General features: G+C 68.2%; 55 protein-coding genes and 2 pseudogenes (1 of these 57 cut by a window edge). 29 read left to right on the plus strand and 28 right to left on the minus strand.

The window, feature by feature from the left end:
• Positions 1 to 165 (minus strand): annotated as a pseudogene (locus ABZS29_RS16130) (helix-turn-helix transcriptional regulator); the annotation flags it as partial.
• A gap of 484 nt (positions 166 to 649) precedes the next feature.
• Between ABZS29_RS16130 and ABZS29_RS16135 the strand changes: the two are divergent.
• Complete coding sequence (locus ABZS29_RS16135; protein WP_355462513.1) at positions 650 to 841, plus strand: hypothetical protein; 192 nt, start codon at positions 650 to 652, stop codon at positions 839 to 841.
• Positions 842 to 864: 23 nt separating this feature from the next.
• A complete protein-coding gene (locus tag ABZS29_RS16140; RefSeq protein ID WP_132176115.1) occupies positions 865 to 1053 on the plus strand; it encodes a hypothetical protein in 189 nt (62 codons plus the stop codon).
• A 157-nt stretch (positions 1054 to 1210) separates the two neighbouring features.
• Here the strand turns inward: ABZS29_RS16140 and ABZS29_RS16145 are convergent, their stop codons facing one another.
• Positions 1211 to 1444 carry a DUF397 domain-containing protein gene (locus tag ABZS29_RS16145; protein WP_355462514.1) on the minus strand — a complete coding sequence of 78 codons (234 nt, stop codon included), beginning with the start codon at positions 1442 to 1444 and terminating at the stop codon, positions 1211 to 1213.
• Positions 1445 to 1711: 267 nt separating this feature from the next.
• Between ABZS29_RS16145 and ABZS29_RS16150 the strand changes: the two genes are divergently transcribed.
• Positions 1712 to 2524 (plus strand): SigB/SigF/SigG family RNA polymerase sigma factor, encoded by an 813-nt coding sequence (locus tag ABZS29_RS16150; RefSeq protein ID WP_355462516.1) that lies wholly within the window; start codon positions 1712 to 1714, stop codon positions 2522 to 2524.
• 344 nt (positions 2525 to 2868) lie between these two features.
• A complete protein-coding gene (locus tag ABZS29_RS16155; RefSeq protein ID WP_355462518.1) occupies positions 2869 to 3612 on the plus strand; it encodes a hypothetical protein in 744 nt (247 codons plus the stop codon).
• Here the strand turns inward: ABZS29_RS16155 and ABZS29_RS16160 are convergent.
• Positions 3609 to 5069, minus strand: a complete 1461-nt coding sequence (locus tag ABZS29_RS16160; protein WP_355462519.1) for an alpha/beta hydrolase — start codon at positions 5067 to 5069, stop codon at positions 3609 to 3611. The two genes, ABZS29_RS16155 and ABZS29_RS16160, sit on opposite strands and share 4 nt — an antisense overlap.
• 88 nt (positions 5070 to 5157) lie before the next feature.
• Complete coding sequence (locus ABZS29_RS16165; protein WP_355462521.1) at positions 5158 to 6762, minus strand: hypothetical protein; 1605 nt, start codon at positions 6760 to 6762, stop codon at positions 5158 to 5160.
• 87 nt (positions 6763 to 6849) lie between these two features.
• Here ABZS29_RS16165 and ABZS29_RS16170 point away from each other — a divergent pair, with 87 nt between their 5' ends.
• On the plus strand, positions 6850 to 7938 hold the full coding sequence (locus tag ABZS29_RS16170) for an NAD(P)/FAD-dependent oxidoreductase (RefSeq protein ID WP_355462524.1): 1089 nt from the start codon (positions 6850 to 6852) through the stop codon (positions 7936 to 7938).
• Here ABZS29_RS16170 and ABZS29_RS16175 read toward each other — a convergent pair.
• Positions 7895 to 8467 (minus strand): helix-turn-helix domain-containing protein, encoded by a 573-nt coding sequence (locus ABZS29_RS16175; protein ID WP_355463199.1) that lies wholly within the window; start codon positions 8465 to 8467, stop codon positions 7895 to 7897. The genes ABZS29_RS16170 and ABZS29_RS16175 overlap by 44 nt on opposite strands.
• Positions 8468 to 8524: 57 nt before the next feature.
• A pseudogene (locus tag ABZS29_RS16180) lies at positions 8525 to 8731 on the minus strand (helix-turn-helix domain-containing protein); the annotation flags it as partial.
• A 106-nt stretch (positions 8732 to 8837) separates the two neighbouring features.
• On the opposite strand from ABZS29_RS16180, the gene ABZS29_RS16185 reads away from it, so the two are divergent.
• The 9 genes from ABZS29_RS16185 to ABZS29_RS16225 all read left to right on the plus strand — a co-directional run bounded on the left by ABZS29_RS16185 (position 8838) and on the right by ABZS29_RS16225 (position 17844).
• Positions 8838 to 9716 carry an ABC transporter ATP-binding protein gene (locus ABZS29_RS16185; protein WP_355462526.1) on the plus strand — a complete coding sequence of 293 codons (879 nt, stop codon included), beginning with the start codon at positions 8838 to 8840 and terminating at the stop codon, positions 9714 to 9716.
• Positions 9716 to 10564, plus strand: coding sequence for an ABC transporter permease (locus tag ABZS29_RS16190; RefSeq protein ID WP_355462528.1), 849 nt, complete (start codon positions 9716 to 9718; stop codon positions 10562 to 10564). The genes ABZS29_RS16185 and ABZS29_RS16190 overlap by 1 nt, the downstream gene beginning before the upstream one ends.
• Positions 10565 to 10711: 147 nt before the next feature.
• On the plus strand, positions 10712 to 11062 hold the full coding sequence (locus ABZS29_RS16195) for a hypothetical protein (RefSeq protein ID WP_355462531.1): 351 nt from the start codon (positions 10712 to 10714) through the stop codon (positions 11060 to 11062).
• A 39-nt stretch (positions 11063 to 11101) separates the two neighbouring features.
• Positions 11102 to 12115 (plus strand): LacI family DNA-binding transcriptional regulator, encoded by a 1014-nt coding sequence (locus ABZS29_RS16200; protein ID WP_355462533.1) that lies wholly within the window; start codon positions 11102 to 11104, stop codon positions 12113 to 12115.
• A gap of 111 nt (positions 12116 to 12226) precedes the next feature.
• A complete protein-coding gene (locus tag ABZS29_RS16205) occupies positions 12227 to 13840 on the plus strand; it encodes a discoidin domain-containing protein (protein ID WP_355462535.1) in 1614 nt (537 codons plus the stop codon).
• Positions 13841 to 13844: 4 nt separating this feature from the next.
• Positions 13845 to 15089, plus strand: coding sequence for an MFS transporter (locus tag ABZS29_RS16210; protein ID WP_355462538.1), 1245 nt, complete (start codon positions 13845 to 13847; stop codon positions 15087 to 15089).
• Positions 15086 to 16078 carry a hypothetical protein gene (locus ABZS29_RS16215; RefSeq protein WP_355462540.1) on the plus strand — a complete coding sequence of 331 codons (993 nt, stop codon included), beginning with the start codon at positions 15086 to 15088 and terminating at the stop codon, positions 16076 to 16078. Before ABZS29_RS16210 ends, ABZS29_RS16215 begins: the two co-directional genes overlap by 4 nt.
• Positions 16079 to 16165: 87 nt before the next feature.
• On the plus strand, positions 16166 to 16636 hold the full coding sequence (locus ABZS29_RS16220) for a helix-turn-helix domain-containing protein (RefSeq protein WP_355462542.1): 471 nt from the start codon (positions 16166 to 16168) through the stop codon (positions 16634 to 16636).
• The gene (locus tag ABZS29_RS16225; RefSeq protein WP_355462544.1) at positions 16633 to 17844 is read left to right on the plus strand and encodes an MFS transporter; all 1212 of its coding nucleotides are present in this window, start codon (positions 16633 to 16635) and stop codon (positions 17842 to 17844) included. Before ABZS29_RS16220 ends, ABZS29_RS16225 begins: the two co-directional genes overlap by 4 nt.
• Here the strand turns inward: ABZS29_RS16225 and ABZS29_RS16230 are convergent.
• Positions 17841 to 18269 (minus strand): GNAT family N-acetyltransferase, encoded by a 429-nt coding sequence (locus ABZS29_RS16230; RefSeq protein ID WP_355462546.1) that lies wholly within the window; start codon positions 18267 to 18269, stop codon positions 17841 to 17843. The two genes, ABZS29_RS16225 and ABZS29_RS16230, sit on opposite strands and share 4 nt — an antisense overlap.
• A gap of 34 nt (positions 18270 to 18303) precedes the next feature.
• Between ABZS29_RS16230 and ABZS29_RS16235 the strand changes: the two genes are divergently transcribed.
• A complete protein-coding gene (locus ABZS29_RS16235) occupies positions 18304 to 18942 on the plus strand; it encodes a hypothetical protein (RefSeq protein WP_355462548.1) in 639 nt (212 codons plus the stop codon).
• On the opposite strand, the gene ABZS29_RS16240 is transcribed toward ABZS29_RS16235, so the two are convergent.
• Positions 18925 to 19683: an AIM24 family protein gene (locus ABZS29_RS16240; RefSeq protein ID WP_355462549.1), complete on the minus strand. Its 759-nt coding sequence runs from the start codon at positions 19681 to 19683 to the stop codon at positions 18925 to 18927. The two genes, ABZS29_RS16235 and ABZS29_RS16240, sit on opposite strands and share 18 nt — an antisense overlap.
• 156 nt (positions 19684 to 19839) lie before the next feature.
• Between ABZS29_RS16240 and ABZS29_RS16245 the strand changes: the two genes are divergently transcribed.
• Positions 19840 to 20952, plus strand: coding sequence for a glycosyltransferase (locus tag ABZS29_RS16245; RefSeq protein ID WP_355462551.1), 1113 nt, complete (start codon positions 19840 to 19842; stop codon positions 20950 to 20952).
• Here ABZS29_RS16245 and ABZS29_RS16250 read toward each other — a convergent pair.
• From ABZS29_RS16250 to ABZS29_RS16260, 3 genes are read right to left on the minus strand one after another with little or no spacing between them, the layout of a single operon-like run.
• Positions 20945 to 21787 (minus strand): Gfo/Idh/MocA family oxidoreductase, encoded by an 843-nt coding sequence (locus ABZS29_RS16250; RefSeq protein WP_355462553.1) that lies wholly within the window; start codon positions 21785 to 21787, stop codon positions 20945 to 20947. The genes ABZS29_RS16245 and ABZS29_RS16250 overlap by 8 nt on opposite strands.
• Positions 21788 to 22762, minus strand: a complete 975-nt coding sequence (locus ABZS29_RS16255; protein ID WP_355462555.1) for a Gfo/Idh/MocA family oxidoreductase — start codon at positions 22760 to 22762, stop codon at positions 21788 to 21790. It abuts the gene before it with no gap.
• Between the two features lie 14 nt (positions 22763 to 22776).
• On the minus strand, positions 22777 to 23757 hold the full coding sequence (locus ABZS29_RS16260) for a Gfo/Idh/MocA family oxidoreductase (protein WP_355462557.1): 981 nt from the start codon (positions 23755 to 23757) through the stop codon (positions 22777 to 22779).
• A 140-nt stretch (positions 23758 to 23897) separates the two neighbouring features.
• Between ABZS29_RS16260 and ABZS29_RS16265 the strand changes: the two genes are divergently transcribed.
• The 3 genes from ABZS29_RS16265 to ABZS29_RS16275 all read left to right on the plus strand — a co-directional run bounded on the left by ABZS29_RS16265 (position 23898) and on the right by ABZS29_RS16275 (position 26996).
• Positions 23898 to 25220 carry a bifunctional o-acetylhomoserine/o-acetylserine sulfhydrylase gene (locus ABZS29_RS16265; RefSeq protein ID WP_355462558.1) on the plus strand — a complete coding sequence of 441 codons (1323 nt, stop codon included), beginning with the start codon at positions 23898 to 23900 and terminating at the stop codon, positions 25218 to 25220.
• 5 nt (positions 25221 to 25225) lie between these two features.
• Positions 25226 to 26308 (plus strand): homoserine O-acetyltransferase, encoded by a 1083-nt coding sequence (locus tag ABZS29_RS16270; RefSeq protein WP_355462560.1) that lies wholly within the window; start codon positions 25226 to 25228, stop codon positions 26306 to 26308.
• Between the two features lie 298 nt (positions 26309 to 26606).
• A complete protein-coding gene (locus tag ABZS29_RS16275) occupies positions 26607 to 26996 on the plus strand; it encodes a hypothetical protein (protein ID WP_355462563.1) in 390 nt (129 codons plus the stop codon).
• Here the strand turns inward: ABZS29_RS16275 and ABZS29_RS16280 are convergent.
• The 3 genes from ABZS29_RS16280 to ABZS29_RS16290 are packed head-to-tail and all read right to left on the minus strand — an operon-like array spanning position 26981 to position 29201.
• Positions 26981 to 27925, minus strand: a complete 945-nt coding sequence (locus ABZS29_RS16280) for an alpha/beta hydrolase (RefSeq protein ID WP_355462565.1) — start codon at positions 27923 to 27925, stop codon at positions 26981 to 26983. The genes ABZS29_RS16275 and ABZS29_RS16280 overlap by 16 nt on opposite strands.
• Positions 27922 to 28449 carry a hypothetical protein gene (locus ABZS29_RS16285; RefSeq protein ID WP_355462567.1) on the minus strand — a complete coding sequence of 176 codons (528 nt, stop codon included), beginning with the start codon at positions 28447 to 28449 and terminating at the stop codon, positions 27922 to 27924. The genes ABZS29_RS16280 and ABZS29_RS16285 overlap by 4 nt, the downstream gene beginning before the upstream one ends.
• A gap of 53 nt (positions 28450 to 28502) precedes the next feature.
• Positions 28503 to 29201 (minus strand): hypothetical protein, encoded by a 699-nt coding sequence (locus ABZS29_RS16290; protein ID WP_355462569.1) that lies wholly within the window; start codon positions 29199 to 29201, stop codon positions 28503 to 28505.
• A gap of 94 nt (positions 29202 to 29295) precedes the next feature.
• Here ABZS29_RS16290 and ABZS29_RS16295 point away from each other — a divergent pair, with 94 nt between their 5' ends.
• Positions 29296 to 30279, plus strand: a complete 984-nt coding sequence (locus ABZS29_RS16295; RefSeq protein WP_355462571.1) for an alpha/beta hydrolase-fold protein — start codon at positions 29296 to 29298, stop codon at positions 30277 to 30279.
• A 128-nt stretch (positions 30280 to 30407) separates the two neighbouring features.
• On the opposite strand, the gene ABZS29_RS16300 is transcribed toward ABZS29_RS16295, so the two are convergent.
• Positions 30408 to 31055 carry a DUF1345 domain-containing protein gene (locus ABZS29_RS16300; protein ID WP_355462573.1) on the minus strand — a complete coding sequence of 216 codons (648 nt, stop codon included), beginning with the start codon at positions 31053 to 31055 and terminating at the stop codon, positions 30408 to 30410.
• A 43-nt stretch (positions 31056 to 31098) separates the two neighbouring features.
• Positions 31099 to 31521 carry a MarR family transcriptional regulator gene (locus ABZS29_RS16305; RefSeq protein WP_355462574.1) on the minus strand — a complete coding sequence of 141 codons (423 nt, stop codon included), beginning with the start codon at positions 31519 to 31521 and terminating at the stop codon, positions 31099 to 31101.
• 138 nt (positions 31522 to 31659) lie between these two features.
• On the opposite strand from ABZS29_RS16305, the gene ABZS29_RS16310 reads away from it, so the two are divergent.
• Positions 31660 to 33504: an ABC transporter ATP-binding protein gene (locus ABZS29_RS16310; RefSeq protein ID WP_355462575.1), complete on the plus strand. Its 1845-nt coding sequence runs from the start codon at positions 31660 to 31662 to the stop codon at positions 33502 to 33504.
• A gap of 10 nt (positions 33505 to 33514) precedes the next feature.
• The gene (locus tag ABZS29_RS16315; RefSeq protein WP_355462577.1) at positions 33515 to 34339 is read left to right on the plus strand and encodes a M55 family metallopeptidase; all 825 of its coding nucleotides are present in this window, start codon (positions 33515 to 33517) and stop codon (positions 34337 to 34339) included.
• 113 nt (positions 34340 to 34452) lie between these two features.
• Here ABZS29_RS16315 and ABZS29_RS16320 read toward each other — a convergent pair whose 3' ends face one another.
• Entirely contained in the window at positions 34453 to 35274 is an 822-nt protein-coding gene (locus ABZS29_RS16320; protein WP_355462578.1) for a DeoR/GlpR family DNA-binding transcription regulator, read from the minus strand.
• Positions 35275 to 35496: 222 nt separating this feature from the next.
• Between ABZS29_RS16320 and ABZS29_RS16325 the strand changes: the two genes are divergently transcribed.
• From ABZS29_RS16325 to ABZS29_RS16350, 6 genes are read left to right on the plus strand one after another with little or no spacing between them, the layout of a single operon-like run.
• Positions 35497 to 36534, plus strand: coding sequence for an autoinducer 2 ABC transporter substrate-binding protein (locus tag ABZS29_RS16325; RefSeq protein WP_355462580.1), 1038 nt, complete (start codon positions 35497 to 35499; stop codon positions 36532 to 36534).
• A 10-nt stretch (positions 36535 to 36544) separates the two neighbouring features.
• The gene (locus ABZS29_RS16330; RefSeq protein ID WP_355462582.1) at positions 36545 to 38026 is read left to right on the plus strand and encodes a sugar ABC transporter ATP-binding protein; all 1482 of its coding nucleotides are present in this window, start codon (positions 36545 to 36547) and stop codon (positions 38024 to 38026) included.
• Positions 38023 to 39027, plus strand: a complete 1005-nt coding sequence (locus ABZS29_RS16335) for an ABC transporter permease (RefSeq protein WP_355462583.1) — start codon at positions 38023 to 38025, stop codon at positions 39025 to 39027. The genes ABZS29_RS16330 and ABZS29_RS16335 overlap by 4 nt, the downstream gene beginning before the upstream one ends.
• Positions 39020 to 40015 carry an ABC transporter permease gene (locus tag ABZS29_RS16340; RefSeq protein ID WP_355462585.1) on the plus strand — a complete coding sequence of 332 codons (996 nt, stop codon included), beginning with the start codon at positions 39020 to 39022 and terminating at the stop codon, positions 40013 to 40015. The genes ABZS29_RS16335 and ABZS29_RS16340 overlap by 8 nt, the downstream gene beginning before the upstream one ends.
• Positions 40012 to 41508 (plus strand): FGGY family carbohydrate kinase, encoded by a 1497-nt coding sequence (locus tag ABZS29_RS16345; protein WP_355462587.1) that lies wholly within the window; start codon positions 40012 to 40014, stop codon positions 41506 to 41508. The genes ABZS29_RS16340 and ABZS29_RS16345 overlap by 4 nt, the downstream gene beginning before the upstream one ends.
• A gap of 3 nt (positions 41509 to 41511) precedes the next feature.
• The gene (locus tag ABZS29_RS16350; RefSeq protein WP_355462589.1) at positions 41512 to 41922 is read left to right on the plus strand and encodes a hypothetical protein; all 411 of its coding nucleotides are present in this window, start codon (positions 41512 to 41514) and stop codon (positions 41920 to 41922) included.
• Here the strand turns inward: ABZS29_RS16350 and ABZS29_RS16355 are convergent.
• From ABZS29_RS16355 to ABZS29_RS16400, 10 genes are all read right to left on the minus strand, one after another.
• On the minus strand, positions 41915 to 42631 hold the full coding sequence (locus ABZS29_RS16355; protein WP_355462591.1) for an SDR family NAD(P)-dependent oxidoreductase: 717 nt from the start codon (positions 42629 to 42631) through the stop codon (positions 41915 to 41917). The two genes, ABZS29_RS16350 and ABZS29_RS16355, sit on opposite strands and share 8 nt — an antisense overlap.
• A 106-nt stretch (positions 42632 to 42737) precedes the next feature.
• On the minus strand, positions 42738 to 42929 hold the full coding sequence (locus ABZS29_RS16360; protein WP_355462592.1) for an antitoxin: 192 nt from the start codon (positions 42927 to 42929) through the stop codon (positions 42738 to 42740).
• Between the two features lie 105 nt (positions 42930 to 43034).
• Positions 43035 to 45554, minus strand: coding sequence for a LuxR C-terminal-related transcriptional regulator (locus ABZS29_RS16365; RefSeq protein ID WP_355462594.1), 2520 nt, complete (start codon positions 45552 to 45554; stop codon positions 43035 to 43037).
• Positions 45551 to 46813, minus strand: a complete 1263-nt coding sequence (locus ABZS29_RS16370; protein WP_355462596.1) for a hypothetical protein — start codon at positions 46811 to 46813, stop codon at positions 45551 to 45553. The genes ABZS29_RS16365 and ABZS29_RS16370 overlap by 4 nt, the downstream gene beginning before the upstream one ends.
• Positions 46806 to 47573 (minus strand): hypothetical protein, encoded by a 768-nt coding sequence (locus ABZS29_RS16375; protein ID WP_355462598.1) that lies wholly within the window; start codon positions 47571 to 47573, stop codon positions 46806 to 46808. The genes ABZS29_RS16370 and ABZS29_RS16375 overlap by 8 nt, the downstream gene beginning before the upstream one ends.
• Positions 47570 to 48508, minus strand: coding sequence for a 4-hydroxy-3-methylbut-2-enyl diphosphate reductase (gene ispH, locus ABZS29_RS16380; RefSeq protein ID WP_355462599.1), 939 nt, complete (start codon positions 48506 to 48508; stop codon positions 47570 to 47572). Before ispH ends, ABZS29_RS16375 begins: the two co-directional genes overlap by 4 nt.
• 12 nt (positions 48509 to 48520) lie before the next feature.
• A complete protein-coding gene (locus ABZS29_RS16385; RefSeq protein ID WP_355462601.1) occupies positions 48521 to 49597 on the minus strand; it encodes a family 2 encapsulin nanocompartment cargo protein polyprenyl transferase in 1077 nt (358 codons plus the stop codon).
• Between the two features lie 12 nt (positions 49598 to 49609).
• Complete coding sequence (locus ABZS29_RS16390) at positions 49610 to 50998, minus strand: family 2B encapsulin nanocompartment shell protein (RefSeq protein ID WP_355462603.1); 1389 nt, start codon at positions 50996 to 50998, stop codon at positions 49610 to 49612.
• The gene (locus ABZS29_RS16395) at positions 50995 to 53181 is read right to left on the minus strand and encodes a germacradienol/geosmin synthase (RefSeq protein ID WP_355462604.1); all 2187 of its coding nucleotides are present in this window, start codon (positions 53179 to 53181) and stop codon (positions 50995 to 50997) included. Before ABZS29_RS16395 ends, ABZS29_RS16390 begins: the two co-directional genes overlap by 4 nt.
• A 1-nt stretch (position 53182) precedes the next feature.
• Entirely contained in the window at positions 53183 to 54592 is a 1410-nt protein-coding gene (locus ABZS29_RS16400; RefSeq protein ID WP_355462606.1) for a family 2B encapsulin nanocompartment shell protein, read from the minus strand.
• Between the two features lie 352 nt (positions 54593 to 54944).
• On the opposite strand from ABZS29_RS16400, the gene ABZS29_RS16405 reads away from it, so the two are divergent.
• Positions 54945 to 55685 (plus strand): lipoate--protein ligase, encoded by a 741-nt coding sequence (locus ABZS29_RS16405; RefSeq protein WP_355462608.1) that lies wholly within the window; start codon positions 54945 to 54947, stop codon positions 55683 to 55685.
• Here the strand turns inward: ABZS29_RS16405 and ABZS29_RS16410 are convergent.
• A protein-coding gene (locus tag ABZS29_RS16410; RefSeq protein ID WP_355462609.1) for an MFS transporter crosses the window boundary here: on the minus strand, positions 55673 to 56019 show its end. 844 nt of this gene lie beyond the right edge of the window; the window shows 347 of its 1191 coding nt (coding positions 845-1191); the start codon falls outside the window, past its right edge — the gene reads right to left on this strand; the stop codon is at positions 55673 to 55675. The genes ABZS29_RS16405 and ABZS29_RS16410 overlap by 13 nt on opposite strands.

Here is a 56019-nt window from a genome sequence, read left to right on the forward strand (position 1 = left end):
AGCCGACGCGGCCCAGCTCCATCCGGCTGACCTTCGACTCCGAAGAGCGGATCTCCCAGCCGGCGTCCGACCGGCTGATCCCGGCGGCCTCACGCCCCGGCGGAGGTGCGCTCCGAGGATGATGCGAAGCGCTGTCGGTCCGCTTTGCGCGCCCGACTCGGTCACACTCACCTCCGGCCCCTCAGTGCCCTGTTACTCAGTGCTCTGTCCCCAGCTTCCCCAGCGCGATCCCGGGACGAACCGGTCTCGCAGGCAGACATCATCGCATGTCCGGACCCGAATCTGCCGAAGTTCTTACATAAGCCACGCGAATCGCCAGCGGTCGTGACTTTCGGTGATCTACCGTCGTCGCCGACCGCCGCACTTGTCAAGACAAAGTCGAGGCCGAAGAGCCCCTCGAACACTGTTCGCCGCCCGCGTCCTCCGGTCTGCCTAGGCGTGAACCGGCCGAATTGGGTCTCAAAACGGAAAACGTGCGGATGCACGTGCATCGGGCGCTTGCATTCGCAGCGTGCCGACGCCATGATTGCTTCATGCACAGAAGGTGAGCTAGATCTCGCACTTGGTGACATCGCGAGAGCTGGCAGGCCGGTCCTACAGATCGCTGGTGACGAGTGCACCGGCATGACTGGTTGGGGAACCCGAGTCGATGATTGACGACGACAGTGCGGTAGCCGAGCAGACCGCCTATGCCGGCGGACGCGCGCCCGACGAGCTGACCGAGCGGGAGATCCAGGAACTGGTGGCGCGCTGCCCCGAGCAGCAGCGCTGGGCCTTCGAAGGCTGGTTGCGCGGGGTTCGTCAGCTCGACGGCGACCCCATCGTGAGCCTGGCCCCATGAACACCGACCGAGGAGGACGGAAGATGGTACGGATCTGGCTAGGGGATCATCTGATCGCTGAGTACCTGGCCGAGCCTGACCGTGCCTCTCGGTACCAGCGGGTGATGACGCCCAAGTTCACCGGTCTCCGGATCACCGTGGACAACGCGGCCACCGGCAAGGCCTCCGAGCTGCCGAGCAGCGAACAGCTCTGGCCGCTCACCGTGCAGTAGTAGGACAGACAAGCTTCTCCGGTAACACCGAAGGCCGGCCCTCCCTCCGAGGGCCGGCCTTCGACGTTGTCCGAGGGGCCCTGGATCCGGGCATGGAAAAGGGCCCCTTCGTCACTCGCCTGGCGAAGGGGCCCTGGCTTTTCCGAGAGCTTCGAGGTCAGACGAGGTAGTCGAACTCCCCGTCCTGGGCACCGCCCAGAAAGGCCTCGATCTCCGCCTTGGTGAATACCAGCGCCGGTCCGTCGGTGTGACGCGAGTTCCGCATCGCCACGCCGCCGCCCGGCAGCTTCGCCACCTCAACGCAGTTGCCGTTGGGGCCACTCCGCTGGCTCTTGCGCCAGGTCAGGTCCTCGATGGAGTCGCCGGGCATGCCGTTGTAGATAGCAGTCATCAGCTGCACCTTCCGTACGTCCTTGGCATATGCACGTGCATTTGGGCTTGCATTTGCATCGTACATGTTTAGGGGCTCTGTGTCTGCTTCCTCACGTACTGTGATTCCGTTGCGCTCAAACGACCGTTCGAAACAAGGTTTCGGTCGCGATCCGTGAGCGAAACGCGGTCGGTGCATGCGATCCGGCGAGGTGGGTACGAGCAGCACGCAGGCGTGACCGTGGTTCAGCTCAGAGCCACGCCGTGACAACAGTCGCGAGGTCATCCAATGAAGAGCTCCACCACCACAGTTCGGTGTTCGACCGCGGCCGATCGGTCCGCGCGTGAAGCAACCACCCGGGAACTGATGGAACGCCGGGCCGCCAGTACCGATGAGACCGAGCGGCAGGAGCTGCTCGAAGAGGTCATCGAACTCAATCTGGACATGGCGCGCGGGATCGCCCGCCGGTTCCGCGGCCGGGGCGCCGAGGCCGACGACCTCGAGCAGGTCGCGTACCTCGGTCTCGTGAAGGCCGCTCATCACTACCGGCTCGAGGCCAACACTCCGTTCATCGGCTTCGCGATTCCGACCATCCGCGGCGAGGTCAAGCGGTACTTCCGCGACTGCGCCTGGACGGTCCGGATCCCGCGCCGGCTGCAGGAGATGCAGGGCTCGATCGCCGGCAAGCTGCCGGAGCTGGAGCAGGAGCTCAACCGCGAGCCCACCCCGGCCGAGCTGGCCGAGCGCCTCGAGGTCGAGGTGAGCGACGTTGAGCAGGCGATGGCCGCGAAGGGCTGCTTCAACGTGCTGTCGCTCGACCGTCCGGCCGAGACCGACGCCGATCTGACCCTGGCCGACGTGGTCGCGGACGCCGACGACAACAGCATCGACCAGCTGGAGACCGTTGAAATGCTCCAGCCGGTGCTGTCGGATCTCGACGACCGGGAACGGCGGATCCTGCACCTGCGCTTCATCGAGGGCTGGACGCAGTCGGAGATCGGCAAGGACATCGGCGTCAGCCAGATGCAGGTCTCCCGGGTCCTCCGCAAGACCCTCGACAACCTCCGCGCCAAGCTCAGCCCCCTCCCCGCCGCCGCCTGACCTCCCTTGCCCTCGGCAACCTCGCCGTACCCAAAGAAACGCCGGCCCACCTTCGTGCACGTACGGCGACTTTGGGCACCCATCAACCATTCGAGCGGCCGCCGGATGGTCGGTGGGTGCACAAGGTGCCGGCCAATGGCTGGTGGGTGCACAAGGACACGCCGGCCCACCTTTGGGCGGGTACGTCGACTTTGGGCACCTATCAACCATCGTGCGGGCGGCGCGGTGGTTGGTGGGTGCACAAGGTGAGTGACCCTGGGTGGGTGGTGTCGTTGGGTAGTGGGGGTGCCGGGAGCGGCACAATGGGGGGAAGAGTGGATGGGAGCGGTGGGTTGGCGCTCGGGATGATCAGGACGGTGCCCGCGGACGCGGCTGCCATCGTGCGGGCGTATCCGCCGATGGTGGTCTGCTTCGCGGCGGCCCTCACCGGGACGGCCCTGGTCTTCGACATCTTCTATCTGGTCGCGAGCCCCGGCCTGACGCTGGCGCTGGTCTACACGGTGCCCGTGCTGGCCGGGTTGATCGCCGGGCTGGTCGCTGCGGCGGACGACGTCGGGCTGGAGCGGCGGGTGCTGCTCCGCACGGTCGGCGTGGCGGTTGCCGTCGGCATCACCAACGCGGTCGTGGTGGCGATGCTCGCCGCGATGAGCCGAACCGGGCCTTCGAACTGGGGAGCCGGGCTGCAGTCGATTCTGTTCGCCGGCTGCACGGTCTTCGCGGTCGGGTGGATGATCGTCGCCTGGAGCCGCCTGATTGACGCCCTCGGCATCGAGTTGCGCACCAAACTCAAGCGCCGCCCAGCCCGTACGCCGGTCGCCGCCGCGGCAGTAGCGGTCGTGCCTCGCGCAAGTAAGGAGTCAGTCGCGCGAGCCGAAGCGCCCCGGCCGCCGACGCCGGCCCCGGTAGTAGAAGAGAAGACAGTGCCGCTCTTCGTCCCGCCGCCGCCCAAAGTGGTCGACCTGGACGAGGCCCGGCCGGTCACTCCGGCCGGTGCGGCCAGCGGGGGCCACGCCGATCGCCTGGCACCCCGCCCTCGCCGTACGACGGCTCGCCGTACCAACAAGCCTGGCAAGCGACCGGGCTACTAGCAGCTCAGGTCGGTCGCCGGCAGTGTGCCGCTGAACAGATAGGACACGACCTTCTGATCGGCACACGCGTTGCCGTACTCGCCGAAGACTCCGTGCTTGCGCGCGTTCCGCACTGTCAGCACCCGAGAGCCGCCAATTGCTTTCCGCAGGACCGCAGCGTTCGGGTAGATGGTCCGCGGGTCGAACTCGGCCGCGACGATCAAGGCCTTCTCGTTGTTCGCGATCCGAGTCGGCGCCTCCTGCGGCCGCACCGGCCAGAACGCACAGGGCGAGATGGTCCGCGTAATCGAGGCGTAGTGCGGCTCGGCCGACCGATGCGCCTGGATGTTCCGCCAGTAGACCTGTGGGTCGCGCGGGGCCGCCCGGTCGCCGCAGATGATGGCGGTCTGCGCGCTGATCATCGGCGACATCGCTGGGGACAGGATCAGATCGAGAAGCTCCGCCAGGTCGGCTCTAGGCTCGACCGGACCGTCCAGCGCCTTGACCAGTGTCTGCACCAGCACGGCGGCATCGGCCCGAGGCACATCGCGGTCGTCGTTCATCGAAACGAAGAACAGCATCGGAAGCAATCCCTCGCCGACCTTGTGCCCGCCGATCTCCAGCTCGCGAGTCCGCACGTGCCGGTAGACACGGTCAACGGAAGCCAGCACCTCCCGAGTCGTCGCCCCCAGCCCGTACGTCGAGTTCCGCGCGACTGTCCATGACGCCCACGCCCGCAGGTTGTCCTCGTTGACCGAACCAACCGGCTCGAGCAGCTGCGGCCCATACGTCAGCGGATTGACCGGACCATCCAGTACGACGCGATCGGCCCGCCCCGGGAACAGCTGCAGATACACCGACCCGAGGTAGCTCCCATAGGAATAGCCCAGGTACGAGATCTTCCGCTCGCCCAACGCGACCCGAACCCGATCCAGATCGCGAGCAGTGTTCCGCGTATTGACGTACTGCAATACCGACCCAGCTTCCCGCGTGCAACGCCGAGCGACGTCAGCCTGAACCGCAACATCCCGCCCGTACGACGCCCGCGTGCTCCCGCCCGCCCACGGCCATCCGGCGAACGGCAGCTTGCAGTCGATCGGCGTACTACGCCCGACGAACCGCGGGTCCAACCCGATCAGGTCGTACCGCTGACCGACCGTCGGCATCACGTCCGGCCGATCGAGCGCCGCACTCAGACTCGCCCCACCCGGACCGCCGTTGTTGATCACGAGCGCGCCGATCCGATTCCCCTTGGCCTTGATCCGCGACATCGCCAGCGTGATCGTCGGCCCACCAGGCCGCGAGTAGTCGACCGGAACCTCGATCTCAGCACACTGAGCCCCGGCTTTGTCGAGAGCGACACCCTCGGCGTCGTCCGCGGTCAGCGCGCACTGATGCCACTGCACCGCGGTCGTCTGCGCGACGGCCGTCGTACTGGTCGATGCGCCCAGGAGCGCCAGCGCCAGCAGTAGTCTCATCGTCCCCTCCTTGAAGTCACGACCGACGCTAGAGCTGAGCTCCGGCGTCGGCAGTGGCTCAAGGACCCTGGTCGAGGTAGCCCCGGCGCTACCCCAACGCCGCCACGTGCCAGGGACCGGTGCCCGGAGCGTGTTGATACAGCCAGCTGGCCTGCATCAGTACGACGAGCTTCCCGGCGGAGTCGGCATAGAGCACGGGGTCAACCGGAGCCAAAGCCGGCTGCCCCGTCGTGGCGTCCCGGATGATCGTCGCGTGCCACGGATCCGAGCCGGGAACGTCCTGCCAGCCGTGCAGCACCCGGCTGTCCGTGGTCCGCACGAAGTACGTCAGCTTGCCGCTGTTGTCCATGCTGATCGCCGGGTCACCAGCGAGCTGCACTGTCTCGACGCCATCGGTGTCAGTAGTCGGCGGTACGGCGGTCGCCTGCCAAGTGTCCGCACCAGGAGTCGACTGCCAGCCGTGCTGCAGCTTGCCGTCGGTCCCGCGAGCGAAGTAGACAAGCTTGCCCGACACATCGAGACCGATCGACGGGTTGCCCACGATGCCAGTCGCCGCCAACGTGCTGACCACCCACGGCCCGGTGCCCGGTGCAGCCTGCCGGCCGTAGCGCAGGGTTCCGTCGGAGGTGCGAGCGAGGAACGCGATCCGGCCGAGTACGTCCTGCGAAACCACCGGATCGCCCTCGAGCTGTACCGCCACCCCAGCGCTGTCGCGGATGATCGTCGCGTGCCACAGGTCCGAGCCGGGAACATCCTGCCAGCCGTGCAGGAGACGGCCGTCGCTGGTCCGCACGAAGTACGTCAACTTGCCCCGGGCATCGATCGCCGCAGCCGGCCGCCCGACCGGCTGCACCGTCTCCACTCCGTCCAGGTCGGTCGTGGGCGAGATAGTTGCCGACAGCCACGGTCCTGCCCCCGGACTGCTCTCCCAACCGGTCCGCAGCTTGTTGTCCGGCGTCCGCGCGAAGTAGTACGCGCGCCCGATCGAGTCGGCCGCGGTCGCGATCGGTACGCCGGGAAGCACGCCACCCGGCGGATCGATCGTGCCGGTCTGCCACGTCGTCGCGGCCGGACCGGTCTGCTCGGACAACTGCACCGCGCCGTCCGCCGTCGCCTCGAACCGCATCAGTCGCCCGGTCACGTCCTGACCGATCGACGATCCTGGGCTGGTCGTCGCCCCGACCACCTTGGTGTACCGGTACGGCGTGAAGGTCTTGAAGTAGCTGTTGGTCCAGATCCTTTCCTCGGCGAGATGGCCGTAGTCGTACTCTTCGCGGATCTTCGGCCGGGTCCGCGCGACGTCGTACCAGCCGACGAACAGGCCGACGTGGTTCACACCGCCCGATCGCCGCAACAGCGCGTCGCCCGGCTGCAGGTCGTCGTACGTGATCTGGCGCATCACCGACGGCAGCGTCGACGTGCTGAGCGAACTGCTCAGATGCCACGCCATCGACAGGAAGCCCGAGCAATCCCGGCGGTAGCTGCCGAACTCGTTCACGTGCGGGCTGGCGTTGTCCTGGCTGTAAGGCACCTTGTCGCGGATCCAGGATGCCGAACGCAGCAGCATCTCCTGTCGCGAGATCGGGCCGTTGGCGACGCTGGTCAACTGCAGATCGCGGGCCTGCGCGGTGCTCGGAGCGATCAGGGTGACCCCGAAGAGCATCAAAGCGGCCATGAGGAGGCGGATTCTCATGCTTCAGATCGTCGCCGCCGCGCCCAGCGGGCGGAACCTGTTCGAACAGCCTCGAACACCGGCTGGACCAATGCGAGACTGGGGGCTGTGTGGGATCTGGTCATCGTCGGCGCCGGACCGGCCGGAGCTTCCGCCGCGCTCGGCGCGCTCGCGGTCGATCCCGGCCTGTCTGTATTACTAGTGGATCGTCACGACTTCCCGCGCGACAAGACCTGCGGCGACGGCATCGCTCCGCACGTGTTCGACCTGCTCGCCGCGGTCGGCGTCACCGGCCTGGTCGACGACTGGACCCCGGTACGCCGTTTCGTCCTGACCGCCGGCGAGGTCGGAGTCGAGCGCGACATGGCCCGGCCGAACTGGGTCGTCCCGCGAGCCGTCTTCGACCACCGCCTCGTCGAAGCCGCGCAATCCGCCGGAGCCGAGCTCGTCCGGCGACGCGTCCGTAGCCTCGCTGAGCTGGACGGCCGGTTCGTGATCGGCGCCGACGGCGCGCAGTCCGTCGTACGGCGGGAGCTCGGCGTACCGTCCGGTCCGGTCGCGCTGGCGATCCGCGGCTACGCGCCAACACCGCCCGCCCGCGCTGCCAGCCAGGTGATCGCGTACGGCGCCGGCCGGCAACCGTCGTACGCGTGGTCCTTCGATCGGGGCGACGGCTGGTCCAACGTCGGGTACGGCGAACGCCTGGCCGCCGACCGTCCGCACCCGACTCGCGCCGAACTGCTCAGCCAGCTCGACGCACTGTTGCCCGGGGCAACCGAAGGTGGCGGCGACTGGCACGGCCACCATCTTCCGCTCACCGGCTGGTCCTGGCGACCACCCAAGAGCACAGTCCTGCTCGCCGGTGACGCTGCCGGCCTGATCAACCCGATGACCGGTGAAGGCATCTACTACGCCGTCGCCACTGGCCTCCTGGCCGGTCGGGCAGCCGCAGAATCCCTGCAGAGCAAGCAAGATCCCAGTCGCCGCTACAACCGCAGCGTCCGCAAACTCCTCGGCCGGCACATCCGCCACACCGCGCTGACGGCGTACCTGACGAACTCGTCGCAGGTGCTGACCCGCGGCATCCGCGCGGCCGCGGCCGATCAGGCGGTCTTCGACGATCTGGTCGAACTCGGCCTCGCCGAAGGCACGATCACTCCTCGGCTGCTGCGAGGGCTGCTCGCTGCTCGGCGCTGAGCCGTGCAGCCGCGGCGATCTCCAGCGCGGTCTTGACCCGATCCACCGGCCAGTCCAGTACGGCGGCCAGCCGATCAACCTCGACCACCCGGCCGGCCTCCCGGTACGCCGCGAGAATCGTCAGCGCGTCGTCGAGTACGGCGAAGCCAGGACCGCCGCTCATGTCGTCCGCGAGCTGCCGGAAGAAGTCGGCCATCAACGACAGGCGACGGCCCGCCGGACTCTCGGCGCCGAACAACTCGACGCCCTCGGCCGCGGTCTCGGCCCAGTTCGCATTGGTGCTCGAGCTGATCTGCCAAGCTTTCTGCCAAACGTCGTCGGCCATCACATAGTGCTGCAGCCGACGCCGCGGATCAGGCTCGCGATGCAGCATCCCGACCTGCTCCAGATAGCCGATGGCCTTCGAGACCGACGCCGGGCTGACGCGGAGCGCGCTGACCAGCTCGGCCGCAGTCAGGCTGCGGCTCTCGGCGGTGTACAGCCGGGCGAGCACGCGCGCCGCCATCCGGGGGAGTCCGCCGTCGACCATGATCGCGGCGAACCGCTCGGCGTACTGATCGGTGTCGCTCGGCGGCTGCGGTCGCTGCGGACGCCCACGCCGAGCCCGCGACGACGTGGCGTAGTGCGCGTGGTCGGCGCGGTAGCCACGCGGACCGCCGTTGCGGGCGACCTCCCGGCTGATCGTCGAGGTCGGTCGCTCGAGCTGTCGCGCGATCTCGGCGTACCCGAGTCCTTCGCTCAGGCCGGCCGCGATCGTGCGCCGCTCCTGGTGGGACAGCCGGCCACCTGGCATCTTTCCTCCCAGATCACTGCAACATCAGTGCGTTCACTCTCACATGGTTGCACAGATCGGCCTCAGCGAGCTTTCCATCCGAATGAACGCTACGTAGCTTTCAGGCATGAGTGAAAGCATAGTGACCGTCGGCGACCTCCGGATGCGGTACGGCGAGGTCGATGTCCTGCACGGGGTGTCGTTCGAGGCGCGGGCCGGAGAGGTGCTCGCACTGCTCGGTCCGAACGGCGCCGGAAAGAGCACCACGATCGAGATCCTGGAGGGCTTCCGGCTTCGCTCCGCAGGCCGCGTCGAGGTGCTCGGGACCGACCCGGCTCAGGCCGACGAGAGCTGGCGGGCCCGGGTCGGCATCGTGCTGCAATCCTGGCGCGACCACGGCAACTGGCGGGTCGGCGAGCTGCTCCAGCATCTGGGTTCGTACTACGCGCCGTACGCGACGGGCGGGACGCAACGGCCGTGGCCGACCGGCGAACTGCTCGCGGCTGTCGGGCTGACCGCGAGTGCCGAGCGGAAGATCCGGACGCTTTCGGGTGGGCAGCGGCGGCGGCTCGACGTGGCGATCGGCATCGTCGGGCGGCCTGAGCTGCTGTTCCTTGACGAGCCCACGACCGGCTTCGATCCTGAGGCGCGGCGGGAGTTCCACGAACTGGTCAAGAACCTGGCGACGCAGTACGGAACGACGATCCTGCTCACCACCCACGATCTCGACGAGGCCAGCCGGCTCGCGGATCGCATCCTGATCTTGGCCGCGGGCCGGATCGTCGCCGCCGGTACGCCGGGCGAACTCGCCGCCGCGATCGCCGGCGAGGACGAAGTGCGGTGGAGCGTCGACGGACACGGATTCCGCAAGAAGACTGCCCATTCCACCGAGTTCGTCCGCGGCCTGTTCGCCCAGTACGGCGAGGCGCTCCGGGAGCTCGAAGTCCGCCGGGTCTCGCTGGAAGACACCTATCTCGCGCTGGTGCGCGGTCAGGAGGTGGCGTGATGACGCCCCGAAGCGCAGCGGTCCGGGCCGGGTGGCGGCGCGGGCTGATCGAGCTGCGGCAATCCTTCACCAACGGCCCTGAGCTGGTCAGCCACTTCCTCTGGCCGGCGCTCACCCTGGCCGCACTGTTCTTCCTGCGGCATCGCGACTTCGGCTCGAGCGGCCTGCTGCTGGGAGCCCTGGCCTTACCCAGCATCCTCGGCATGAACGCGGCGATGGGGATGGTCAGCATGAGCCAGCAGCTCACGGCGGATCGGGAGGACGGCACGCTGCTGCGCGCCAAGGCGACGCCGCACGGCATGCTCGGCTACCTGATCGGCAAGGTTGTCTCGGTGGCCGGCTCGTTGCTGGCCGACCTCGTGATCGTGCTGGTTCCGGGCCTGGTCATCGTCGGGGGACTCACGATCGACGCGTCCGGATGGCTGACCTTGGTCTGGGTACTGCTGCTCGGCCTGGTCGCGACGCTGCCGATCGGCGCTGTCCTCGGCTCGGTCTTCACGACCGCCCGGGCCCAGGGGCTGATCCAGCTGCCGATGCTCGGCTTCATCGCGATCTCGGGCATCTTCTACCCGCTCACCGCGCTGCCCGGCTGGCTGGAGTGGATCGGTCAGCTGACGCCGATCTACTGGATGGGGCTCGGGATGCGGTCGGCGCTGCTGCCCGGCGAGGCGGTCGTGGTCGAGGTCGGTCAGTCGTGGCGGCACCTCGAGACGGCCGGCGTCCTCGGGGTCTGGGCGGTGGCCGGGTTACTGCTCGCGCCGGTGGTCCTGCGCCGGATGGCCCGCCGGGAATCCGGCTCCGCGGTCGCCGACCGGCGGAACAGGGCGCTCCGGAGTGCCGTGAGGTGAACCGGTTAGCCACCGGACCGGTGGGTAACCCCCGACCTTCGTTAGGAATGAGTGAAGATTCCCCCTCCGGCCCTGCCCGGGCTTCAGCCCGCGGTGCTAGGCGCGTTAGATTTGATCAAATCTGACAAGCGTCCAGGGAGTGTGAGCGTGCATGCAGGGGCTGACCACCGCGATCTGGTCGGGCTTGTCTGCCCTCCTGCCGAGTCCGATCCCGTCGCTGTCGAGAGTTGGCACGTGCTGAGCAAGCTGCTCGGCACGGTGGGGGTGCTCCTACTGCTGACCGGGTTGTTCCTCGCCACCAGGCCGCTGCACGTCGACGGCGTCAGCTGCGGCTCGGTGTACGCACCGGACAAGGGCATCACGCCCATGCAGTGCGATGCCGAGCTGGACGGCCGGATGACGCTGGTCGGCGGCCTGGCCGGTGGCGGCGTCGTGATCGCGATCGCCGGGTTCGGCATGGCGGCGGTTCGCGAACGCCGTACCCGCGTCGGCTCTTGAGGCCCGCGAGCAGCCAGGCCGCCTACTAGGCTGGCGGGTATGAAGAAATCCTCCGTGGTGACGATGGCTGATGTCGCCCGGAGCGCGGGGGTGTCGACGATGACGGTCTCCAATGTCGTGAACGGCCGGCCGCGCGTCGGTCCGGCGACCCGGGAGCGGGTGCTGGCCGCGATCAACGAGCTCGGTTACCAGGTGAACCTCGCCGCGCGGCACCTGCGGGCCGGCCGGACCGGCGTGGTCGGGCTCGCGGTGCCCGAGATCGAGCGGCCGTACTTCGCCCAGCTGGCCGGCCGGCTCGCGGATCGGTTCGAGAAGCACGGGCTGCGGATCGTGATGGAGCGGACCGGGGCCAATCGCGAAGGCGAGCTCGACGCGGTCGCGTTCTCCCGGGTCCGCAGGTACGACGGCCTGATCCTCAGCGTGGTCGACATCGACCCGGGTGAGCTGTCCCGGCTCAACACCGACGCACCGGTGGTGATGATCGGCGAGCGGGCACTGCCGTCGCGCTTCGACCACGTGCTGATGGACAACGTCGGCGGCGCCCGGCTCGCGGTCGGGCACCTGCTCTCCACCGGCGCCCGGCGGATCGCGATGCTCGGTGGCGACCCGACCGGATCCGCGACCATGCCGGGGCTGCGGGCGACCGGTTACGCGCTCGCGCACCAGGAGGCCGGCGTACCGGTGGACCCCGCGCTGAACGTGCGGAACAACTTCGGGATGCAGGACGGGTACGACGCGATCCGATCGTTGCTCGATCGCGCTATCTCCTTCGACGCGGTGTTCGCGCTGACCGACGTGGTGGCGCTCGGAGCCCTGCGTGCGTTGGCGGATGCGGACCTGCGGGTCCCCGGTGACGTGCAGGTGATCGGCTTCGACGACCTCGACGAAGCGCCGTTCCTGGTGCCGTCGTTGTCATCGATCAATCCCGGCCACGAAGAGATGGCCGATGCGATCACGGCCCGGATGCTGGCGCATCTCGGCGGCCCCGAACTGGCTGGTCCGCCCGAGCTGACCATCCCCGCGCGGCTGGTCCTGCGCGGCACCACGCGCTGACCGAAATCTTCGGCCGAGCTCTGGACGGGAGGTTCGTCCGGGGTTTACGTTGCTCGGACTGTTAGGTAACCTTCCTAACAATTTTCTCCGGCACGCCCCTCGGAGGTTGTCATGAGCAAACGATTGCGCCGGCTGTCGACGCTGTTACCGGTCGTCCTGGTCGCCGCACTGGGTGGAACGGCGGCGATTGCCGGCACCACCGCAGACACCCTGTTGTCGCAGGGAAAACCCGCCCTCGCATCCAGCATCGAGGACAGCACCTTCACGGCGGACAAGGCCGTCGACAGCAGTACCACCACGCGCTGGGCCAGTATCGAAGGCCACGATCCGGAGTGGATCCGGGTCGACCTCGGTCAGCCGGCCGAGATCCATCGGGTCAAGCTGCTGTGGGAGGCCGCCTATGCGAAGAGCTACCGGATCGAGGTCTCCGACGACGGCACCACCTTCACCACCCTCAAGTCGCTGACCAGCCAGAACGGCGGCACCGACGACAACACCGGGCTCACCGGCCACGGCCGGTACGTACGGATCGTCGGTACGGCGCGCGGCACGTCGTACGGGTACTCGTTGTTCGACTTCCAGGTCTACGGCGTCGGTGACTCCACCGGCGACACCCAGGCGCCGACGGTACCGACCGGCCTGGTGAGCACGGGGACCTCGTCGTCCTCGGTCTCGCTGAGCTGGACGGCGTCGACCGACAATGTCGGAGTCAGCGGGTACGACGTCCTCCGCAACGGCACCGCGGTCGCGACCTCGACCTCGACGACGTACACCGACACCGGTCTCGCGGCCGACACGTCGTACACGTACAGCGTCCAGGCCCGTGATCTGGCCGGCAACGTGTCCGGTGCGAGCACGGCGATCACCGCGAAGACCAGCGCCGGCGGAACCGGTGGCTTCGTCCTGGCGGCGGCCGGCGACATCGCCCGGCAGTGCACGGCTTCGTCGTCCAGCTGCATCCACCCGAAGACGGCGGCGCTGGTCACGGCGATCAACCCCGCCAACGTCATCACGATGGGCGACAGCCAGTACGACGACGCCCATCTGTCCGACTACAACAACTACTACGCGAAGACCTGGGGGAAGTTCAAAGCCATCACCAAGCCGGTCCCGGGCAACCACGACACCTACGACGAGCCCCAGTACAACGGCTACGACACGTACTTCGGTTCGGCGATCGCCAAGCCCCAGGGCAAGCGCTACTACAGCTGGGAGAAGGGGAACTGGCACTTCATCGCCCTGGACTCCTCCGACTACATGACGCACGACTCCCTGGTGGCCTCCTCGCGCGACGACCAGCTGGCCTGGCTGCGGGCGGACCTGGCCAAGAACACCAAGGGCTGTGTGGCGGCGTACTTCCACCACCCGCGCTGGAGCTCCGGTGACCACGGGGACAACGACGACAGCGAGCAGTTCTGGCGGATTCTCACCGGCGCCAAGACCGACCTGATCCTGGCCGGTCACGACCACCACTACGAGCGGTTCCTGCCGATGAACGGTGACGGCAACTCCGACCCGAATGGGACCGTGTCGCTGATCGGCGGCATGGCCGGTGCGCAGCCGTACCCGATCGGGACGCTGCACTCGACGACGGCCAAGGCGCTCAGCACCTACGGCGTCATCAAGCTGACGATGACCGACAACTCGTTCACCACGCAGCTGATCGGCCTGGACAGCAAGGTCCTCGACAGCAGCCCGACCTACACCTGCAAGGCGAAGGGCTGAGGTCATGTACCTCGCCGGAACCCGGGCCGCGGACCACGCCGCGGCCCGGGCGACACCGAACCGCACGGTGCTCGGCCGGGTGCCGGGCACGGTGATCGCACTGGGCGTCGTCAGCCTGGTCACCGACATCTCGTCGGAGATGGTGACCGCGATCCTGCCGCTCTACCTGGTCTTCGGTCTCGGGCTGAACCCGTTGCAGTTCGGTCTGCTCGACGGCCTGTACGCCGGTGCGACCGCCGTACTGCGGTTGGTCGGCGGGCACGTTGCCGACCGCTGGCAACGACTGAAGGCCGTCGCCGGCATCGGGTACGGCGTCTCCGCGGTCGCGAAACTGGGTTTCCTCGCGGCCGGTTCGTCGGTGCCGGCGATCGGCGTCGTACTGGCTGTGGACCGGGCAGGGAAAGGCGTCCGCACCGCCCCGCGCGACGCGTTGATCTCCCTGAGCAGCCCGCCGGAAACCCTCGGCCGTTCCTTCGGTGTCCATCGCGCGATGGACACGGTAGGAGCGTTCCTCGGGCCATTGGCCGCGACCGCCGTTCTCTGGGCGGCGCTCGGCAACTACAACGCGGTGTTCGTCACCAGCTTCTCGCTGGCGACCTGCGCCGTCCTGCTGCTGGTGGTTCTGGTTCCGAACCGGACGCGGCTCACCGCCGAGCCGGCGAAAACCAAGCCGTCCTTCCGCACCATGCTGGGGTTGTTGCGGGAGGCAAGCTTCCGGCGCTGCTGTGTGTGGGCAGCGGCGCTCGGACTGTTCACGGTCACCGATTCCTTTGTCTACTTGGCGTTGCAACGCCGCTGGGACATCGACGGCCGATTGTTCCCGCTGCTGCCGCTCGGCACGGCCGGGGTGTTCCTTCTGCTGGCGATTCCGCTCGGACGGCTCGGTGACAAGATCGGCCGCTGGAAGATCTTCATCGCCGGTCACCTGGCGCTCGTCGCCGCGGTGCTGCTGGTCTGCGGTCCGATCGGCAACTGGTGGCTGGCTCTCGCGTTGCACGGAGCGTTCTACGCCGCCACCGACGGCGTACTCCCGGCGGCCGCGGGGCCGATGCTTCCCGCGGAACTGCGGGCGAGCGGACTCGCCGTACTGCAGACCGGGCAGGCGCTGGCCCGGATGGTCTCGGCCGTCACGGTCGGTCTGCTCTGGACGCTGTGGGACGTTCGGCCGGCCCTGCTCTTGTTTGCTGCGGCCTTGTTACTGGTCACCGTCGCCGCGGCTGTGATCCGACCGTTGGAGGCTGGACGATGAAGAAGGTGATCGGCCTGATCGCCGGGTTCGCCGTACTGCTCGGAGGCGCCGTCGCGTACGTCGTCTCGGCGCGGCACAGCGGTCCGGCGGTGAACGCCGTACCGGTGACCGCGGGGCAGACGCTCGCGCTGGATCCGTCGACGCTGTTCTTCCGCAATCTCGCCGACGGTCCTGATCACGGCAAACTGGCGGCCGTGCCGGCCAAAGATCCGGGCACGGCCCGACGCGTCGGTGACTTGTCCTGCGATCGGTTCGCCGCAGCACGGGGTACGGCGATCTGTCTGCGACTCAAGCCCGAATCGCTTCCACCGCTCACCGAGATGCTCGTCCTCGACGCGAACCTGAAGGAGATCCACCGCGAGACGCTGCCCGGCACTCCGAGCCGCGCCCGGGTCTCGCCGAACGGCCGGATCGTGAACTGGACGCTGTTCGTCAGCGGCGATTCCTATGCGGCCAGCGGTTTCTCCACCCGGACCGGCTTCTACAACCTGGACAAGCAGCGCCTGACCAAGTCCGTCGAGACGCTGCCGATCCTTGTCGGCGGCAAGCGCTACTTCGCCTCGGACGTGAATTTCTGGGGCATCACCTTCGCCGCCGACGGCAACACCTTCTACTTGACCATGAGCAGCAAGGGAAAGACCTACCTGATCAAGGCCGACTACGCGAAGTACTGGGGTGAAGCGATCGCTAGCAACGTCGAGTGCCCATCGCTGTCGCCCGACGGCCGTCGGATCGCGTACAAACAAAAGGTTGTCACCGGCAAATGGCGGCTCGCGGTCCTGGACCTCGCCACCCGCAAGATCACCAACCCGCCGGACGACCGGCTCCTCGACGACCAGCCGGTCTGGCGCGACAACGACACCCTGCTCTACCCCTTGCGCGCCGCCGACGGCAGCACCGACATCTGGTCGGTCGGCCTCACCAAGGCGCCGACTCTGCTGATCCGCCACGCCACCAGCCCGTCCCTCGGCGGCGGCCGGCTGTCGTGAGCTACCGTCCTGCCCGCCGGGCCTGGGGCTGCTCGGCGGGCAGGGCGGTTGTAACAGGACTTATATAAGTGCTGTTACGATACGGCGGTGGACGATCCGACAGAACAGAGTCAGTGGCGTGCCCTGCACCAGTTGCTGGGGCACCTCGACGGGGAGATCGCCCGGGTCTATACCGACCGGGACATTCAGGGGCTGAAGCCGACGTACGTGATGGAGCTGTTGCGGCTGCATCTCCGGGGACCGATGACGATCACCGAGCTGGCGGAGTCGGTGGGGCGGACGCATTCGGCGTTGTCGCAGAAGGTCGCGGCGATGCGGGCGGCCGGGCTGGTGCAGACCGAAGCCGGCCCGGATGCGCGGGCCAAGGTGGTGGCGCTGACGCCGAAGGCCGCTGAGCTGGCTGGTCTGCTGGCGGCGGAGTGGCGGGCGACGGAAGCAGCCATCGCGGAGCTTGAGGCCGAGCTGCCCTATGCGATGAGCCAGGTCGTGCGCGACATCGAGGAGGCGCTGGCCCGGAAGAGTTTCTACCAGCGCGTCACCGAGAAGCTCGCCGAATGAAGGGGATGCTGATCGACCTGGCTCCGCTGCGGGCATCGCAGCCGTTCCGGAGGCTGTGGTTCGGGCAGGTGGTGTCGACCTTCGGCGGGCAGCTGGGGTTCGTCGCGGTGATGTTCCAGGTCTGGGACCAGACGAAGAGCACCGCCTGGACCGGCGCGATCGGTCTTGCGCAGGCGCTGCCGCTGATCGTGCTCGGGCTGTTCGCCGGGGCGGCCGTCGACCGGTTCGAACGGCGGCGGTTCTATCTGGTGGTCACGGTTTGTCAGCTGATCACCGCGATGCTGATGGCGAGTCAGCTCGTCTTCGGGTCGGTGCCGGTCGGCGGACTGCTCGGACTGATTGCGACACAGTCCGCCTTCGGCGCAGCCTCCGGTCCGGCGGCTCGCAGCATCCTCCCGCAGTTGCTGCCGCGCGAACTGCTGGCCGGCGGGATCGCGCTCAACCGCATCGCCTTCCAGGGCGCGATGCTCATCGGCCCGGCGGTCGGTGGGCTGATCGTCGGCGCCTGGGGACCCAGTACGGCGTACCTGGTCGACGCGTTGACCTTCACCGCCGCCCTGTACGGCGTACTGGGTCTGCCCGTGCTCCGGGTGAAGGGTGAGGTTCGGCCGGGGTTGCGTGGCGTGACCGACGGACTGGCGTTCGTGGTGTCGACGCCGGTGATCCGCGGGGCGTTGATCACCGACCTCGCGGTCACCGTGCTGTCGATGCCGATCAGCCTGTTTCCGGCGCTGAACGCCGAGCGGTTCGGCGGTGATCCGCGCACACTCGGGCTGTTCCTGACCGCCATCGCGGTCGGGGGAGTGGTCGCCTCGGTGCTCTCCGGTTCGTTCACCCGACTGCCAAGGCCCGGTGTCGTGATGCTGGTCGGCGCCGGCAGCTGGGGGATCGCGCTCGGTTTGTTCGCCTTCGCGCCGAGCCCGTGGATCGCGCTGGCGTTCCTGGCCGTCGCCGGTGCCGCCGACACGGTCTCGGTCGTTGCCCGCAGCACCATTGTTCAGCTGCACACCCCGAACGAGCTGCTCGGCCGGGTCGCCGCCGCCGAACAGATCGTCGGCAGCGCCGGCCCCAACCTCGGCAACGTCCGCGGCGGAGTCATTGCCCAGTTCACGTCGCCGTTCACAGCCTTGCTCTCCGGCGCCGCGTTGTGCGTCGCGGCCGTTGTCGCAGTCGCCGCGACCACCCCCGGCCTCCGGCGACCCGTCTAACCGCGCCGCAGCAACACGAACGGCACGGTGTCACCCGGCAGCAGGTAGGTCTCCACCTCGGCGAACCCCTGCGCGACGGCGAACTTGAGCCCGTCCTCGTTGCTGGCCAGGATGTGCGTCTCAACGGCCGCCCCCTCGGCCTGCGCGACGCAATGCCGATACAACGCCGTACCGAATCCACGACACAGGTACGGCGGGAGTACGCGCGCGATCACCGTCACCGCATCAGTCTCCTCCGACGGCGGTCGCACCGTCGAACACCCGACCAGCACCTCCCCGTCGTACGCGACCTCCAGCACGTTCCGCGTACTCCGCTCCCGCACCTCGTCCACCGACAACACCGCCGTCGGAATGATCTCGTTGTGCACCCGCTGCCAATCCAGCAACGTCCCGTCATCCCCAACCCGCACAATCCGCAACGTCATGACGCAGATGCTGGCACGTAGTAGCGTCACTGTCGTGCGGATTCTCTTTGTCGGGAACAGTTTTACGGCGCGGAACAACTTGCCGGGGCTGCTGAAGGGGTTGGCGGCGGCGCGGGGGATCGAGGTGGAGTCGACGCTGATCTCGGCGGGTGGGGCTTCGTTGCGGCAGCATTTGAACGCGGGGAAGGCGTTGGCGGCAATCGCGGCCGGCCGGTACGACGTCGTCGTACTGCAGGAGCAGAGCACGTTGCCGGTGAAGAGTCCGGAGCGGTTCCGGGAGAGTGCTCGGGACTTCGATGCGGCGATCACGGCGGCCGGGGCACAGACTGCGCTCTACCTGACCTGGGCACGACGGAATGCACCGGAGGCGCAGGCTGCGCTGACCGCGGCGTACGGCGGGGCTGCGGTTGAGCTCGGCGCGACGCTGATCCCGGTCGGGATGGTGTGGGAGCGGTTCCTCGCCACGTACGACGAGCCGGTGCTGCATGATCAGGACAACAGCCACCCGGCGTTGGCCGGGAGCTATCTGGCGGCGTGCGTGTTCCTGATCGCCTTACTGGCCGCGGATCCGGTCGGGATCGACGTACCGGTGAAGGGCCTCGATCCGGAGACCGCGGCCCTTCTGCGGCAAGCCGCCTGGGACATCTGCGAAGAGTTAACGACCGCAGAGTAGACCGCCCAGGACACCGGCGACGCCGCCGTCCTGGCCGCTCTGGTTGCCGCTGCCGGTACCGCCGATGACGCCGCCGGGCGGCTCCTCGGACGGCTGTACGACGACGAAGCCCTGACCGGCGAAGCTCATCGTGAACGCCTCACCCGTGGTGCGGCCGAGGAGAGTCCCGAGGCCGATCTGGTCGGCGCGCTGGTAGCCGGTCTGCAGGTTGGTCGACCAGGCGATCGCGGCCTGCGGGTCGGCGAACGTCGGCTGGTCGACGGTCAGCACCACCGGCGTACCCTTGCACGTGATCGCCAGCCGTCCTTGACCGGAGAACGTGCAGTTGAACAGGCCGGCGTTCGACATCATGCCCATGCCCTGCACCCGCTGGATGTCCCAGCTCAGCGACGGCTCGAACGCGAGCACGTTGGCGCCGTTGATGCTCAGCCCGTCCTGTGGACCTTCGAGATCGATCAGGTACACGTCGGCGGCCCGGTCGGCCAGGAAGACGTCACCGTGGCCCTTCATCTTCATCAGCGGAATGCCCTCGCCGGTCAGCTTCTGCTTGATGAACTTGCCGATCCCCCCGGACCCCTGCGCCTCGAACTGGACGTTGCCCTGATAGGCGACCATCGCGCCCTGGCGGGCGAACACCTCGCCCCGCAGTTCGACCTTCAGCAGCTTCGAGTTCTGCAGCCGCAGTCCCGGCTGGGCCGACTCCTGCTCCTGGTTCTCCGCCGCGAACAGTTGACTCCGCACTGACCTACCCCCTTGGTGAATCATGCCCCCACAAACAAAAGGGCAAGAGGAACAAACCTCTTGCCACTACCAACATATAGCGCACGGTGGGGCTTGCCGCAAGGCCCGGGTGATGCTTCAGGATGGGCGGTCCATCACGAGTCGAGGGACGTGACAATGCGGGTTGTAGTGCTGACATGGGGATCGCGCGGAGACGTCGAGCCGCTGGCGGGACTGTCGGTGAAGTTGCAGGAGTTCGGGGCGGAGGTGGTGATGTGTGCGCCGCCGGACGAGGAGTTCGGCGTACTGCTGGAGCGGGCCGGGGTGCCGATGGTGCCGCTGGGCCCGTCGGTGCGGTCGGTGGTGAACAACCCCAAGCCGCCGTCCAAGGAGGACGCGCTGAAGCTGGCGCCGGAGCTGGTCGCTGCGCGGTTCGAAGTACTCACGAAGATCGCCGCGGACGGATGCGACGCGATCGTGGCGACCGGGCTGCTGCCGGCGGGTGCGCGCGACGTCGCCGAGAAGGTCGGCGCGCGCTACCTGTTCGCCAGTTTCCACACCGTGGGCGCGCCGGCTGCCTTCACCAATGAGCTGTACGGCGACGCTCTGAACAACGGGCGCGCAGCGATCGGTCTGCCGCCCGTGGCGGACGTCCGCGAGCATGTCCGGACCGAGCAGCCGTTGCTTGCGGCCGACCCGACTCTGTGGCCTGCTGACAGTCCCGAGTTCCTGCAGGTCGGCGCGTGGACCTTGCCCGATCACCGGCCGCTTCCGACTGACCTCGAGGCGTTCCTGGATGCGGGGGAGCCGCCGGTGTTCGTCGGCTTCGGCAGCATGGCCGCGCACGCCCCGAAGGACATTGCCCGCTTGACGATCGAGGCGGCCCGTGCCCATGGCCGGCGGGTGCTGCTGTCTCGTGGCTGGGCCGACATTGCTGCGATCGACGACCAGCAGGACACCTTCGTCATCGGCGAGGTCAACCAGCAGGCGCTGTTCCCGCGGCTCGCGACTGTCATCCACCACGGCGGCGCCGGAACCACCACGACGGCAGCCAAGGCCGGCGTACCGCAGCTCGTCGTACCGCGGATTGTCGATCAGCCGCGCTGGGCGGCCCGCGTCGCCGAGCTCGGCATCGGCTTCGCGCACCAGGACCCGGACCCGACGGTCGAGTCGCTGAGCGAAGGTTTGGCCACGACCTTGGCTCCCGAGACACTCGCCCGGGCACGAGAGATTGCCCCGAGCATCGATACCGACGGAGCGACCCGGACGGCCAAGCTGTTGTTCAGCTGAGCTGCGTGCTGATCTGTTCGAGGACGGTGATCGGCGCGAGCATCGTCGCGTCGTCGAGCGGCGGACGACCGGTCGCGAGCAGGTCGAGAAACACCTTCAGCCCTGGTACGACGTACTCCGCGTCCAGCCGCACGTCGTGGCTGACGAGGCCCTCGCGACCGACGATCTCGGCATGGAACGGGACCCGGCCGGTCGCGGTCGGCTTCACGAGTTGCAGCGTGACGAGTACGCCGTTGCTGCGGTAGCGGGCGACAACCGTGTCGCCGACCTGCTCGGTGTCGACCGGCCCGGGGTCGCCGGGTGCGAGGCGCTGGGCCAGGTCGGCGGCGTGGATTCCGTAGAAGAAGATGCCGCCGTACTCGCTGCCGGGGTCGGCCGGGCCGGTCACCGTGACCGCCTGCAGGTCGCCGACGGATTTAATGCCCTGGGCAAGGGTTTCCGCGTCGGCGACCCAGCGGATCGCTGAGTACGACGTGACCGGGGTGCTGCTGTTATTCGCGGCATCGAGGATGGCGCGGGCGTCCGCCGTACTGGCTGCGAGTGGTTTGTCGACCCAGACCGGGATGCCGGCGTCGAGAAACGGTACGGCGTGCTCGCGGTGCCGGGCGCCGTCGCGGTTGGTGACGATGAGTGCGTCGACGCTGCCGATCAGCTCGGTCGAGGTGGGGACGATGTGGGTGAGCCCACCGGCGGTGGCGAGAGTGCGGTTGTGGTCGTCGTCGGCGCCGACGAGTGCCACGATGCGGGCGGCGTCCGAGATCGGGTGCGCGTTGAGGTGGTGGACGATCTCGCGAGCGTGGCTGTTCTCGGTGCCGACCAAGGCGATGCGGAGCATTCAGTTCCCTTCCAACTCGACGGGCCGTCCCAGCCGAGCAGACTCGTACACAGCAAGCACTGTCGCCAACGCCCGCCGCCCGTCGCTCAGGCCCACACCCGGCGCCCGACCTTCAGCAACCGCCCCGACAAAGTCCCGGTACTGCGCCAGATGTGCCTGTCGTACAGAGCTGTGTTCACCAAGGGCTGCATCTGTGGTGGTGAGAACATCCAGGCGGTCGTTGTCCATGATTGCCGTGCCTCGGTCGCCGTGGATCGACAGGCGAACGGGTCTGCCGGGGTAGGCCGCCGTACTGGCCAGGAGCAAGCCGAGGGCGCCGCTTTCGAAGGTGATGGTGGCGGCGGCGACGTCCTCGACCTCGATGTCGTGGTGGGCCAACTGGCCGGTCTGGGCGCTCACCCGGACCGGCCGGCCGAGCATCCAGACCAGCAGGTCGAGGGCGTGGATGCCTTGGTTCATCAGGGCGCCACCGCCGTCGACGGCCCGCGTGCCGCGCCAGTCGTCGCCTTCGTAGTACGAATTCGGTCGGTAGAAGGCCGACTCGACGATCCCGGAGGTGAGGCGGCCGAGGCTGCCGGAGTCAATGGCGTGCTTGATCTGGCGGGCCGGCTCCTGGAAGCGGCGCTGGCTGACGACCGAGACTGTCAGCCCGGTCTCGCGTTGTGCCGCGATCAACCGGTCGGCTGCGGCAAGCGTGATGTCTACCGGCTTCTCGACCAGCACGTGCTTCCCGGCGTACAGCGCATCGATGGCAGCAGTCGCGTGCAGCGCGCTGGGGAGACAGATGCTGACGGCATCGACTTCGGGATAAGCACTGGCGGCATCCGCGTACGCGCGAGCGCCGTGCTGATCCGCGAGGTGCCGAGCGCGGTCGAGGTCGAGATCGACCACCGCGACGAGCTCGTCGTCGAGGGAGTCGATCAGACGGGCGTGGACGGCGCCGATCGCACCGGCACCCACAATGGCGAAACGCATCGAACCTCTTTCGGTCAGCTCGTCCAGGGCAGCGGCAGGTTGTTGCTCTCCGCCGACTGCTGGGCGAGTAGGGCCAGGCGGGTGACCAGCAGACTGTGGCTGGTGGTGATGTCGGGTTCCTTGCCGTCGGCAAGTGCTTGCAGCGGGAGCTCGGCGGGGCGATACCCCGGTGGCAGCGGTACGTCGTACGGCGCCTTCTCGGATGTGGTGACGATGAGCCGGTGCCGGGCCCATTGCAGCTCGGCGGTGCCTTCGGTGCCGGTGAGTTTCATCCGATAGTCGCCGTGCAGGGGAGACGCGGCGGGGGTCAGCCAGTCGACTCCGGCCGTGATCAGTACGCCGGGGCCGGTGAGCGTCGCGGTGCCGTAGCGCGGGAAGGCGGGTTCGCCGGCGAGGGCGCCGCTGACGGTACCGGCGGTGAGGCCGGTGAAGTACAGGGCCGCGTCGATGTCGTGGACCGCGAGATCGTTCAGTAGACCGCCGTACTGGTTGCGGTCGAAGAACCACTCGGGGCGGGTCGGGCGGTTGAGCTTGTGCGGTCCGGACGAGACCACGCCGTGGATCGTCCCCAGTTCACCGGCGCGCACGAACTCAATGGCCGCGAGGGTCTCGGGGTAGTAGCGCTTCTCGAGCAGCAACACGACGTACCGGTTGTTGCGGTGCGCGGCTTCGGTGATCGAGGCCAGGTCCGACAGCGACGTACACAGCGGTTTGTCGGACAACACATGCGCGCCGGCATCCAGTGCGTCCACGACCGCGCGACCGCGGTCGGCGTAGATACCGGCGACCATCACGACATCAGGGCTGGTCTCGTCGAGCAGCTCACGGTGGTCGGTGAACACCCTCGCCCGGTAGGGCGTCGCATAGCGCTCGGCCACGGCGCGGTCGGGGTCAGCCACGCCAACGAGCTGGAAGTCGTCGTACCGGTCGATCTCGGCGGTCACGTACGCCGCGTGCGGATGGGCGGCGCCGGCGATCGCGATCCGAAGCGTCATGCGCTGCATTCCAGCATGCAAACGTTTGCACGTCAACGGGCGGATGGGCGGCCTGTCCACGTTCCGAGATTGAGTCCAGTAAGTCGATCTAATTAGTACCTTTTGAGTCACCCGCTGTGACTTCGATGAAAGAGGACATGATGACCGATACCGCTCCCAGCTGGTCGTTCGAGACCCGGCAGATCCATGCCGGGCAGACGTCGGACGCGACCACGAAGGCCCGGGCGCTGCCGATCTACCAGACGACGTCGTACACGTTCGACAGCACCGACCATGCGGCGAGCCTGTTCGGGCTGAAGGAGTTCGGGAACATCTACACCCGGATCCAGAACCCGACGCAGGACGCGGTCGAGCAGCGGATCGCGAGCCTCGAGGGCGGGACGGCGGCGTTGCTGGTGGCTTCCGGTCAGGCGGCGGAGACCATCGCACTGCTGAACATCGCCGAGGCCGGCGACCACGTGGTGAGCAGCCCGAGCCTGTACGGCGGCACCTACAACCTGTTCCACTACACGTTCCCGAAGCTCGGGATCGAGGTGTCGTTCGTCGACGACCCGAACGACCTGGAGTCCTGGAAGGCCGCGATCAAGCCGAACACCAAGGTCTTCTTCGCCGAGACGATCGCGAACCCGAAGAGCGAGATCCTCGACATCGAGGGCGTCGCAAACGTTGCCCACGAGTACGGCGTTCCGCTGGTCGTCGACAACACGGTCGCAACGCCGTACCTGATCCGGCCGATCGAGCATGGCGCCGACGTCGTGGTGCACTCGGCGACGAAGTACCTGGGCGGCCACGGTACGGCGATCGCCGGCGTGATCGTGGACTCGGGCAAGTTCGACTACGCGGCGAACCCGGAGCGGTTCCCCGGCTTCAACAACCCGGACCCGAGCTACCACGGTCTCACCTACGGCCGCGATCTCGGCGTCGGTTCGGATCTCGGCAACCTGGCCTACATCCTCAAGGCGCGCGTGCAGTGGCTGCGCGACATCGGCCCGGCGGTCTCGCCGTTCAACGCGTTCCTGATCGCGCAGGGCCTGGAGACGCTGTCGCTGCGGATCGAGCGGCACGTCGACAACGCGCTGCAGGTCGCGAAGTGGCTGGAAGCGCGCGACGAGGTGGACAGCGTCGCGTACGCGAGCCTGGAGTCGTCGCCGTGGCACGCGCTGGCGCAGAAGTACGCGCCGCGCGGCGCGGGCGCCGTCATCGCGTTCGAGATCAAGGGTGGTGTGGACGCAGGCAAGCGGTTCGTCGACGCGCTGCAGCTGCACAGCCACGTCGCGAACATCGGTGACGTGCGTTCCCTGGTGATCCACCCGGCCTCGACCACGCACAGCCAGCTGTCCGGCGACGACCAGTTGGCCGCCGGCGTGACGCCCGGCCTGGTCCGGCTGGCCGTCGGCATCGAGCACATCGAGGACATCCTGGCCGACCTCGAGGTCGGTTTCGCCGCCGCGAAGTCGGTCTGAGCTCGATGAGTGCCTCCGGGCGGCGATTCGTTGCCGTCGGCGACCTTCTGCTGGAGAGCGGTACGACGTTGCCCGGGGCACGCATCGCGTACGAGACCTGGGGAAATCCCCAAGGTGACAACGCGATCCTGATCTGTCATGCGCTGACCGGTGACGCACATGTCGTCGGCCCAGCAGGCCCCGGTCAACCCACGCCCGGCTGGTGGGACGGCTTGATCGGCCAGTACCTCGACCCGGCCGACTGGTATGTCGTCGCCGCGAACGTGCTCGGCGGTTGCCAAGGAACCACCGGCCCGTCGAGCACCGCGCCCGACGGTCGCCCGTGGGGAAGCCGGTTCCCGGCCATCACGATCCGGGACCAGGTGAACGCCGAGGCCGCGCTGGCCGGTGCCCTCGGCATCGATCGGTGGGCGGCCGTGATCGGCGGTTCGATGGGCGGGATGCGCGCCATCGAGTGGCCGGTGATGTACCCGGATCGCGTCGGTACGGCGATCGTCCTCGCCTCCACCGGCTACGCCTCGGCCGATCAGATCGCGTGGTGCGCGCCGCAGCTCGCCGCGATCACCGCCGACCCCGACTGGCAAGGCGGCGACTACTACGGCACCGGCCGTTCCCCGGTCGCCGGACTCGGCATCGCCCGGCGGATCGCCCATGTGACGTACCGATCGGAGTACGAGCTGGCCACGCGCTTCGGCCGCGCGGCCCAGCCCGGCGAGGACCCCGCGGCCGGCGGCCGGTACGCCGTCGAGTCGTACCTGGACCATCACGCGGCCAAGCTCGCCAACCGCTTCGACCCCGGCTCGTACGTCGTCCTGACTCGCGCAATGAACAGCCACGACATCACCCGCGGCCGTGGTGACCTCGCGTCCACGCTGGCCCGGTTGAGGTCCCGCCTGGTCGTCGCCGCGGTCGACTCCGACCGCCTCTACCCGCCGTCGTTGTCCGCCGAGCTGGTCGCCGCCTATCCCGCGGCCGACGGCGTCCACACGATCAGTTCGCCGTACGGGCACGACGGGTTCCTGATCGAGCTCGACCAGGTCGGCGCGCTGATCGCGCGGACGCTGAGCAAGGCGGCCGGCCACGCTTGATTCCGGCCGGAAATGGGCACTGGAAGTCCATGCAGAGGTACGACGGGATCTGGCGCACCGCCGTTGGTGTGCTGGCCGCGATCGGCGTGATGGCGGCCCTGCTGCTCGTGCCCCTGGGACCGGTCCTGGCGGCGTTCGCGTTCGTCGCGTTCCTGGCCGCCGCGAGTTCGGTCAGCTTCGGTTTGTCCGCCGAGCTGCCGCCGGCCGAGGTGTTCCGGGCGGCGCCGCGCTGGGCTGCGCGCGGTGGTGGCATCGCGGTCGCGACCCTCGGGTACGGCGTGGCCGCGGGTGCCGAGGTTTGCTGCTGCTCCTGCTCGTCGCCGGGACGGCGCCGCCGGTCGTCACGTGGCTCGGCTGGCTCCCGTCGACCACCGGCAAGTCGGCCGTCGCCACGCCGACCAGCGGCAAGCCAACCCGGGTGAAGCCGGTCCTACTCGACGTCGCGCTGCCCGAACTGAAGCCGGAAGACCAGCTCAGCCAGTTATCGGCCGCCGAACTGTGCCTGGCCTGGCGCCGAAGCTTCCCCGAGCTCAGCCGCCCCGACCACTGGTCGGCGACGATCGACGTACGCCGTGCCTATCTGGACGAGCTGGAGCGGCGGTACCCCGACGACTTCGCCGCCTGGCTCGCGTCCGGGCCCCGGGCGGCCAGCGACCCGGGGCGCTTCTTCAATCACTCCGACGCGTAGAACACCTCCCGCAAGTGCGCGCCGATCAGCTCGACGGCATGACGGCCGGCCGACAACACGGCGGGGAAGTTGAGGAACGCATGCATGGTGTCGGCGTACTCCACCAACCTGACCGGCCCGTCGAGACGCTGCGCGTACTGCCGAGCATCGTCGCGCAGCGGGTCACGTCCAGCCGCGAGAATCAGCGCGGGCGGAAGCCCGGCCAACGACTCGGCCCGAAGGGGTACGGCGGCCGCCGGCAACTCGCCGTCGGGGAAGTACTGGGCGGATGACCAGCGCCCTGGCGCGATGCTGAGGAAGGTGCCGTCGAACAACCGGTACGACTCGGTGTCCTGATCCAGGTCGAGACACGGGTAACAGAGGACCTGGTGGTCGGGGAGTGGTACGCCAGTGTCCCGCGCAACCAGGCAGGTACCGGCAGCGAGGGCAGCGCCCGCACTCTGTCCGCCGACCGCAACCCGGCCGTCGCCGTTCAGCTCAGTGGCATGTGCGCGGATCCAGGCCAGCGTCTCGACGACGTCGTGCAACCCAGCTGGGTAAGGGTTTTCGGGTGCCAACCGATAGTTGAGCGAGACAACGACAACGTTGCCCGCGGCAGCAATTCCCGAGGTCGCGTATTCGATGTCGCGCAGGTGACCACCGATGAATCCGCCACCGTGCAGCCAGAGCAGCACCGGCGCCGGACGTGAGGTGTGGACCGGCTGGTAGACCCGGGCCTCGAGGGTTCGTCCGGGGAGCTCCATGGCCAGATCACGCGGCCTGGTTCGCGGATCGGCCGTACCGGCGAGTGCCGGGTCCGGAAGCTCGGTGCGATCCAGTAGCAGGCTCTCGTAGGGGTCGAGATCCGGTCCGGCCGGCTGGTTCGCGAAGAGCTTCAGTAGCGCGTCGGTCTCGGCCTGGAACGCAGGGGAGTCGATCAGCTCGGTCATGCGTTCTCCGGCTTCAGGTGTCGTGCCGCATGACCGAAGATCTCGTAGCCGGGTGGCGTCGAGACGTACTCCGCCAGTGCTCCGATCCCACCGTAGTACCCGCCGCCGGTCGCGGGATCGGTCCACGCGACCTCGTCGTACTGCTCGATCTCGGCAATGAGCGCGGCTCCGACGCTGTGCCAGCGGTGCAGGAGCAGGTCCGACGGGACGTGCCGGCCGGCCTCGACTCCGCCGACGTTGAGCGCGTTGCCGGCTTCCGGGGTCTCCCAGCGCGGGTCGAGACTCCAGTGCTGGAGCCCGTTGCGGGCGTCGCGGAGGACGGCAAGCGTGATCTCGTCCCACATCAACACGTGGCCGACCAGGTCGTGCAACGAGTCGCAGAAGTGGCCGAGCGGACCGGCCTGCACCTGGTACGGCGCTCGCAGTTCTTCGGCACTCAGTCCGTCGATCTCGGTCAGCAGCAGCTTCTGGTCGTCCCGTAGCAACTGCGCAGCTTCAGCAGGGGTTGTTTTCGCAATACGCATGCCTGCAGAAGATCATCAGGACCTCCGGACCCTCGGTCGATTGAGCGAATCGCTCAATCGACCAGGCCGAGGCCGGTGAGGATCTCGGCCACGGACCGGTCGGGCGGGGCGGCGGTCGTCAGGCCGCGGATGCAGGCGGTCATCACCATCGAGAAGTAGTCGCCGCTGGAGATCGCGGGCAGCTCCGCGTGGACCGGCGCGAGGACCTCGTCGGCGGCGAGCAGGGCGTAGACCTTCTCGAGCTCCCGCTGGTGCGGGCCTTCGTGGTACGGGCGGTGGCGCTCCTCGGCCGCGGCCAGGTTGATGGCGAGGGAGGCGACCGTCCCCGACAGCATGACTGCGCCGGCGGCGCCGTACCCGCGTCGTCCGAGCGCCTCCACCGCCTCGCGTTGCAGCCTCAGCCCGGCAGCGCCGCGCGGAAACAGCCCTTGCATGTACGCCGCCAGTCCCGGCCGATCGAGGACGAAGGTGCGGAGCTGCTGGGCGAACGACAGCAGGTGGGCATCGAGGTCGTCGGCCGGATCGTCGACGATGTGCAGCTCGGCGAGGACCGCTTCGCCGACCAGTGACTCGAGACCGAGCTTGCCGTCGACATGGCGGTAGAGCGCGGCCGGCGTGACGCCGAGCGCGGTGGCGACGCCGTTCACGGTGAGGTTCGCGAGGCCGAGCCGCAGTCCTTCGCGCTCGATGTCCGCGAGCCCGATCTGCGCCTGCCGACCGCCGGTCTTCCGCCGGGGCGAAGTGCCTGTCACAACTCTCCTCTGACCTGCTGACCCCTAAGTTATGGTACTAACTTAGATCTGCACCGTGACTTACGGTGACTGTCCCTACTCTCCCCAGGAGATCATGGTGAATGACCACCGCCCCACCCGGAGAACCCTGCTCAAAGCCGCCGGCGGCCTGACTGTCGCGACCGGCCTCGGCGCCGGAACCATTCTGGCCACTTCGGCCGCGGCCAATGCTGCCGACGACGGCTTCGGCCTGCACATCGTCGACAGCAACCAGAACGATCCGCGGATGTGGTACTACCGCTTCCAGACCGCCGAGATCGGCTGGCAGCCCGCGGTGAACGTGCTGCTGCCCGATGGGTATCACGAGAGTGGCGATCGGCGGTATCCCGTTCTCTACCTGCTGCACGGGGGTCTGCAGGACTTCATCACCTTCGACGCCGCCGGCGTCCGGGCCTGGATCGCAGGCAAGCCGGTCATCGTCGTGATGCCTGACGGCGGCAAAGCCGGCTGGTACTCCAACCCGGTCACCACCAACGTCGGCCCGCGCAACTGGGAGAGCTTCCACCTCAACCAGTTGATCCCCTGGATCGACGCCAACTTCCGCACGTACGCCGAGTTCGCCGGGCGCGCGGTCTCCGGCTTCTCGATGGGCGGCTTCGGCGCGCTGAAGTACACCGCCAAGTACTACGGGCACTTCGCCTCGGTCAGCTCGCACTCCGGACCCGCCAGCGTCCGCCGCGACAGCGGCCTGGTCGTCCACTGGGCCAACACCTCGTCCGCCGCCGTCGACCTCAACGGCGACACCGTGTACGGCGTACCGTGGGACGAGGCCCGGGTCTCGATGGACAACCCGATGCAGAACATCGAGCGCTACCGCGGCAAACGCATCTTCCTGGTCGCCGGAACCTCCCCCGGCCCCGACCCCTTCAACTACGCCAACGAAACCCAGGTCCTGGCCGGCCACCGCGAGTTCCGCGCCGCCCTCGACCAGGCCGGTATCGCCTTCACGGCGTACGAGGACCCCGGCGGCCACGAGATCCGCGCCCACCGCATGATCGAAGACATCGACGGCATCGTCAACCACCTCCGCCCCGCCTGACCCACCCACCGCCTCCATCCCGCCCCAAACCGGTTTGGGGTGGATGTCGGCCGGGTTTGGGGGGGTGGGTTCTCCCCGAACCGGTTTGGGGTGGGCGGATGAGGCGGGGGGCGAGGGGAGGGGAGGGGTTATTTGCCGGTGAAGGCGCCGATCGCGATTCCCAGGACGGCGGCGTTGTAGAAGAACGACAGCACCGAGTGCCAGATCACCGCGTGCCGGATGCGGCGGTTCGTGACCTCGACATCGGAGGTCGCGAACGTCGCTCCGATCGTGAACGCGAAGTACGCGAAGTCGAGGAAGTTCGGCTTCTCCGTCCCCGGGAACTTGATGCCGTGACCGCTCGCGAAATAGATGTTCGCGTAGTGCATGGCATAGCCGGCGTGCAGGATCAGCCACGCCAGGATGACGGTCGTTGCCGCCAGCAAGCGGATGATCCAGATGTACCAGTCGCCGGTCTCCTCGATGTCGATCGAGACGATCAGCAGTCCGCTGGACAGGCCGGCCGCGCTGGCCACGAGGAGTGCGCCGAAGCGCGGTCGCATCCACCGTGCCGAGGGCAACCACTTCGGTGCTCCCTCGGTGTCGGGCGCCACCCGGCCGCGCCGCATGATCCACAGCTGGCGGCTCAGGAAGACGAGGGCCAGGACGTCCCATCCGAGCAACGCCGGCCTGGTCATGGTGTCCAAGAAGTTGGGCACCCACAACACCGGCAGCAGCACGACTCCGGCGGCCGCTAGTAGCGCGCGGACGGCGCCGTCCCACCAAACGCTCAGCACGGTCGGATGCTATCGATCGCCGTACCGGACCTCGGGGAAGTCGTCAGTCGTCGGCGAGGCGGTTCAGTAGTCGTAGCAGGGTGGACTGCTCGGCGGGGGTGAGGCGGTCGAGGAGGGTGACCATGGCGTCGCGGCGGGTACGGCGGACGGTCGTGAGGAGGTCGATGCCGGCCGGGGTGAGGGCGACGAGGGTCGCGCGGCGGTCGGCGGGGTCGGGGTGGCGGGCCACCAGGTCGGCGGCTTCGAGGTCGTCGACGACCGAGGTGGCCGAGCGGGGGACGATGCCGAGCTGGGTGGCGAGCTCGCTCAGGCGTAGGGGGCGATCGGCGTGGTCGAGGGTGCGGAGGACGCGCATCCGGCCGTGGGTGACGCCGCCGACCTCGACCTTGGTGGCGCGGCGCTGGCGGCGGACCAGGCCGTCGAGCCGGGCGGCGATCTGTTCCGCGGTGTCGTCGGGAGCGTTCACGGGCGAAGCCTAATCGGTCGGGATCTTGTGAGGTTGCCTCATAGTGAGGTAACCTCACTATATCTGATCCTGAACCGAAGGGCCTCGATGTCACAGATCTCCGGAATGCCCGGTGGGGGAGGCGGCGGTGGGCGAGCGATGCGCTCCCTGCTGAAGGACTCCTCTGTCCGGCACCACAAACTCTCCGCGGGCACACTGCGCCGCATCGCCGGATTCGCCGTTCCTTATCGCGGCTATCTGGCCGCCTTCCTCGTCCTTGTCGCGATCGACGCCAGTGCCGGCGCGGCCACTCCGCTGCTGTACCGCGCGATCATCGACCGCGGCATCGTGCCCAAGAACACCGCGCTAGTGATCTGGCTCGCGCTCGTCGTCGCTCTGCTCGCGATCGTCAGCAGCGGTGTCACGCTGGCCCAGCGCTGGTTCTCCGCGCGGATCGGCGAAGGACTCGTCTACGACCTGCGCACTTCGGTCTTCGACCACGTGCAGCAGATGCCGGTCGCCTTCTTCAGCCGGACGCAGACCGGAGCGCTCATCCAGCGCCTCAACGGTGATGTCCTCGGCGCCCAGCAAGCCTTCACTTCGACCCTGTCGAACGTGGTCAGCAACGTCCTCAGCGTCACCCTCGTACTCGCCGCGATGTTCGTGATGTCGTGGCAGATCACCTTGCTCGCGCTGGTGCTGCTGCCGCTGTTCATACTCCCGGCCCGGCTGATGGCCGGACGGTTGCGCGCGGCAACGGCCGAGACGTACAAGCTCAACGCGACCATGGCGCAGACCATGACCGAGCGCTTCAACGTCGCCGGTGCCATGCTGGCCAAGATCTTCGGTCGCAGCCAGGAATCGTCCAAGGACTTCGCGGACAAGGCTGCGCGGGTCCGCGACATCGGCGTCACCACGTCCATGTACGCCGGGATCTTCCGCGTCTCGCTCACACTGGTCGCCGCGCTCGCCGTCGCCCTCGTGTACGGCGTCGGCGGCGTCTTCGCGGTCGAGGGTGCGCTCGGGATCGGGACGGTCGTCGCGTTGACCGCCTACCTGACCAGGCTCTACGGCCCGCTGACCGCATTGTCCAACGTCCAGGTCGACATCATGACCACGCTGGTCAGCTTCGAGCGCGTGCTCGAGGTGCTCGACCTCGCGCCGATGGTTGCCGACCGCAAGGATGCCCGCGAGCTCCCGGCCGATGCCGAACCGTCGATCGAGTTCGACCAGGTCCGCTTCCATTACCCGTCGGCGGCCGAGGTCTCCCTCGCTTCCCTGGAGTCGGTCGCGACGCTGTCGGCCGAGACCGGTGAAGAGGTGCTCAAGGGCGTCAGCTTCGCCGTACGGCCTGGTGAGATGGTGGCCGTCGTCGGCCCATCCGGTGCAGGCAAGACGACACTCGCCGCGCTGGTCTCCCGCATGTACGACGTCACCGGCGGCGCGATCCTGGTCGGCGGACAAGACGTGCGCGAGGTGTCGCAGCGGTCGCTGCGCGACGTGATCGGTGTGGTCACTCAGGACTCGCACATGTATCACGACACGATTCGCTCCAACCTGCTGCTGGCCCGCCCGGACGCAACCGATGCCGAGCTCCACGACGCTCTCGCCGCCGCCCAGATCGCTACCCTCGTCGACAGCCTGCCCGACGGTCTCGACACGGTCGTCGGCGACCGCGGCTACCGACTTTCCGGTGGCGAACGTCAGCGCCTGGCCATCGCTCGTCTGCTCCTCAAGTCGCCGTCGATCGTCATCCTCGACGAGGCCACCGCTCACCTCGACTCCGAGTCGGAGGCCGCCGTACAAGCTGCTCTGGCCAACGCTTTGGCCGGCCGGACCTCGCTCGTGATTGCGCACAGGCTCTCCACCATCCGGAACGCCGACCAGATTCTCGTGCTGGACGACGGCCGCATCCGCGAACACGGCACGCATGAGCAGCTGCTCGCCGCCGGCGGCCTGTACGCCGAACTCCACGCGACCCAGTTCTCCACCGCCGCCGCGTAAAGTCGGCGGGATGAAGGTCTTCTTGTCGACGGACATGGAAGGTACGGCCGGGGTGGTCGACTGGTCGCAGTGCCGGGCGCCGAGTCCGGAGTACGAGTACTACCGGGGGCAGTTGCAGGCCGAGGTGAATGCCGCGATCGATGGTGCGCTCGAGGCCGGGGCGACTGAGTTCCTGGTGAACGACTCGCACTCGACGATGCAGAACCTTCGGCCGGACGAACTGCATGGCCGGGCGAGTTACCTGTCCGGGCGGCACAAGCCGATGTACATGATGGAGGGACTCGACGCGTCGTTCGATGCGATCTTCTTCATCTCGTACCACGGCTCTGCGGGCGCCACGTCGTCGGTTCTTCATCACACGTACAACCCGCGAGCGATTGCCGAGGTGCGGCTGAACGGCGTCGTCGCCGGCGAGGCCGCGGTCAATGCGCTGGTGGCGCGGGCTTACGGCGTACCGGTTGTGCTGATCACCGGCGACCAGGTGACCATCGACGAAGCCCGGCCCTTCTGTCCCGCCGCCGAAGGCATCGTCGTCAAACAATCGGTCTCCCACAACGCGGCCCTCTCCCTCCACCCCGACCGCGCCCGTGAGCTCATCCACGAAGGCGCCCGCCGCGCCCTCGACCACCTGAGCACCCACCGCCCGCCGGAGCTCGCCACCCCACCCGAGCTAACCGTCCGCTTCCACACCCAAGCCCACGCCGACCTGACCACCGCCCTCCGCAACGCAACCCGCACAGCCGAAACCACCGTCGCCCTCCGCGCCGACGACCCCCTAGACCTCTTCCGCACCTTCATCGCCGCCGTCTACCTCTCCCGAGCCATCACCGACTGACCGAGTCCCCTCCGGACGCCCACGCCATCACAACTGTCCGCGTCAGACGCGTCCACGCCTGAGCACTGCCCGGCCGGCCGATTGTGATGGCCTGGAGGTCCGCCCTGGACGATTCAGAGGCGGCGGGGTGGGTGGTAGGTCGGGGGTTGTTCGGTGCGCCAGTCGTCGGTGGGGTCGAGGGAGGCTCGGACGATGCGGCCGGCGAAGGCGGGGAGTTCGGCGTCGGTGAGGCGGTCGTCGGTGATGACGAGGTCGAGTTCGGAGGCTTCGGCGATGAAGCCGACGCAGCGGGCGCCGAAGGCTTGGGAGCGGGCGAGGCCGACGCGGCGGTCGCCGGCTGAGAGCAGGGCGCGGGCGGTGGAGACGTGCCAGGCGTGCGAGGTGGTGATGCCCGCGAAGGGGTGGATGCCGTCGACCTCGAGGAAGACCCAGTCGGCCTGCTGGGCGGCGAGGAACTCGGCGGTGGCGGCGCCGGAGACGACGGTGGAGCCGGGGGCGTCGCGGAGTTCGCCGCCGGCGATGACGACACGGATGTTGGGCTGGCGGCTGAGGCGTTCGGCGGACTGGAGGTCGGTGGTGACGACGGTCAGGTCCTCGAGGTCGAACAGGGTGCCGACCAGGCGGTCGATGCAGACGCCGGCGCCGAGGGCGATCCGGTCACCGTTGCGGACCATCCGGCGCGCGGTGTGCGCGATCGCGTCGACGCCGCTGTCGGGCGTGGTGGCGAAGGCGACCGGCGGGCTGTCCGCGGTACGGCGGCGGACCCCGCCGTGCAGGCGTTCGACCAGGTCGTCGCGGACGAGTCCTTGGAGGTCCCGGCGGATGGTGGAGACGTCGACGTCGAGCCGGTGCGCGAGGTCCTTGACCTCGACGTACTCGCGGCCCTCGACCTCACGGAGGATCGCTCGCTGCCGAGCATTCAGCCGCAACCGCATCCGTCGCCTCCCTCCGGTCTCGCGAGTTGGTGCTCGACTGTAAACCATCGGTCACCAGGCCGTAAGGTCGCAACTGCCCGGAATCGGGTCGTCACTCACCATTGACATCGACCGGAACCAGCCGCCAGAGTGAGGCATCCTGCACGAATTCGTGCAGCAAGTCGTGCAGAACCGTGCACTATCAAACGCTTGGTTCGCCTCACGCACCCGAGGGAGTTTCGCATGCTCAGACCGTCACTGCTAGTGCCCGGCGCGGTACTGATCGCGATACTGGCCGGGTGCGGGACGGTCGACCAAGGCACGACGGCGCCGCCCGCCGGAAACCCCTCCTCCGCATCCAGTGCGGGCGGCGCCTACATCAACGTGGTGAAGCTGACCGGCATCGCGTGGTTCGACCGGATGAACACCGGCGTCAAGCAGTTCGCCACCGACGCAGGCGTCACCGCGAGCCAGACCGGGCCGTCGACGAACAGCCCCGAGCAGCAGGTCAGCCTGATCCAGGGCTTGATCGCACAGAAGCCGGCCGCGCTGGCAATCGTCCCGTCGGATCCGAGCTCGGTGATCCCGGTGATCAAGCAGGCACGGGCGGCCGGGATCAAGGTGGTCACCCACGAGGCGCCGGCGTTGACCGACGTCGACGCGGACATCGAGGCGTTCGACAACGCGAAGTACGGGCAGAAGATCATGACCGATCTCGCCGCCTGCATGAAGAACAGCGGCGAGTACGTCCAGTTCGTCGGCACGTTGACCGCAGCGACCCACATGGCCTGGACCGAGGCGGCGTACGGGCTGCAGCAGCAGAAGTTCCCCGGCATGAAGCGGGTGAGTGCCCCGGTCGAGTCGAACAACAACGGCGACCAGGCGTACCGCAAGGCCAAGGAGCTCCTGCAGGCGCACCCGAAGCTGGCCGGCTTCCAGGGCGCGTCGTCCGAGGACATCCCCGGAATCGCCCGCGCGGTGAAGGAGGCCGGCCTGCAGAACGACACCTGCGTGTTCGGCACCGGCGTCCCGTCGCAGACCAAGTCGTTCGTCGACGACGGCTCGATCGACGCGATCTATCTGTGGGATCCCCAGCTCGCCGGTGAGGCGATGCTGAGCGCGGCCAAGCTGCTGGTCGATGGCAAGCAGCTCGCCGACGGCACCGACCTGGGCGTGAAGGGTTACAACAAGCTCGCAGTCTCGCCGCAGAACCCCAAGGTCTTCCTCGGTGACGCCATGCTGGTGCTGACCAAGGCCGAGATCGGCAACTACGACTTCTGAGCGGGTTCCGATGTCAGCTCCCATCGTCGAGGCGGTCGGCGTCTCCAAGCGCTTCGGAGGCGTCAAGGCACTGACCGACGTCAGCGTCGCGTTCCGCCCGGGCGAGGTGCACTGCATCGCCGGTGAGAACGGCTGCGGCAAGTCCACGCTGCTGAAGGTGATCAGCGGCGCCTACCGCCCGACGTCCGGCCAGGTCGTCGTGGCCGGTACGACGTACGACCACCTCACGCCGCGCCAGGCACTCTCGGCGGGGATCGAGGTCATCTACCAGGACTTCAGCCTGATGCCGAACCTCACCGCCGCCGAGAACATCGCCCTGCCCGGTGCGGTGGCCGGCGGCCGGCGTCTCTATTCCCGTACGGCGGCCCGCACTCTGGCGGAGCGGGCCGTCGTACGGCTCGGTGTGGACATCGAGCTCGACATCCCGGTCGGCGAGCTGACTGTCGCCGAGCGGCAGTTGACGGCGATCGCGCGGGCGCTGGCGCACGAGGCGAAGTTCATCGCGATGGACGAGCCGACGACCGCGCTCACCTGGAAGGAGGTGGACGCGCTGTTCGCGGCGGTCGGCAGGCTGAAGGAGGCCGGGGTCGCGCTGGCGTTCATCTCGCACAAGATGCAAGAGATCTTCTCGATAGCCGAGCGGGTCACCGTCCTGCGCAACGGCGCGGTCGTGACGAGCGGCCGGCCGGACGAGTTCACCCATGCGTCGCTGGCCGAGACGATGACCGGCCGCGGCAGTCAGAGCTTCGACCGGGTCGCGCCCCGCAACAAGGGCCGAGCCCCGGCGCTCAAGGTGACCGGGCTGAGTCGCGAACCGCTGTTCGCAGACGTCGATCTGGAGATCGGCCAGGGCGAGATCGTCGGTCTCGCCGGGCTGCTCGGTTCCGGCCGCACCGAGATTGCGGAGGCCATCTGCGGGATCCGGCCTGCCCGGACCGGCACGATCAAGGTGCTCGGCAGGCCGGTTCGCGTGCGTGGTCTCAGTGATGCGGTCGAGGCCGGGATCGGTTACGTGCCTGAGGATCGGCTGACTCAGGGCCTGTTCCTGGACCAGCCGATCGGCGACAACATCGTCGCGACCCATCTGCCGGCCCGGCGCGGCTTCCTCCGGTCCGAAGCGATCGAACGGCGGAAGGCGCGGGTGGTTCGCGACCTGCGGATCAAGCTCGGCAAACTGACCGACCCGGTCCGCTCGCTCTCGGGCGGCAACGCGCAGCGCGTGCTGCTCGGCAAGTGGCTGGTCGGCGAACCAAAGGTGCTGATCCTCAACGGCCCGACCGTCGGCGTCGATGTCGGCAGCAAGTTCGACATCCTCGGCGTACTGAACGCCCAGTCCCTGCAAGGGCTCGGGGTGCTGATCATCAGCGACGACGTTCCGGAGCTGATCTCGATGTGCCACCGGATCCTCGTCGTGCGCAGCGGCCGGATCGTCCGCGAGCTCAGCGGCGACCAGCTCCGCGAGGACACCGTGGTCGCGGCGGTGACGGCGTGAGACGGGTGATGGCGAACCAGGAGCTGCTCCTGGTCGGGCTGATGGCGCTCCTGGTGGTCGGCGTCAGCCTCAAGTTCCCGGACTTCTTCGGGTTGCAGACGCTGTTCAACGTGCTCACCGCCTCGATGGTCGGGATCCTGTTCGCGGTCGGCGTGATGCTGGTCGTGGTCTCCGGCGGTATCGACGTCTCGTTCCTTGCCGTCGGCATCCTTTCCGCCTACACCACGATCAAGTACGGACCACAGGACGTCCTGGGAGCATTCGCGCTCAGTACGGCGATCGGCCTCGGCCTCGGCCTGATCAACGCGGCCGTGGTGATCGTGGCCCGTACGTCGGTCCTGATCGCCACGCTGGCGACCAGCTCGATCTACCTCGGCGCGATGTTCGCGTTCGTCGGCGGTGAGGTGATCTCGATCCTCCCGCAGCCGCTGCAGACACTCGGCACCACGCACCTGATCACCGTGAAGGGCGAGGTTCGCGGGACCACGAGTCTCAACGTGCTGATCCTGGTGGTGCTCGTGGTCTGCGTCCTGGTGTGGGCGTTCCTGCGGTTCACGATCGCCGGCCGGAGTGTGTTCGCGGTCGGCGGTGACGCCGAGGCGGCTTCCCGTGCGGCGATCTCGGTACCGCGGACGCGGGTGCTGGTGTTCGCGATCGCCGGTGCGGTGGCCGGGCTGGCGGGGATCATCTCGATCACGTTGAGCGGGCGCGCGGATCCGACCACGTTCATGGGCCGCGAGCTGGACACTCTGGCCGCCGTCGTACTCGGTGGCGTCGCGATCACCGGTGGCAAGGGCACTGTCCGCGGCGCGGTGCTCGGCGTACTGCTGATCTCGCTGGTGACCGCCTCGCTGGTCCCGCTCGGCATCCCGACGATCTGGCAGCGAGCGGCCGTCGGCGCGCTGCTGATCGGAGGCATCCTGCTGCAGACCTCGATCAGCCGCCGGCAACGCATCCGGCCGATCCTGGACGCACCGGCGCCGGAGGTGACCAATGCCTGAACGCTTCCGCCGGCTCCTGCTCACCATGGGCACCCGCGCCAGCTTCGTCCGGCTCCTCGTCGTCGCCTTCGCGATCATCGTCGTCTTCGGCATCCTGAACCCCACGGTCTTCCTGAGCGGCCAGAACCTCCAGTACGTCGAGCTGGCGTCCCCCGAGGTCGGAATCCTCAGCCTGGCCATGGCTTTGACGATGCTGACCGCCGGAATCGACCTGTCCGTCGTGTCGATCGCCAACCTCTCCGGTGTCGTCGCCGCGCTGATGATGGCGAACGGTCACCAGGCACCCGGCCTCGCGATCCTGGCCGCTATCGGTGTCGCACTCGCCTGCGGAGCGGTCAACGGATTCCTGGTCGGCTACAAACACGTCCCGCCGATCCTGGCCACCCTCGCGACCGGCCAGCTCTTCTCCGGCCTGGCGCTGGTCGCATCGGGCGGGACCGTGGTCAAGGGACTCCCGGAGTCGTTCACCCGGATCGCCTTGCTCACAGTGGCCGGCGTACCGCTGATCTTCTGGGTGATGCTGATCGTTGCCGTGATCATCGGAATCGTGGTCGCCAAGACTCCGCTGGGCTTCCGGATGCGCTTGGTCGGCGCCAACCCGACCGCGGCCGACTTCAGCGGCATCCGGCGTGCGCGCGTGCTGCTGGCGACGTACGTGATGAGCGGTGCGCTCGGTGGCGTAGCCGGGCTGATCATCTCCGCTCGGGCCGGTGGCGCGAACTCCGACTACGGCTCGTCGTACGTGCTGCTCGCCGTGGTGATCGCCGTACTGGCTGGAGTGGATCCGGAAGGCGGCTACCTGACCGTCGCCGGGGTTGTGATCGCCGCGATCGCCATGCAACTGCTGGGCGCCGGACTGCTGTCCCTCAGCGTCAGCTCGCATGTGGTGAACATCTGCCAAGGTTTGTTGCTGATCACCATGGTGTTGCTGAACACCTGGGGAACAGCCTTGTCCGGTCTCTTCCAACGCCGCAGGCTGATCGCATGACGCACCTCATCGGCGTCGACATCGGGACCGGCAGCACAAAGGCTGTGCTGACCACGCAGGACGGCGTGGTGCTGGCCGTCGCGCGGCGCGATCATGCGCCGGTGTTCCCGCGGCCTGGCTGGGCCGAGATGGATGCCGAGCGGGACTGGTGGGGTGATGTCGTCGAGGTGCTGCGCGAACTGACCGCAGCACATCCGGACCAGCGGATCGCGGCCGTCTGTGTCTCCGGGCTCGGACCGTGTGTCGTTCAGACCGACGACAACCTCAAGCCACGACGTCCCGCCATTCTGTACGGCGTCGATACCCGCGCGAGCGTGGAGATCAACCAAATCACGACCCAGCTCGGCGCGGACGCGATTCTGGCTCGTTGTGGCAAGGACCTGTCCAGCCAGGCGATCGGCCCCAAGCTCGCGTGGCTCCGGCGTACGGCGGAGTCCGACTGGCGACCGCAGGACCGTTGGTTCAGTGCCCACACGTACGTCGTCGCGCAGCTGACGGGCGAGTGGGTGCTCGATCACCACACCGCCAGCCAGTGCGATCCCTTCTACGACATCCACAAGCAGCGATGGGCGACCGACTGGGTCGAGGCCGTCCTGCCGGGCTTGGCGTTGCCGCGGCTGGTGTGGCCGGCCGAGCAGGTCGGCATCGTCCACGAGGCGGCCGCTGCCGCGACCGGACTCGCCAAGGGGACACCGGTGGTCGCCGGCACAGTCGACGCGTGGGCCGAGGCGTTCAGCGTGGGCGTTCGCAAGCCCGGCGATCTGATGCTCATGTACGGCTCGACCATGTTCTTCGTTCAGGTGCTGACCGCGCCGACCAGCGTGCGCGGGCTCTGGACAACCTCTGGCGTCGAGCGCGCTTCACACACCCTGGCTGCCGGTATGGCGACCTCCGGCATCATCACCACCTGGCTGCAAGATCTGACCGGGGGAGTGCCGTTCGAAACCCTGGTGAGCGAGGCTGCTGCGGTCCCGGCTGGTAGCGAAGGCCTCGTGATGCTCCCGTACTTCAGCGGCGAGCGTACGCCGATCTACGACCCACTGGCGCGTGGTGTGATCGCCGGACTGACACTCCGGCACGGCCGCGGTCACCTGCTGCGAGCGACCTACGAAGGCATCGCCTGCGGTGTGCGCCAGATCGTCGCCGAGTTCGAAGCCGCCGCCGGGCAACCGGCCCGCGTGGTCGCCGTCGGCGGTGGCACCCAAGGCGGGCTCTGGACGCAGATCGTCAGCGACATCAGTGGCCTCGAGCAACAAGTGCCCGCAGAGACGATCGGAGCCCCGTACGGCGACGCGCTGCTGGCCGCGATCGGAATCGGACTGGTCGCCCCGGACACCGATTGGGCGCGGCTCGACCACACCGTCCGCCCGGATCCGGCGACCGCATCCACCTACGAGACGTTGTTCCGCACGTACGCCGAGCTCTACCCGGCGACGCGGCGGCAAGTGCACCGGCTGGCCCGGTCGGTGCAATCCACGAGCGGAGGTGAGTAGACCATGATGATCACCCGGCCGATGCCGCTCGCTCTGGGCTACGTGCACAGACAATGCTCGCTGCGTCACTTCGAGCTCGGCAAGGAACAGCAGTTGCTCGCCGAGGCCGCTCGGCTCCAAGGACACACGCTCGGCACCGTCCACGCCGACGACGCACTCACCGATCCGGACGGCTTCGCCGTACTGCTCGAGGCCGCGACCACGGAGGAACACGTCTCCGCGGTGATCGTGCTGACACTCGACCTTCTCGGCGATCGAGCCGATCCGCGGTCGAAGTTCAGTCAGTTGCTTGCGCGCGGCATTCTCGTGCTGTCCGCTGACCATCCCGTCGTACTGCCCGTGCCGCAGCCGGTCCCCGGCGTACCGGTGATTCAAGGCTGCAACCCTAAGCGCCGCCGGACTCACGTCAAGTGAGATCGCGGACATGCAGCACAGCGCCGTTCGGGACGTCGCGATTGAGTAGCGACCAGATCGTCCGGGCGACGGTCTCCGGTTTGGCCAGCCGGCCCTCGGCCTCGAGTTGCCGGAAACGCTGCGATTCCGGCACCTGCTCCTCCGAGCTGGCCCGCAGCTCGGCCTGCATCTCGGTGTCGATCGCACCGGGTGACACCGAGATCACCCGGCAGCCAGGGTCGCGTCGCTCCTGCTCCAAGCCGACTGTGCGGACCCACTGATCGATGGCGGCCTTACCGGCGCCGTAACTCGATTCGCCCTCATGGGGCCGGCCGGCGGCACCGGACGAGATCATGATCAGGTGCTGCTCACAGGAAGTGTGGGCGGCCGCGCTCAGGAACGCGTGTCCCAGCACCTGGGCAGCGGCCGAGTTGAGCAGGACGTTGTGCGTGTACTGCTTGGTGTCCACCCGATCGGCCGATCCCAGCGGGGTCAGCGTCGCCGCACTGTGGATGAACAGAACCTTATCCCCAGCGAAATCGGTCAGTCGCCGTTCGAAGTCTTCGGCAACCACCGGCCAGGACAGCGGATCTGCGAGATCGACGGCGAGATGATGTGCGCCGGGCGTACCGCCGCGACGGGAGATGTCGACCAGCTCCGCCTCGAACGGAATCGTCGCCGCGAGCGCGGCGCCCAGCCCAGCAGAAGCTCCCGAGATCCAAACGAGCACACGGCGTAGCCGACCCATCAGCAGTTCCCCCCTGCATCAGCACCTGCCTTGCACAGTACGCGACGAGCGGCCGCCTGGACAGGCGGCCGCTCGAGGTGATGAGAGGTCAGGCGTTGTCGTCCTGGTTGCCGCCGAGACCGTCGAGACGGTCCTTGGCGAACTCCTGGCCCTGGTCGATCTTGTCCGCGTGCTCGCCGCCGGTCTTCTCGTCGGCGAAGTCACCGGCCTTGTCGATGCCCTCGTCAACCTTGTCGCCGTGCTCGCCGAGGGCGTCCTTGGCCTTGTCGAAAATACCCATCGTCTTTCCCCGTTCTCTCGATGGTTCGTCGGACAGTGCGCCCCCGCCATTACCCGTTTCCGCGGATCTCACACCTCCTGGTGTCTCTATGTCATGACATGTGGCTCAGAGCAACGGTCCGAGACCGCTGCGGCGGCTGACACCGAGCTTGCGGAACGTACTGGTGATGTGGTCCTCGATCGTGCTGACCGAGAGTTGCAGCCGGTCGGCGATCTCGCGGTTGGTGAGGCCCTGGGCGGCCAGCCGGGCGACTTCGAGCTCCCGCGGAGAGAGCTTGTTGTTGTACCCACGGCGCCCACGCTTGCGCGGTGCGGCGAACCCTGCCGCCCGCAGGGCCTCCCGGCAGCGCTCACCATCCCCGCGCGCGCCCAGAGCGTCGTACGCGCGGGCGGTGGTGATCAGATGCTCGGAATCTCCCTGAGCCAGTAGGTAGTACCCCAGCTGCTCATGCGCCAGGGACTCGTAGTAGCGCCAGCCGAGCGCAGCGTACTGCGCCGCGGCCTGCCCGAACGCAGGCATCGACGGGCGGACCACGGCGTCGACCAACGCCGCCGCCGCAGCGGCTGCGGGAGCGTTCACATCACCCACCGCCTCCACGAACTCATCGGCCAGCTCCGTCGCCTTCTCGACGCGGCCGGACCGCATCAGCGTCGTACAGATCTGGATGACGAGATCGCCGGACACTGCCCACAGACCCTTCCGGCGTACGACGTCCAGGCACTGCTCGAAGTCGGCGCCGGGACAGGCTGCCACGGCCGCCGCGCGCAGCGGCCACGGTCCCATCGGAGTCCGGGCGATCACGGTCTCCAGAATCTCCTTGCCGGCGGCAACGTCACCGCGAGCCAGTCGATGCCGGCCGTCGACCAGGTCGAGCTCTGCCATCACCAGTGGCAGACCTTCGGCCGCAACCCTGGCCCGCGTCAACCGTTCCTCGAGCGTCGCCCAGTCCGCCGCCGCGAACGCCACCCGCACCTGCGCGGCCGCGACCACCGCTCGCGAGTACCGGTCCGTGCCCACGTTCGCGAAGTTCTGCCGCTGCCCGAGCCACGCGCGAGCGCCCGCTGCCTCCGCTCCGGGCGCCGGATCCAACTCACCCGTGGCGAGCCGGAACCGCGCTTCGTTCGTCCGTACGGCGAACCGCGTCACCCCGTCGACCGTCTCCTGCACGAGTGACCTGGCCTGGCGCATCCACACCCGTTGCTGAGCGATCGGCTCACCACCGTGTGTCGGCACTGCCAGCACCGACAAAGCCCAGGCGATCGACCCCGGATCCCCGTCCAGCTCCGGCACCGCCGCACACAGCTCGCGACGTCCGGCCCGGATGTCACCGGCCCGATCGTGCAACAGCAACCCGAGCACCAACCGCAACCGGCCGCGCGCCACCCCGGGAAGATCCGACTCGGCCAAGACCCCACCCAGTACGGCGATCACCTCGCCCCAGCGGGCATTGTCGGCCAACGCCGTCCGGCCGAGCTTCGTGGCGAGCCTGGCCCGATCCGCCCACGGCAGCGCGGTCACCTCCAGCATCGCCAGCAGCTGATCGGAACCGGCCAGAAAGTTGCCATTGGCAATCGAATGATCCGCCGCCAGTTCGGCATGGGTGAGCCAGGTGCCGAGCATGCCACCCCTCCGGGCATGCTCGGCGATCCGTGCATGCGGCGTCGGCGTGATCGCCATCAACGCCCGGGCCGCCTGCCGGTGCAACCGCCGCAATTCGTCCGGAGGCAACATCGCCAGCACCGCCCGTCGAGCCAGCGTGTGCCGGTGATCGTAGAGTCCGGGCCGCTGCTCGTGCAGCAGCCCGCTGGTCAGCGCGTGATCGATGGCGGTCGTCAACGTCGGTCCGGTCACCCCGGCCACCGTCCCGAGCAGGTACTCCGGTGCGGCGGTCGTCAACACTGCCGCCGCCCGAACGACATGTCGACATGCCTCCGGAACTTCGCGCATCCGGATCCCCAGTGATGCCCGCAACGCCACTGGCGGTGGTGTCTCGACGAGAGCCCGGCGGACGTCGTGTTCGACCGAAGAGCCAGGCTGCACGCTCCGCAGAAACTCGAGCACTGCAAAGGGAAGACCGCCACTATGTCGGGTCAGCTCCTCGGCCAAGGTGAGGGACAGCTGATGCCCGCCCAGTTGCCGCGCAGCCACGGCCTGCACCTCGCCGGCGTCGAGTGGACCGAGCCGAACCTCGGTGACCCGCTCGGCGAGCGAGTTCGCCTCGACGGCCTCCGGCCGGCAGGTCACCACCACATGGACCCCGGGCGGGCGTCGGGCGGCGATGAAGCGCACCAATCGCAAGGTCTCCGGGTCTGCCCACTGCAGGTCCTCGACCGCCAGCACGATCGGTCCGAGAGTCGCGAGCCCGCGCAGGACCGCGCTGCGTCGGTCGGGATCCGCCGGATCGACGCCGAGAACCTCGAGCAGGGCGGTGAGCGACGACGTACCGGAGATGCATTGGGTGATGAACCACGGAACCGAGTGCCGGGAGGCCACCTGGCGCAGCAGATGCGTCTTGCCGACCCCGGACTCGCCGATCACCAGGATCAGTCCGGAATCGTTGCTCAAGGCATCGTGCAGGACGCCGAGTTCGTGGTCGCGCCGGGCCTCGACGCAGGGCGCGTTCACCGGCGCCGCATTCTGCGTGAGGCCGCCATGGCGGCGCCGCCGGACATGATCAGGATGACGGTTGCCAGCGACCAGCGCCGCATGACCTGCACCGTGTGGTCGGTGACCGGCTGCTCGGCTGCTGCCTGTTGTGCCGCGACGAACTCCTTCGGCGGTACGGCGGGAGGCCGGGGCACTGTCGGCGGAGGAGTCGGCGTTGGGCTTGGGGGAGGCGGCGCTACCACCTGCGGCTCAGCGGTGGGCGTAGGTGTCGGTGCGGGCGTCGGAGTCGGCTCCGGAGTCGCCACCCGAGTCGGTCTGGAGGTCGGCCGAACCACCGATGGCCGCGGTGGAGCGGGGGTCGGCGTCGCGGTCGGCCGTGGTGTCGGCTTCGGGACCTGTGGAGTCGGGGTTGGGGCCGGAGTGGGCGGTGGTGGCGGTGGTGGCGGCGCGACCCGCGGCAGACAACCCGCCCCCTCGCTGAACGCCATCGACTGCCACGACCCGAGTTCCCGCGACGATCCGTCGAAGCCGATCCGGAACACCCGGGTCGGCCGCCCGTACCCGGTATTGACGGCGTACACCCCCGATGCCCCGACCAGCACCGAGCTGTACGAGTGCAGCCGCGGAATTCCCGGCACCGACGCGACGGTTCGCACCGAGCCGCTCACCGGGTCGATACTGACCAGCTTCGCCGGGTACCCCGTTGTCGAGACGCCGTACAGCGTGCCGCTCACCGGCGACACCCCGAAGTCGTCGACCGACAGCACGGCCGCTACAGGTTTCAGTCGCACATCACCCACCACCTTCCGGTACGTCGGACTCCCCGGATCGATGTCGATCGTGAAGAGCCGATGTACATCCCGCACGTAGAACCTGGTTCCCGAGACGGCGCCACCGACCGGTTCGGCGAGGCCCCCGACACCCCGCCGTACATCGCCCAGATCGGTGACCGTGCCTCGGCTGTTGATCGTCAGCAACCGTGGCCGGCGGAGCAGCCAGCCGTGCTTGTCCCGGGTCGCGACGCCGTACACGAGCTCCTGCCTGCTCGAGTACCCGGCCGCCTGGACCTGGTAATCGAGCCGGCCGAGATCGGTCGTCGTACCGGCCGGCAGGTCGACCCGGACCAGCCGGGACAACGACGTCAATCCGGCCGACCGGAAGTCGAAGAACGAGCACTCGGGGGACACGGCCTGGGACGGGGTGGCCACGACGACCACCCCGCCCGCGGCCGCCGCGACCGCCGCTGAGCAGGCGAGCGCCCGACGCAGCTCACCCACTGTCGCCCAGCCGCGAGAGCGCGGACAGGAACGCGTCCGGGCCGACATCGGCGCCGCCGCTGAACGGGTTCTGCAGCTGGTAGATCGCGAACAGCAGCAACCCGATCGCGCCGGCCAGCATCGACACGATGAACGCGTACGAGTACAGCCCCGGACCGCCGAACATGAACATCAGCGCGACTGACATCACGCTGCCGATCATGATCGCGAACCAGACCACGGCACTGACTCCGCTACCACTGGAGTTCAGCCGCTCCTGCCGGGCCTGGTACACGTTCCAGACCTGGCTCGCCGCATCGGCCCGGCTGTCTTCCTGACGCTGGGTCGTCGTCTTCGCCTGCTCGAGCGTGCGTTGCAGCTCCGACAACAGCGTCCAGCCTTGGGCGCCGACCTCGCGCCCGTCCCGCATGGCCGGCCACTCGCGCTCGGCGACCACGGTCGCGTACTCCTTGGTCAGCTTCTCGACCTTGGACCGGGTCGGCTCGGCCAGCGCGTTCCCGGACCAGCGCACCGCGACCAACGCGTTGGCTTCGTCGTACGTCGTCTTGGACGCGGTGTCCATGCCGTCGAACAACGAGATCAGCACGAACGCCGCGATCACCACGTTGACTCCACCGACCACGGTGAAGACCTGTCCGGCCACTTCGTTGTTGGCCTCGCGGCCGATCCGCTGCCGGACCTTGCGCAGGATCAGCGCCAGTGCTCCGGTGACGATCATGATGCCGACCACCCACAACACACCGCTCACGTACAGACTCATGCTTGCCTCACCGCCGGGGGTAGCGTGAACCGGACGGTCTCCCGGGTCACTTCGTGCTCGATCACCTCGACCGGACCCCACGACGCGATCCGCTCGATCACCTCGTTCACCAGCTCGGGCGGAGCCGACGCACCCGCCGTCAGACCGACGACGCGGACACCGTCCAGCCACGCGGCCGGTACGTCGTCCGCCCGGTCCACGAGGTACGCCGTCGCTCCGTTGCGCTCGGCGAGCTCGACCAGGCGCACCGAGTTCGACGAGTTGGCCGAGCCGACCACGAGGACCAGCTCGGCCTGTTCGGCGATCACCGACAACGCCGCTTGCCGGTTGGTGGTGGCGTAGCAGATATCGGCGGTGTCCGGTCCCCGCGCACCCGGAAACTTGTTGCGCAGGGCATCGATCAGGGCGGTCGTCTCGTCGACCGCCAGGGTGGTCTGGGTCAGGTACGAGACCCGGTTCGGATCGTCGACCTGCAGTGCGTCGATGTCGGCGACCGTCTCGACCAGCACCGTCTGGTCGGGCGCCTCGCCGAGGGTCCCCGCCACCTCCTCGTGACCGGCGTGTCCGATCAGGACCACGGTGTCGCCGCGCGCGGCGTACCGCCGGGCTTCGACGTGGACCTTGGTGACGAGCGGGCAGGTGGCGTCCACGACGTCGAGTCCGCGCAGCGCCGCGTCCCGGTGGACGATCGGCGCGACCCCGTGCGCGGAGAACACCACCGTGGCGCCCGCCGGCACCTCGTCGAGTTCGTCGACGAAGATCGCCCCCCGCCGGCGAAGGTCGTCGACGACCCGGGTGTTGTGGACGATCTGTTTGCGGACGTAGATCGGCCCGGACCGGGCCGCGAGCAATCGTTCGACGATGTCGACCGCTCGCTCCACCCCGGCACAGAACGACCGGGGTGCGGCGAGCAGGATGGTTCTTCGGGTCGTCATCGAATCCCCCCTTCAGTGATCACGGCGAGTTGCGAGCCGAGCCAGCCTTTCCAGTTCGACGGACGCCGGCGCGAGTGCGCCGGCGGTGATCAACGAGCCCAGCGCCTCGGTCACCAAGGCGTCGGCCTGGGCCTGACTGGTGGTGCGGCCGCCGGCGGTCTCGACGAGTGCCGCCGCGGTCGTCAGGTCCTCGTGCGACAACTCGTCGGTCCGCGCGTACAGCGCGGCGAGTTCGCGGGCGGCCGGCGTACCGGAGGCGAGCGCGGTGACGACCGGCAACGACTTCTTCCGCCGGGTCAGATCCGAGAAGACCGGCTTGCCGGTGACCTTCGGCGTCCCCCAGATGCCGAGCAGGTCATCGGCGTACTGATACGCGAGTCCCAGATCTTCGCCGTACAACCGAAGGTGGTCGATCTGGTCGGGCCGGCCACCGCCGAGCAGGGCACCGAGCGCCGTACAGCATCCGAGGAGCGCGCCGGTCTTGAGCTGAGCCATCCGCACGCACTCCGCCGGTACGACGTCGTCCCGGGTCTCGAACTCCGCGTCGGCCAACTGTCCGTCGACCAGCTCCTGAACCGCGGCACCGAGGATCCGCGCGGCCTCGCCCCGAGCCGGGTGGCCGCTGCCGACCAGTACGTCGAAGGCCAGGCCGAGCAGCGCATCACCGGCCAGGATCGCCGGCCCCAGTCCGAACACCGTCCACGCGGTCGCGCGGTGCCGGCGAGAGGTGTCGCAGTCCATCACATCGTCGTGCAGCAAGGAGAAGTTGTGCACCAGCTCGACCGCGACCGCGGCCGGAAGCGCAGCTTCCGTCGTACCGCCGACGGCTTGGGCAGTGAGCAGCACGAGGGCCGGACGGATCGCCTTGCCACTGTCGGCGTGGGCGGGCCGGCCCTCTTCGTCGGCCCAGCCGAAGTGGTAGTCGGCGATCCGGCGGGTGGCCGGAGGGAGCGTGGCTATCGCGGCGCGGAGCGCGGGGTCGACGACCTCACGGCTCCACGCGAGCACCTCGGCCGCCGAACGGTCACCTTGGCTGGTCGTTTCCTGGAGTGTTGAGACCGGGGCGGTGGGGTGGGAAATGTATGTCATCTAGAATGCTCCTCATCCACCGAGCTCGACGTTTTCCAGAACGCCCAGCGCGTCCGGGACGAGAACAGCCACCGAGTAGTAGGTGCTGACCAGGTACGAGATGACTGCCTTGTCGCTGATGCCGAGGAACCGGACGTTCAGGCCCGGTTCGTACTCGTCCGGCAGACCGGTCTGGTGCAATCCGACGACACCCTCGTCGTCGGCGCCGGTGCGCAGGACCAGCACCGAGGTGGTGTTGGTGTCGGAGATCGGGATCTTGTTCGACGGCAGCAGCGGTACGCCGCGCCACGCGTGCACGGTCTTGCCGTTGACGACGGTCGTCTCGGGGTAGATCCGCCGCTTCGTGCACTCCCGGCCGAACGCGGCGATCGCCTTCGGATGAGCCAGCAGCAACCGCGGCTTGCGCCGCCGCGTGAGCAGCTCGTCGAAGTCGTCGGGCGTCGGTGGGCCGGTGCGGGTGTAGATGCACTGGCTGTAGTCGGCGTTGTGCAGCAACCCGAACTCGCGGTTGTTGAGCATCTCCCACTCTTGCCGCTCGCGAAGCGCTTCGATGGTCAGCCGAAGTTGCTGCTCGGTCTGATCCATCGGGTCGTTGTAGAGGTCCGCGACCCGGGTCTGCACCCGCAGGATCGTCTGCGCCACGCTGAGCTCGTACTCCCGCGGCGCCGGGTCGTAGTCGACGTACGTGCCGGGCAGCACGTCCTCGCCGGCATGACCGGAGGCGACGTCGATCGCCGCCTCGCCGGCCTTGTTCTGCGCGTGCTTCGGCCGCTGCCGGTAGTCGTCGAGCTGGGTCCGCAAGGACTCCGAACGGTCGACCAGTTCGGTGAAGTCGGCTCGGCTGAGGCGCAGGATCACACAACTCGTCAGAGCCTTCGCCGTGTACTCCCACAGGTGTTCCGGCGGTTCGGTCAGCAGTTGCGCGCCGAGATGGTCGCCGTCGGCGACAGTTCCGAGATCGGTACCGGCGCCGTACTCGCCGACTCCGGTCTTCGTGACCTTGCCGTGGGCAATCAGTACGACGTCGTCCACCCGGCTGCCGAACTCGACGATCACCTGGCCCGGCTCCACGTCCTCGCGGTGGAATCGTCCGGCCAACGCGTTGAGCACGTCCTCATCGGCGTACCCGCGCAGTGGCGGTAGCTCGGTGAGCTCGGCCGGAATCACCCGGACGTCGGATCCGGTGACCGAGAAGCTCAGCCGGCCGTCACCGACCGCGAAGGTGGTCCGCCGGTTCACGCGGAACGCGGCGCCCTTGGTTTCCACCCACGGGAGCAGCTGCAACAACCAGCGCGGGCTGATGCCCTGCATCTGCGGGACGGACTTGGTCGTCGTCGCGAGCTTGCGCGCCGCCGCCGTACCGAGGCTGAGCTGGGCTTGTTCTTGATGGTCGACGGTCATGCAACACCGGCCTTTCTAGCGATTCGGAAGGCGGAGGTGCCTGGTCCGGTCGGAATGCCAAGACGGCGAGGTTGGGCGGCGCGATGCGGCAGATCGGAGGCTTTGTAGCGATGACAGCCTTCGTGCCAGACGAGGATTCCGGACATCCAGTTGCGGAGTTCCTCGGCGTAGCCGAGCACGGCGTTCCCGACTTCGTCGGAGAGGCCGAAGTCGGCGATCATCGTCGGCAGGTCGTTCTCGGTGACGCGCTCGAACTGCTGCATCCGGGCCGTCATCAGGTCGTTGACCACGGCAACTGCCTCGTCCTTGCCGCAGGCGAGGAAGTTCTGCACGACCGCCACGCCGTTGTGGAAGTCGCCGTCGTACTGGATCTCCTTGTGGTACGAGAAGAGATCGTTCAGCAGGCAGGCGTAGTCGGCGGCCGCGTTCTCCATCGCCTGGACCGGCCGTGACCGGTACACCTCCGGCGGGACCTGCCGGCCGTGACCGATCCGGCACAGACTCATGGTCAGGTCCGAGCCGAACGTCCGGCGCCGCATCTCGACGTAGTCGACCGGATCGGGGATCCGGTTCTGCGCCTGGTTGGCGAGCTCCCACAGCCAGCTCTCGGTCATCGTGTCGACCGCCTGGCGGAAGGATCGCCGGTCCTCCGCCGACATCGGTCCGGCGGTGCGCTGCCACAGATCGGCCAGCGACACCTCCAGCGGACCGACCGGTGGCGGACCGACGAGATCGAGCGGCATCAGCGCCGACAGCCGCGCCGTGGTGACCTTGGCACTGGCCAGATCGCGTCGCCGCCCGAACACCTCCGGGTAGTAGTCGTCGGCGTACGTGCCCCACGCCAGCCATTCACTGGCCAGGGCGAGCTCCTCGGCCGAGGCGTCCGGAAAGATGCCGGACGCGCACAGGGGCAGATCGAACGCCTCGAGCATCCGCGCGTCCCAGATCGTGCCGTCGGTGATCCCGGTTCGCTCACCCCACCGCAGGACCTCGAACCGGGCGCTGTCCAGATGCGGGCTGCTCCTGGCCTTGAACGGCATGTACATCTCCGGCAGGGCGGTCGGCCCGACCGGCTGGTGCGGCCGGAAGCTGTGGCTGCGCGTGCGGTAGGGGGCAGTGGCCACCAACGACGAGACGATTCGCATCGCCGACGTACCGAGTCCGGCGGTAGTGGCCGCCTTGCCGCCCTTGTTCATGTAGCGGCTCGACCGCAGATGCCACTCGTGACCGCCGGACTGCCAGTCCTGCAGTCCTTTCACATAGTTCAGTACGTCGAGCTGTCCCTGCGGATCGATGCCGTGCTCGGCGAGCAGCATCGGGACCTCGACCACGGCCGTGCTCTCGAACTGGTGCAACCGCGAGGTGAGGATGTCGTTGACCAGGTTCGCCGCTCGTTGCGTCGGGCAACCGAAGAAGGTCTCCATCACCAGCACCGCGTTGTTGACCTCGCCCTCCACCTCGACCTCACGCTGGTACGAGAAGAGGTCGTTGCGCATGTGGATGGCGTCCGAGAACGTGTCGCTGAGCACGTGCATCGGCCGGGTCTCGGCGATCGCCTCCGGGACCTCCGACGTCACGTACTCGACCAGGTTCGCCGACCACGGTGCGCCGCCGACCTTGCGGCGCATCTCGACGTACTCGATCGGGTTGGCGATCCGGCCGGCGCTGATGTTCGACAGCTCCCACAGGGACTCGGCGAGTAGAGCCTCTGTGGTCAGCCGGAACCGCCGCCGCCAGTCCGCCGACATCGACGGGATCGTGCGGTTCCACAGGTCGACAAGACCACGTTCCACCGGATTCTCCGGTACTTCGGTGATCTCACCTTCGGCCGGCATGAACAACAGCAGCCGGTCCAGGTACGCCTTCGCGGCCGGGATGTCCCGGGTCTTCTTGTACAGCTCGAGAAAGTGGTCGTCGAAGTAGAAGACCCAGACGTACCAGTCGGTGACCAGATCCAGCTGCGGGCCGGTCGCGTCGGGGTGGGTGTAGGCACACAGCAGCGCGTAGTCGTGGGAGTCGAAGTCATGCTCGTCCCAGACGTGGTGGCCCTGCTGCGGTACGTCGATCATGTCGAACTCGTAGGCCCAGGACTTGCTGTGCGCCCGGGCTCCCTCCAGGTGCGGACTGATCCTGGCCGGGTAGGGCACATAGAAGTCGGGCAGCTCGTAGGGCTGCTGACTCATCTCAGCCCTCGCGGCCGATTTCCACGTTCTCGAGGACACCTAGCGCATCCGGGACCAGGACCGCGGCCGAGTAGTAAGCGCTGACCAGGTAGTTGATGATCGCTTTCTCGCTGATGTTCATGAACCGCACCGACAGACCGGGCTCGTACTCGTCCGGCAGGCCGGTCTGGTGCAGACCGACGACACCCTGGTTGTCCTCACCGGTGCGCATCAGCAGGATCGAGCTGGTCCGGGTGTCGCTGATCCCGAGCTTGTTGCACGGGAAGATCGGTACGCCGCGCCACGCGGGCAGCCGGTGTCCGCCGACGTCGATGGCGTCCGGATAGATCCCGGCCTTGGTGCACTCGCGGCCGAACGCGGCGATCGAGCGCGGGTGCGCGAGGAAGAAGGCCGGCTCCTTCCACACCAGGCTGAGCAACTCGTCCATGTCGCCGGGCGTCGGCGGACCGCTGCGGGTCGGGATCCGCATGCTCAGATCCGCGTTGTGCAGCAGGCCGAAGTCGCGGTTGTTGACCATCTCGTGTTCCTGCCGCTCGCGCAGAGCCTCGATGGTGAGCCGCAACTGCTGCTCGGTCTGGTCCATCGGGTGGTTGTAGAGATCCGCGACCCGGGTGTGCACCCGGAGCACGGTCTGCGCGACGCTCAGCTCGTACTCGCGCGGCGTGGTCTCGTAGTCGACGTACGTGCCGGGCAGTTCGGCTTCACCCGCGTGGCCGGCGGCCAACTCGATGGCTGCCTCGCCGAACTCGTTCTTCGGTGCCTCCGGGCTGTTGCGGAACTGTTCGATGTGCGCGCGCAGGCTGTCGGACTGGCCGACCAGCTCCTCGAACGACTGCTGGGACAATGTCAGCAGCGTGCCGGGCGTGATCGCCTTGACCGTGTACTCCCAGAAGTCGTCGGACTCCAGGATCGCCCGGTAGGTGAAGTGGTCGCCGTCGACCAGCGTCTCGAGCACGGCCTCGTCGCCGTACTTGCCGAGGCCGATCTTGTCCACCTTGCCGTGCGCGATCAGGCAGATCTGGTCGGCCGGCTGACCGCGTTCGACGATCACGTCACCGGGCTGGAAATCGCGCTGGACGAACCGGTCGGCCAGCGCGGACAGCACCTCGACGTCGTCGAAGCTGCGCAACATGCCCAGCTCGCAGAGCTCCTGCGGGATCACGCGGACCTCGGCACCGGAGGTGGTGAAGGTGACCCGGCCGTCACCGACGGCGTAGCTCAGCCGGCGGTTCACCCGGTAGGCGCCGCCCTTGGCCTCCACCCACGGCAGCAGTTTGAGCAGCCACCGGGAGGTGATGCCCTGCATCTGCGGCTCGGACTTGGTGGTCGTGGCCAGATTGCGGGCGGCCGCCGTACCGAGGCTCAGCTGGGGCTGACCGTTAGCGCTCACATCGGGTTCCGTCAGAGTCATGAAACACACCACCGTTCGATCGACTGCGGGCATGCGGCAGCCCCACGGCGGGCGTGGTCTGCGCGGGTGAGAACGCCACGCTGCGGGGAGTCAGTGCATGACGAAGCACTGACGCGCAGCCTGGATCAGCTGTCGCAAGGGACGGGCGGATCGGTCGACGACGAGTGGCATACGGACTTCGGCGGCCCCAGTTACGCCGGCTGCCCGACCCCGTCGGATTACTCACTAAGAGTAGTCAGACGTTGACGGCCCCCGTCAAGATGTACTCACCGTCAACTTCTTCCAGAGCTTTCGGAACCCCGAGACAATGCACCCCCGACCCCGGCGAAATCGGCCATGGCAGTATTCCGGGGTGCTTGTGTACTCGGGGTCCGTGCAGCAGGGTGAAGGGGCTCTCGAGCTCGCGGTCGCGCACGCGCTGGTACGACGGGCCTCGGAGGGAGCGATTGAGGAGGCACTGCGGATCTATCGGCCAGCTGCTCCGGTGGTGGTCTTCGGGCGTCGGGACACCCGGCTGCCCGGCTTCACCGCGGCCGTCGCGACCGCTCGGGAGGCCGGCTTCGAGCCGTTGGTCCGCGCGGTCGGCGGGCGACCGGTCGCCTACACGACCGAGGCGCTGGTGGTCGACCACGTGCGGCACGAGCGGCTGGCCCCGGACGGCATGGAGACCCGCTTCGCCCAGTACGGCGACCTGTACGCCGGTCTGCTCCGTGATCTCGGGATCGACGCGCGAGTGGGCGCCGTACCGGGGGAGTACTGTCCGGGCGCGCACAGCGTCAACGCGCGCGGTGTGGTCAAGCTCGTCGGGACCGGGCAACGCGTGGTCCGCGACGGCTGGTTGTTCAGTGCGTTGATCGTGCTCGGCGACGACGAAAGGTTGCGGCCGTTACTCACTGAGATCTACCGGCAGTTGGAGTTGCCCTTCGATCCGGCGTCGGTCGGTTCGGTCGCGGCCGAGGCGCCTGGGCGCGCCGAGGCGGTCGAGCTGCGGCTACGCGCTGCGTACGCCCAGACCGCCGTACTGCAGCCTGCCGAGTTGGACCAGGAGACCCTCGCGATTGCTCGCGAACTGACCGCTGATCACCGCGCCTGAGGCGTTTGGCGGGCGACGAGCAGGTGCAGGCCGAGCGTGACGGCGAGGATGGTCGCGGCGACGGCGAGTAGGGCGTGCGGCGGTGCGCCGGTGGCCAGGGTGATTCCGCCGAGCCCGCCGCCCAGGGCCGCGCCGAGTGAGATGGCGCTGCCGTTGAGCGCCATCACGATGGCGGCCGAATCCGGGGCGAGCGCGCCGAGCCGGGCCTGCTGTGGGACGGCGGCGCCACCGTTGCCGATACCCGCCACGAAGAACCACAGCAGCCCCAGCACAGCGGCCGCCGTGAGCGGTGCGTAGCCGAGCGAGAGGCTGCCCACGATCGAATTCAGCAGCA

This window comes from Kribbella sp. NPDC005582, from assembly GCF_040605415.1.
Lineage (GTDB): Bacteria > Actinomycetota > Actinomycetes > Propionibacteriales > Kribbellaceae > Kribbella.

Bases quoted from the DNA above. Each gene is read 5' to 3' on its own strand.
- ABZS29_RS16135 (WP_355462513.1), top strand. From the start codon at position 650: ATGATTGACGACGACAGTGCGGTAGCCGAGCAGACCGCCTATGCCGGC.
- ABZS29_RS16140 (WP_132176115.1), top strand. From the start codon at position 865: ATGGTACGGATCTGGCTAGGGGATCATCTGATCGCTGAGTACCTGGCC.
- ABZS29_RS16145 (WP_355462514.1), bottom strand. From the start codon at position 1,444: ATGACTGCTATCTACAACGGCATGCCCGGCGACTCCATCGAGGACCTG.
- ABZS29_RS16150 (WP_355462516.1), top strand. From the start codon at position 1,712: ATGAAGAGCTCCACCACCACAGTTCGGTGTTCGACCGCGGCCGATCGG.
- ABZS29_RS16155 (WP_355462518.1), top strand. From the start codon at position 2,869: ATGATCAGGACGGTGCCCGCGGACGCGGCTGCCATCGTGCGGGCGTAT.
- ABZS29_RS16160 (WP_355462519.1), bottom strand. From the start codon at position 5,069: ATGAGACTACTGCTGGCGCTGGCGCTCCTGGGCGCATCGACCAGTACG.
- ABZS29_RS16165 (WP_355462521.1), bottom strand. From the start codon at position 6,762: ATGAGAATCCGCCTCCTCATGGCCGCTTTGATGCTCTTCGGGGTCACC.
- ABZS29_RS16175 (WP_355463199.1), bottom strand. From the start codon at position 8,467: ATGGTCGACGGCGGACTCCCCCGGATGGCGGCGCGCGTGCTCGCCCGG.
- ABZS29_RS16185 (WP_355462526.1), top strand. From the start codon at position 8,838: ATGAGTGAAAGCATAGTGACCGTCGGCGACCTCCGGATGCGGTACGGC.
- ABZS29_RS16190 (WP_355462528.1), top strand. From the start codon at position 9,716: ATGACGCCCCGAAGCGCAGCGGTCCGGGCCGGGTGGCGGCGCGGGCTG.
- ABZS29_RS16200 (WP_355462533.1), top strand. From the start codon at position 11,102: ATGAAGAAATCCTCCGTGGTGACGATGGCTGATGTCGCCCGGAGCGCG.
- ABZS29_RS16205 (WP_355462535.1), top strand. From the start codon at position 12,227: ATGAGCAAACGATTGCGCCGGCTGTCGACGCTGTTACCGGTCGTCCTG.
- ABZS29_RS16210 (WP_355462538.1), top strand. From the start codon at position 13,845: ATGTACCTCGCCGGAACCCGGGCCGCGGACCACGCCGCGGCCCGGGCG.
- ABZS29_RS16215 (WP_355462540.1), top strand. From the start codon at position 15,086: ATGAAGAAGGTGATCGGCCTGATCGCCGGGTTCGCCGTACTGCTCGGA.
- ABZS29_RS16225 (WP_355462544.1), top strand. From the start codon at position 16,633: ATGAAGGGGATGCTGATCGACCTGGCTCCGCTGCGGGCATCGCAGCCG.
- ABZS29_RS16230 (WP_355462546.1), bottom strand. From the start codon at position 18,269: ATGACGTTGCGGATTGTGCGGGTTGGGGATGACGGGACGTTGCTGGAT.
- ABZS29_RS16245 (WP_355462551.1), top strand. From the start codon at position 19,840: ATGCGGGTTGTAGTGCTGACATGGGGATCGCGCGGAGACGTCGAGCCG.
- ABZS29_RS16250 (WP_355462553.1), bottom strand. From the start codon at position 21,787: ATGCTCCGCATCGCCTTGGTCGGCACCGAGAACAGCCACGCTCGCGAG.
- ABZS29_RS16255 (WP_355462555.1), bottom strand. From the start codon at position 22,762: ATGCGTTTCGCCATTGTGGGTGCCGGTGCGATCGGCGCCGTCCACGCC.
- ABZS29_RS16260 (WP_355462557.1), bottom strand. From the start codon at position 23,757: ATGACGCTTCGGATCGCGATCGCCGGCGCCGCCCATCCGCACGCGGCG.
- ABZS29_RS16265 (WP_355462558.1), top strand. From the start codon at position 23,898: ATGACCGATACCGCTCCCAGCTGGTCGTTCGAGACCCGGCAGATCCAT.
- ABZS29_RS16270 (WP_355462560.1), top strand. From the start codon at position 25,226: ATGAGTGCCTCCGGGCGGCGATTCGTTGCCGTCGGCGACCTTCTGCTG.
- ABZS29_RS16280 (WP_355462565.1), bottom strand. From the start codon at position 27,925: ATGACCGAGCTGATCGACTCCCCTGCGTTCCAGGCCGAGACCGACGCG.
- ABZS29_RS16285 (WP_355462567.1), bottom strand. From the start codon at position 28,449: ATGCGTATTGCGAAAACAACCCCTGCTGAAGCTGCGCAGTTGCTACGG.
- ABZS29_RS16295 (WP_355462571.1), top strand. From the start codon at position 29,296: ATGGTGAATGACCACCGCCCCACCCGGAGAACCCTGCTCAAAGCCGCC.
- ABZS29_RS16310 (WP_355462575.1), top strand. From the start codon at position 31,660: ATGCGCTCCCTGCTGAAGGACTCCTCTGTCCGGCACCACAAACTCTCC.
- ABZS29_RS16315 (WP_355462577.1), top strand. From the start codon at position 33,515: ATGAAGGTCTTCTTGTCGACGGACATGGAAGGTACGGCCGGGGTGGTC.
- ABZS29_RS16320 (WP_355462578.1), bottom strand. From the start codon at position 35,274: ATGCGGTTGCGGCTGAATGCTCGGCAGCGAGCGATCCTCCGTGAGGTC.
- ABZS29_RS16325 (WP_355462580.1), top strand. From the start codon at position 35,497: ATGCTCAGACCGTCACTGCTAGTGCCCGGCGCGGTACTGATCGCGATA.
- ABZS29_RS16330 (WP_355462582.1), top strand. From the start codon at position 36,545: ATGTCAGCTCCCATCGTCGAGGCGGTCGGCGTCTCCAAGCGCTTCGGA.
- ABZS29_RS16340 (WP_355462585.1), top strand. From the start codon at position 39,020: ATGCCTGAACGCTTCCGCCGGCTCCTGCTCACCATGGGCACCCGCGCC.
- ABZS29_RS16345 (WP_355462587.1), top strand. From the start codon at position 40,012: ATGACGCACCTCATCGGCGTCGACATCGGGACCGGCAGCACAAAGGCT.
- ABZS29_RS16350 (WP_355462589.1), top strand. From the start codon at position 41,512: ATGATGATCACCCGGCCGATGCCGCTCGCTCTGGGCTACGTGCACAGA.
- ABZS29_RS16360 (WP_355462592.1), bottom strand. From the start codon at position 42,929: ATGGGTATTTTCGACAAGGCCAAGGACGCCCTCGGCGAGCACGGCGAC.
- ABZS29_RS16375 (WP_355462598.1), bottom strand. From the start codon at position 47,573: ATGAGTCTGTACGTGAGCGGTGTGTTGTGGGTGGTCGGCATCATGATC.
- ispH (WP_355462599.1), bottom strand. From the start codon at position 48,508: ATGACGACCCGAAGAACCATCCTGCTCGCCGCACCCCGGTCGTTCTGT.
- ABZS29_RS16385 (WP_355462601.1), bottom strand. From the start codon at position 49,597: ATGACATACATTTCCCACCCCACCGCCCCGGTCTCAACACTCCAGGAA.
- ABZS29_RS16390 (WP_355462603.1), bottom strand. From the start codon at position 50,998: ATGACCGTCGACCATCAAGAACAAGCCCAGCTCAGCCTCGGTACGGCG.
- ABZS29_RS16395 (WP_355462604.1), bottom strand. From the start codon at position 53,181: ATGAGTCAGCAGCCCTACGAGCTGCCCGACTTCTATGTGCCCTACCCG.
- ABZS29_RS16400 (WP_355462606.1), bottom strand. From the start codon at position 54,592: ATGACTCTGACGGAACCCGATGTGAGCGCTAACGGTCAGCCCCAGCTG.